At 39.9% G+C, this 55548-nt stretch carries 64 protein-coding genes and 1 pseudogene; 4 read left to right on the top strand and 61 right to left on the bottom strand.

Annotated elements, in window-relative coordinates; genetic code table 11:
• Positions 1-136: 136 nt before the first annotated feature.
• Positions 137-1084 carry an NAD(P)H-dependent flavin oxidoreductase gene (locus ACFVAD_RS22945; protein WP_386645869.1) on the bottom strand — a complete coding sequence of 316 codons (948 nt, stop codon included), beginning with the start codon at positions 1082-1084 and terminating at the stop codon, positions 137-139.
• Positions 1085-1243: 159 nt separating this feature from the next.
• Between ACFVAD_RS22945 and ACFVAD_RS22940 the strand changes: the two genes are divergently transcribed.
• Positions 1244-1762 carry a gamma carbonic anhydrase family protein gene (locus ACFVAD_RS22940; protein WP_386645866.1) on the top strand — a complete coding sequence of 173 codons (519 nt, stop codon included), beginning with the start codon at positions 1244-1246 and terminating at the stop codon, positions 1760-1762.
• A gap of 141 nt (positions 1763-1903) precedes the next feature.
• On the opposite strand, the gene ACFVAD_RS22935 is transcribed toward ACFVAD_RS22940, so the two are convergent.
• Together ACFVAD_RS22935 and ACFVAD_RS22930 are read right to left on the bottom strand one after the other, a co-directional pair.
• Entirely contained in the window at positions 1904-2881 is a 978-nt protein-coding gene (locus ACFVAD_RS22935) for a DUF4179 domain-containing protein (RefSeq protein ID WP_386645863.1), read from the bottom strand.
• A 3-nt stretch (positions 2882-2884) separates the two neighbouring features.
• Positions 2885-3421, bottom strand: a complete 537-nt coding sequence (locus tag ACFVAD_RS22930) for a sigma-70 family RNA polymerase sigma factor (protein ID WP_386645860.1) — start codon at positions 3419-3421, stop codon at positions 2885-2887.
• A gap of 181 nt (positions 3422-3602) precedes the next feature.
• Between ACFVAD_RS22930 and ACFVAD_RS22925 the strand changes: the two genes are divergently transcribed.
• The gene (locus ACFVAD_RS22925) at positions 3603-4031 is read left to right on the top strand and encodes a VOC family protein (RefSeq protein WP_386645857.1); all 429 of its coding nucleotides are present in this window, start codon (positions 3603-3605) and stop codon (positions 4029-4031) included.
• 390 nt (positions 4032-4421) lie between these two features.
• On the opposite strand, the gene ACFVAD_RS22920 is transcribed toward ACFVAD_RS22925, so the two are convergent.
• The 27 genes and pseudogenes from ACFVAD_RS22920 to lepB form a co-directional block, all read right to left on the bottom strand.
• Entirely contained in the window at positions 4422-4844 is a 423-nt protein-coding gene (locus ACFVAD_RS22920; RefSeq protein WP_386645855.1) for a GNAT family N-acetyltransferase, read from the bottom strand.
• A 4-nt stretch (positions 4845-4848) separates the two neighbouring features.
• On the bottom strand, positions 4849-5409 hold the full coding sequence (locus tag ACFVAD_RS22915; protein ID WP_386645852.1) for a GNAT family N-acetyltransferase: 561 nt from the start codon (positions 5407-5409) through the stop codon (positions 4849-4851).
• Complete coding sequence (locus ACFVAD_RS22910; RefSeq protein WP_386645849.1) at positions 5410-6144, bottom strand: alpha/beta fold hydrolase; 735 nt, start codon at positions 6142-6144, stop codon at positions 5410-5412.
• On the bottom strand, positions 6123-6809 hold the full coding sequence (locus ACFVAD_RS22905) for a hypothetical protein (RefSeq protein WP_386645846.1): 687 nt from the start codon (positions 6807-6809) through the stop codon (positions 6123-6125). Before ACFVAD_RS22905 ends, ACFVAD_RS22910 begins: the two co-directional genes overlap by 22 nt.
• Positions 6763-7629: a S8/S53 family peptidase gene (locus ACFVAD_RS22900; protein ID WP_386645844.1), complete on the bottom strand. Its 867-nt coding sequence runs from the start codon at positions 7627-7629 to the stop codon at positions 6763-6765. The genes ACFVAD_RS22905 and ACFVAD_RS22900 overlap by 47 nt, the downstream gene beginning before the upstream one ends.
• Before the next feature lie 281 nt (positions 7630-7910).
• Complete coding sequence (locus ACFVAD_RS22895; protein ID WP_386645841.1) at positions 7911-8282, bottom strand: hypothetical protein; 372 nt, start codon at positions 8280-8282, stop codon at positions 7911-7913.
• 132 nt (positions 8283-8414) lie between these two features.
• On the bottom strand, positions 8415-8879 hold the full coding sequence (locus ACFVAD_RS22890) for a helix-turn-helix transcriptional regulator (RefSeq protein WP_386645838.1): 465 nt from the start codon (positions 8877-8879) through the stop codon (positions 8415-8417).
• 164 nt (positions 8880-9043) lie between these two features.
• Positions 9044-9751 (bottom strand): DNA alkylation repair protein, encoded by a 708-nt coding sequence (locus ACFVAD_RS22885; RefSeq protein WP_386645835.1) that lies wholly within the window; start codon positions 9749-9751, stop codon positions 9044-9046.
• A gap of 112 nt (positions 9752-9863) precedes the next feature.
• A complete protein-coding gene (locus ACFVAD_RS22880; protein ID WP_386645832.1) occupies positions 9864-10274 on the bottom strand; it encodes a hypothetical protein in 411 nt (136 codons plus the stop codon).
• Positions 10275-10290: 16 nt separating this feature from the next.
• The gene (locus tag ACFVAD_RS22875; protein WP_386645829.1) at positions 10291-10827 is read right to left on the bottom strand and encodes a hypothetical protein; all 537 of its coding nucleotides are present in this window, start codon (positions 10825-10827) and stop codon (positions 10291-10293) included.
• Positions 10799-11179, bottom strand: a complete 381-nt coding sequence (locus ACFVAD_RS22870) for a nucleoside 2-deoxyribosyltransferase (RefSeq protein WP_386645827.1) — start codon at positions 11177-11179, stop codon at positions 10799-10801. Before ACFVAD_RS22870 ends, ACFVAD_RS22875 begins: the two co-directional genes overlap by 29 nt.
• A gap of 10 nt (positions 11180-11189) precedes the next feature.
• Positions 11190-11741 (bottom strand): AAA family ATPase, encoded by a 552-nt coding sequence (locus ACFVAD_RS22865; RefSeq protein WP_386645824.1) that lies wholly within the window; start codon positions 11739-11741, stop codon positions 11190-11192.
• A gap of 67 nt (positions 11742-11808) precedes the next feature.
• Positions 11809-12906, bottom strand: coding sequence for a hypothetical protein (locus ACFVAD_RS22860; protein ID WP_386645821.1), 1098 nt, complete (start codon positions 12904-12906; stop codon positions 11809-11811).
• A 56-nt stretch (positions 12907-12962) separates the two neighbouring features.
• Positions 12963-14114 carry a PstS family phosphate ABC transporter substrate-binding protein gene (locus tag ACFVAD_RS22855; RefSeq protein WP_386645818.1) on the bottom strand — a complete coding sequence of 384 codons (1152 nt, stop codon included), beginning with the start codon at positions 14112-14114 and terminating at the stop codon, positions 12963-12965.
• Between the two features lie 116 nt (positions 14115-14230).
• On the bottom strand, positions 14231-15487 hold the full coding sequence (locus ACFVAD_RS22850) for an ATP-binding protein (RefSeq protein WP_386645816.1): 1257 nt from the start codon (positions 15485-15487) through the stop codon (positions 14231-14233).
• Between the two features lie 198 nt (positions 15488-15685).
• Entirely contained in the window at positions 15686-16459 is a 774-nt protein-coding gene (locus ACFVAD_RS22845; protein ID WP_386645813.1) for a YibE/F family protein, read from the bottom strand.
• Positions 16456-17583, bottom strand: coding sequence for a YibE/F family protein (locus ACFVAD_RS22840; RefSeq protein WP_386645811.1), 1128 nt, complete (start codon positions 17581-17583; stop codon positions 16456-16458). Before ACFVAD_RS22840 ends, ACFVAD_RS22845 begins: the two co-directional genes overlap by 4 nt.
• Positions 17584-17823: 240 nt before the next feature.
• The gene (locus tag ACFVAD_RS22835; protein ID WP_386645808.1) at positions 17824-18636 is read right to left on the bottom strand and encodes a DUF817 domain-containing protein; all 813 of its coding nucleotides are present in this window, start codon (positions 18634-18636) and stop codon (positions 17824-17826) included.
• 243 nt (positions 18637-18879) lie between these two features.
• Positions 18880-19350 carry a FixH family protein gene (locus ACFVAD_RS22830; protein ID WP_386645805.1) on the bottom strand — a complete coding sequence of 157 codons (471 nt, stop codon included), beginning with the start codon at positions 19348-19350 and terminating at the stop codon, positions 18880-18882.
• 16 nt (positions 19351-19366) lie between these two features.
• Positions 19367-20745, bottom strand: a pseudogene (locus ACFVAD_RS22825) (PepSY-associated TM helix domain-containing protein).
• A gap of 73 nt (positions 20746-20818) precedes the next feature.
• Entirely contained in the window at positions 20819-22204 is a 1386-nt protein-coding gene (locus ACFVAD_RS22820) for a sensor histidine kinase (RefSeq protein ID WP_386645802.1), read from the bottom strand.
• Complete coding sequence (locus tag ACFVAD_RS22815; protein WP_386645799.1) at positions 22201-22884, bottom strand: response regulator transcription factor; 684 nt, start codon at positions 22882-22884, stop codon at positions 22201-22203. The genes ACFVAD_RS22820 and ACFVAD_RS22815 overlap by 4 nt, the downstream gene beginning before the upstream one ends.
• A complete protein-coding gene (locus ACFVAD_RS22810) occupies positions 22881-23858 on the bottom strand; it encodes a YncE family protein (RefSeq protein ID WP_386645796.1) in 978 nt (325 codons plus the stop codon). The genes ACFVAD_RS22815 and ACFVAD_RS22810 overlap by 4 nt, the downstream gene beginning before the upstream one ends.
• 223 nt (positions 23859-24081) lie before the next feature.
• Positions 24082-24546, bottom strand: coding sequence for an NUDIX hydrolase (locus tag ACFVAD_RS22805; RefSeq protein WP_386645793.1), 465 nt, complete (start codon positions 24544-24546; stop codon positions 24082-24084).
• Positions 24547-24549: 3 nt separating this feature from the next.
• Complete coding sequence (locus tag ACFVAD_RS22800; protein WP_386645791.1) at positions 24550-25221, bottom strand: Type 1 glutamine amidotransferase-like domain-containing protein; 672 nt, start codon at positions 25219-25221, stop codon at positions 24550-24552.
• 322 nt (positions 25222-25543) lie between these two features.
• Complete coding sequence (locus ACFVAD_RS22795; protein ID WP_386645788.1) at positions 25544-26005, bottom strand: DIP1984 family protein; 462 nt, start codon at positions 26003-26005, stop codon at positions 25544-25546.
• 564 nt (positions 26006-26569) lie between these two features.
• Positions 26570-27187 carry a signal peptidase I gene (gene lepB / locus ACFVAD_RS22790; protein WP_386645785.1) on the bottom strand — a complete coding sequence of 206 codons (618 nt, stop codon included), beginning with the start codon at positions 27185-27187 and terminating at the stop codon, positions 26570-26572.
• 208 nt (positions 27188-27395) lie between these two features.
• On the opposite strand from lepB, the gene ACFVAD_RS22785 reads away from it, so the two are divergent.
• Complete coding sequence (locus ACFVAD_RS22785) at positions 27396-28310, top strand: iron-hydroxamate ABC transporter substrate-binding protein (protein WP_386645782.1); 915 nt, start codon at positions 27396-27398, stop codon at positions 28308-28310.
• Positions 28311-28380: 70 nt separating this feature from the next.
• Here ACFVAD_RS22785 and ACFVAD_RS22780 read toward each other — a convergent pair whose 3' ends face one another.
• The 24 genes from ACFVAD_RS22780 to ACFVAD_RS22665 form a co-directional block, all read right to left on the bottom strand.
• The gene (locus ACFVAD_RS22780) at positions 28381-28815 is read right to left on the bottom strand and encodes a GNAT family N-acetyltransferase (RefSeq protein WP_386645878.1); all 435 of its coding nucleotides are present in this window, start codon (positions 28813-28815) and stop codon (positions 28381-28383) included.
• A 437-nt stretch (positions 28816-29252) separates the two neighbouring features.
• Positions 29253-29609 (bottom strand): nucleotidyltransferase family protein, encoded by a 357-nt coding sequence (locus ACFVAD_RS22775; protein ID WP_386645875.1) that lies wholly within the window; start codon positions 29607-29609, stop codon positions 29253-29255.
• 177 nt (positions 29610-29786) lie between these two features.
• Positions 29787-29933 (bottom strand): GNAT family N-acetyltransferase, encoded by a 147-nt coding sequence (locus ACFVAD_RS22770; protein ID WP_386645872.1) that lies wholly within the window; start codon positions 29931-29933, stop codon positions 29787-29789.
• Positions 29934-29948: 15 nt separating this feature from the next.
• Positions 29949-30554, bottom strand: coding sequence for a hypothetical protein (locus tag ACFVAD_RS22765; protein WP_386645779.1), 606 nt, complete (start codon positions 30552-30554; stop codon positions 29949-29951).
• A 20-nt stretch (positions 30555-30574) separates the two neighbouring features.
• Positions 30575-31141, bottom strand: coding sequence for a GNAT family N-acetyltransferase (locus tag ACFVAD_RS22760; RefSeq protein WP_386645776.1), 567 nt, complete (start codon positions 31139-31141; stop codon positions 30575-30577).
• 30 nt (positions 31142-31171) lie between these two features.
• Positions 31172-31609 (bottom strand): DUF4181 domain-containing protein, encoded by a 438-nt coding sequence (locus ACFVAD_RS22755; RefSeq protein WP_386645773.1) that lies wholly within the window; start codon positions 31607-31609, stop codon positions 31172-31174.
• 131 nt (positions 31610-31740) lie between these two features.
• Positions 31741-32211 (bottom strand): DMP19 family protein, encoded by a 471-nt coding sequence (locus tag ACFVAD_RS22750; RefSeq protein WP_386645770.1) that lies wholly within the window; start codon positions 32209-32211, stop codon positions 31741-31743.
• A 75-nt stretch (positions 32212-32286) separates the two neighbouring features.
• Positions 32287-32694: a hypothetical protein gene (locus tag ACFVAD_RS22745; protein ID WP_386645768.1), complete on the bottom strand. Its 408-nt coding sequence runs from the start codon at positions 32692-32694 to the stop codon at positions 32287-32289.
• A gap of 71 nt (positions 32695-32765) precedes the next feature.
• Positions 32766-33569 (bottom strand): aminoglycoside 6-adenylyltransferase, encoded by an 804-nt coding sequence (locus tag ACFVAD_RS22740; protein ID WP_386645765.1) that lies wholly within the window; start codon positions 33567-33569, stop codon positions 32766-32768.
• 111 nt (positions 33570-33680) lie between these two features.
• The gene (gene paaX / locus ACFVAD_RS22735; RefSeq protein WP_386645762.1) at positions 33681-34556 is read right to left on the bottom strand and encodes a phenylacetic acid degradation operon negative regulatory protein PaaX; all 876 of its coding nucleotides are present in this window, start codon (positions 34554-34556) and stop codon (positions 33681-33683) included.
• Positions 34557-34664: 108 nt separating this feature from the next.
• Positions 34665-35873 (bottom strand): 3-oxoadipyl-CoA thiolase, encoded by a 1209-nt coding sequence (pcaF, locus tag ACFVAD_RS22730; RefSeq protein WP_386645759.1) that lies wholly within the window; start codon positions 35871-35873, stop codon positions 34665-34667.
• A gap of 15 nt (positions 35874-35888) precedes the next feature.
• Positions 35889-36743 carry a 3-hydroxyacyl-CoA dehydrogenase gene (locus ACFVAD_RS22725; protein ID WP_386645756.1) on the bottom strand — a complete coding sequence of 285 codons (855 nt, stop codon included), beginning with the start codon at positions 36741-36743 and terminating at the stop codon, positions 35889-35891.
• Between the two features lie 77 nt (positions 36744-36820).
• Positions 36821-38338 carry an aldehyde dehydrogenase family protein gene (locus ACFVAD_RS22720; RefSeq protein ID WP_386645753.1) on the bottom strand — a complete coding sequence of 506 codons (1518 nt, stop codon included), beginning with the start codon at positions 38336-38338 and terminating at the stop codon, positions 36821-36823.
• Positions 38339-38363: 25 nt separating this feature from the next.
• The gene (locus ACFVAD_RS22715) at positions 38364-39137 is read right to left on the bottom strand and encodes an enoyl-CoA hydratase-related protein (RefSeq protein WP_386645750.1); all 774 of its coding nucleotides are present in this window, start codon (positions 39135-39137) and stop codon (positions 38364-38366) included.
• Positions 39138-39148: 11 nt separating this feature from the next.
• Positions 39149-39928 carry an enoyl-CoA hydratase/isomerase family protein gene (locus tag ACFVAD_RS22710; protein WP_386645747.1) on the bottom strand — a complete coding sequence of 260 codons (780 nt, stop codon included), beginning with the start codon at positions 39926-39928 and terminating at the stop codon, positions 39149-39151.
• A complete protein-coding gene (locus ACFVAD_RS22705) occupies positions 39921-40229 on the bottom strand; it encodes an EthD family reductase (protein ID WP_386645744.1) in 309 nt (102 codons plus the stop codon). The genes ACFVAD_RS22710 and ACFVAD_RS22705 overlap by 8 nt, the downstream gene beginning before the upstream one ends.
• Before the next feature lie 70 nt (positions 40230-40299).
• Positions 40300-40791 (bottom strand): 1,2-phenylacetyl-CoA epoxidase subunit PaaD, encoded by a 492-nt coding sequence (gene paaD, locus ACFVAD_RS22700; protein ID WP_386645740.1) that lies wholly within the window; start codon positions 40789-40791, stop codon positions 40300-40302.
• Between the two features lie 75 nt (positions 40792-40866).
• The gene (gene paaC / locus ACFVAD_RS22695; protein ID WP_386645737.1) at positions 40867-41691 is read right to left on the bottom strand and encodes a 1,2-phenylacetyl-CoA epoxidase subunit PaaC; all 825 of its coding nucleotides are present in this window, start codon (positions 41689-41691) and stop codon (positions 40867-40869) included.
• Positions 41688-42035, bottom strand: a complete 348-nt coding sequence (paaB, locus tag ACFVAD_RS22690) for a 1,2-phenylacetyl-CoA epoxidase subunit PaaB (protein WP_386645735.1) — start codon at positions 42033-42035, stop codon at positions 41688-41690. The genes paaC and paaB overlap by 4 nt, the downstream gene beginning before the upstream one ends.
• Before the next feature lie 15 nt (positions 42036-42050).
• Positions 42051-43019: a 1,2-phenylacetyl-CoA epoxidase subunit PaaA gene (gene paaA / locus ACFVAD_RS22685; RefSeq protein WP_386645732.1), complete on the bottom strand. Its 969-nt coding sequence runs from the start codon at positions 43017-43019 to the stop codon at positions 42051-42053.
• Between the two features lie 87 nt (positions 43020-43106).
• On the bottom strand, positions 43107-44426 hold the full coding sequence (locus tag ACFVAD_RS22680; RefSeq protein WP_386645729.1) for a phenylacetate--CoA ligase family protein: 1320 nt from the start codon (positions 44424-44426) through the stop codon (positions 43107-43109).
• 210 nt (positions 44427-44636) lie between these two features.
• Positions 44637-45302 carry a bacillithiol biosynthesis deacetylase BshB2 gene (bshB2, locus tag ACFVAD_RS22675; RefSeq protein ID WP_386645726.1) on the bottom strand — a complete coding sequence of 222 codons (666 nt, stop codon included), beginning with the start codon at positions 45300-45302 and terminating at the stop codon, positions 44637-44639.
• Between the two features lie 37 nt (positions 45303-45339).
• Positions 45340-45681: a YojF family protein gene (locus ACFVAD_RS22670; RefSeq protein ID WP_386645723.1), complete on the bottom strand. Its 342-nt coding sequence runs from the start codon at positions 45679-45681 to the stop codon at positions 45340-45342.
• Positions 45682-46414: 733 nt separating this feature from the next.
• Positions 46415-47017 (bottom strand): alpha/beta hydrolase, encoded by a 603-nt coding sequence (locus ACFVAD_RS22665; RefSeq protein WP_386645720.1) that lies wholly within the window; start codon positions 47015-47017, stop codon positions 46415-46417.
• A 151-nt stretch (positions 47018-47168) separates the two neighbouring features.
• Here ACFVAD_RS22665 and ACFVAD_RS22660 point away from each other — a divergent pair, with 151 nt between their 5' ends.
• Complete coding sequence (locus ACFVAD_RS22660) at positions 47169-47678, top strand: hypothetical protein (RefSeq protein ID WP_386645718.1); 510 nt, start codon at positions 47169-47171, stop codon at positions 47676-47678.
• Between the two features lie 178 nt (positions 47679-47856).
• On the opposite strand, the gene ACFVAD_RS22655 is transcribed toward ACFVAD_RS22660, so the two are convergent.
• The 7 genes from ACFVAD_RS22655 to ACFVAD_RS22625 form a co-directional block, all read right to left on the bottom strand.
• On the bottom strand, positions 47857-48891 hold the full coding sequence (locus tag ACFVAD_RS22655) for a Gfo/Idh/MocA family protein (protein WP_386645715.1): 1035 nt from the start codon (positions 48889-48891) through the stop codon (positions 47857-47859).
• A gap of 14 nt (positions 48892-48905) precedes the next feature.
• Complete coding sequence (locus ACFVAD_RS22650; RefSeq protein ID WP_386645713.1) at positions 48906-49883, bottom strand: ABC transporter permease; 978 nt, start codon at positions 49881-49883, stop codon at positions 48906-48908.
• Entirely contained in the window at positions 49876-51402 is a 1527-nt protein-coding gene (locus ACFVAD_RS22645) for a sugar ABC transporter ATP-binding protein (RefSeq protein ID WP_386645711.1), read from the bottom strand. The genes ACFVAD_RS22650 and ACFVAD_RS22645 overlap by 8 nt, the downstream gene beginning before the upstream one ends.
• 68 nt (positions 51403-51470) lie before the next feature.
• Positions 51471-52445, bottom strand: a complete 975-nt coding sequence (locus ACFVAD_RS22640; RefSeq protein WP_386645708.1) for a substrate-binding domain-containing protein — start codon at positions 52443-52445, stop codon at positions 51471-51473.
• A 122-nt stretch (positions 52446-52567) separates the two neighbouring features.
• Positions 52568-53557, bottom strand: a complete 990-nt coding sequence (locus ACFVAD_RS22635; protein WP_386645705.1) for a LacI family DNA-binding transcriptional regulator — start codon at positions 53555-53557, stop codon at positions 52568-52570.
• A gap of 535 nt (positions 53558-54092) precedes the next feature.
• Entirely contained in the window at positions 54093-54560 is a 468-nt protein-coding gene (locus ACFVAD_RS22630) for a GNAT family N-acetyltransferase (protein ID WP_386645702.1), read from the bottom strand.
• Between the two features lie 237 nt (positions 54561-54797).
• Positions 54798-55373, bottom strand: a complete 576-nt coding sequence (locus tag ACFVAD_RS22625) for a hypothetical protein (RefSeq protein WP_386645700.1) — start codon at positions 55371-55373, stop codon at positions 54798-54800.
• Positions 55374-55548: the final 175 nt, after the last annotated feature.

The raw sequence follows: 55548 nt of genomic DNA, 5'->3' as shown, positions 1-55548 counted from the left end.
TTTTTCTTTTTCATACTTTTCACCCTGAGAGTTATATAAGAACATTATAAGAACAGTTATCCACAATTTAAAGGGGTTTATAATTTCCTAAACAATAAAAAAGCCCTCCAGATAGCCGGAAGCCTTTCTTCAAAACTTATATTAGATTACTCGCACGCTTTAATTCTTCCTTTGCCTCCTTCATCATACAGGCGAATAGATCTTCAACACTAGGAATATCTGAAATAATGCTTGAAATCTGGCCGCCATTGATAAACCCTTTGGATAGTTCTCCATGAAGGGCCCCAAGCTTGTGATGCTCCTCTGTCGTCAAACCGTTGAAATCCTCTAGCGTTATTCCGATTGCCTCTTTTTCTAACAAGTAGTCCGAATAGGGAGTTTTCAATACCCTTCTTACCCTTCCCACAGAACGTCCTACAATGACTGTTCCCTGATCATCAGCGGCCAGGAGGGTATTCTTGTATTCCTCGTGGAATGGAGCTTCCTTTGTAGCAATCAGCCTCGTCCCCATTTGCACGCCTGACGCTCCGAGTGCAAGTGCAGCTGCAAGTCCTTTTCCGTCACCGATCCCTCCAGCAGCTGCAATTGGGACGGTGACCTTTGAAGCAATTTGGGGAATCAGGGTGAACGTGGTCGTTTCCAGATTCGAATTGATACCTGCCGCTTCATATCCCTCTGCTACAATAACATCCGCTCCTGCATTTTCAGCTTTTACCGCCTGCTTAGGAGAAGCCACTACACAAATGACCTTTACACCATGCTCCTTCAGTTTTGGAATAAACGGCGCTGGATTACCGGCAGAAAGTGAGACCGCCTGGACGCCATGCATGATGATCAACCTCAATATTTCTTTTGTATAGGGGGACACGGAAAGTGCAACATTGACCGCAAAAGGCTTGTTGGTAAGCTGCTTTGTTTGCAGGATTATCTTTTCCACTTCTTCCGGAATCATCGTTCCGGCACCGATTGTTCCCAGTCCTCCTGCATTCGAGACGGCCGCAGCAAGCGGGGCATTACTGATATTCCCCATTCCCCCTTGAATGATAGGTAGTTGTATATTCAATATGTCTATTAATTTATTCATCTATTCTTTCACCCCTCGTAAAAATAATGTTATACTAATTTTAATATTTAGACAATACGAAAAGTGGAGCCGGCTTGGTCAGGCCCGACTTAAGACCTCGAGGGCCTAGCCGGCGTAACTAGACAATACGAAAAGTGGACCGAAAGGGGTAAGATGCTTATGCTATATCGATATGGTGGGAAGGAACCAAATGTGGATTCATCTGTGTTTGTGGCACCGGGGGCACATATTATAGGGGATGTTACCATTGGCGAGGAGTCGACCGTATGGTTTAATGCGGTACTGCGTGGGGATGAAGGGCCAATCAGCATCGGAAAGAAATGCAGCATCCAAGATAACGTGACAGCTCATCTGTATGAAGGGTTCCCTCTTGTGATTGAGGATGAGGTAACAGTGGGACATAATGCGATCCTGCATGGTTGTACCGTGAAGAAAAGATGTATTATCGGGATGGGGGCTACCATCTTGGACGGCGCAGAAATTGGGGAAGAAAGCATCATAGGTGCGAACACTTTGATTCCTTCAGGAAAAAAGATTCCTCCCCGTTCCCTGGTTGTCGGATCTCCGGGCAAAGTTATTCGGGAAATCACGGACAAAGATGTGGAGCTTATTCAGCTATCGATTGATACATATGTGCTGAAAGGGAAAGAGTATATGTTGGAGCTGAGGGAGAAATAATCTTTATGACAGTTTAAAGCAAAAGACTCGTCAATTTGACGAGTCTTTTGTCTTTATCAAACATTATTCTTCGAACTTATTATTTTCATAGACCATCCGAATGAATGCTCACTTTACGAACAGACTTTTACTTGCAACGGTCTAATTGATAGATATTGGGTTGCTCAGGACATGATGATCAGAATCATGGGCTACCAGGTAATACTTCTTGTTCTCCAACGTCATTCCATTCATACGGATGGTGGATACATCACCTTGTTCATTAGAAGTGTAAGAACTCCCACCATACTCTTCATTGCCGTCCTCGGTTTGAATGGAAAAGTAAATATCCTCTGTTGTGCTCTTGGATAGATCATAATAAATCGTCGTGGAAATTGGTGTGGATACTACTCTTTCGATCTGGACAATTTCTCCATTATTTAATGTGACTTCCTTGTTCATAACAAATACTTTTTTCTGTTCGAGCAAATGTTTTTGGGAAACATTCACTTCATACGTCCAAGGCTGTTCTATTACGGTATCGAAGTCCCACTTATCATAACTGATCTCAATATTTAGTTCCTCTGTCTCGAGGGCTTGACTTAAATCGATGTCATTATATATCGTAAACATGCTATCATTCAATTCAATGGATTGTCCGCCAGTTGAAACCGCATAGTCTTGCCCATTGATTTTCACTGTCGGAAAAATATTTGTCTGATAGTCAAATTCGACATCCTCAGCCGGCTGGAAGATTGCACTGAAGAATATTTGCTGATCATCCATCATAATCTCATTCAGTGTCAATTTTCCTAGCTCGTTCTCTGATGTTTCTCCGATTGCTGTTTTATAGGAGGAAAAATCACTTGGCTGCAACTCATTTATATATTTTTCAATAGGTTCTGCAACAAAAGGCATGCTTGCAATGGTGCCGCGGTCCATTGTTATCGTTGTGGCACCAATCACACAAGCTGCCGCAACCGCTATCCCTGCCATTGCCCAGTTTTTCTTCCTTTGATTCGGACGGATTTTTCGATGGACATCCTTGATAATCCGCTTTCTTTCACTTTTGGAAAGAGGAACCTCTTCGATCTCACAAATATCCAGTTGCACATCATTCAACTCTTTATAGATGCTCATACCCTACACCTCACCCTTTAATAGAATGGTTCTCAATCTTTTTCTTCCTCGCGAAAGCTTGTTATGGACCCAAGATTCCTTAGTATTGAATTGATTTGCAATCTCTTTCGATGAAATACCTTCAACATAATAGCTTTTTAATACCGCCCTTTCGGTATCATTCAATTCCTTTAACAAGCCGCCTATATCAGGCACCGATTCCCTTATATCTTTCCGGCCCAACTTGTTTTCATCAAACTCGAAAGCTGCTCTATGCTTCCTTGCCTTTTCTGATTTTCTAACATAATCAATAGATCTATACTTTGCAATAGCAGCAATCCATTGCTTAAATTCATTTTTTTCCGGATTGAAAGATTCAATATGGTACCAGACTGCCACCAATACATCGGAGAAACATTCTTCGATATCCTGTTGATTGCCTGCCAGGTATTTCCGGACGATCGCATTCATCAATCCTCCATAGGTATCAACCAGGAACGTGATACTTTCTTCATTTTTAAGCTTTATTTGTTGTACAACATTTTCTTCTGTTACCCTCAAACTGTTCCCTCCCTTGCTCTCATTTCGGTACCTGCCTAGTAATACGTTCATAATCATGAAAACCTATCAATAATCATAAAAAATAATGGAGGAATAGATATTCCATATTAAATTGTCTATCATGTGGATTTTCGGATAAAATAGATTGGAACTTAAATAGTGAAGAGGAGTGAAAGAAAGAATGTCTGTAGATGTGTATCTAGTTTTCAATGGCAACTGCCGGGAAGCAGTCGAATTTTACGCAAAGGTTTTTAAAACAGAAGCACCTAGAATCATGACTTTTGGTGATTCCCCACCGAATCCGGATTATCCACTTCCAGAGGAAGCAAAAGAATTGGTGATGCACACACGTCTGAACATCGACGGAAGCAATCTTATGTTTTCTGATACATTCCCTGGTCAGCCATTTGTGGCGGGCAACAACATAACCCTTGCTTTAATCAGTAAAAATATGGATGATTTAAAATCCTGGTATGAACAATTAAAAGATGGTGGTACAGTTGGAATGGAACTGCAGGAAACCTTCTGGAGCAAGCTCTATGGGCAAGTAACTGATAAATTCGGAATCCACTGGCAGATTAACTACGACAATGGCGAAATGGCTATGTAACACATAATTCTGTTTTTTTAGTTATGTCGAAACCTGTCATATTATGCGGTTTGTGCATATTACTGGATTTTTTCACCGCAAATATGGATTTTTGTGCATATCATTTAGATTTTTCAGCAAAAGACAGGGATTTTTCATCACAAATCCTATTTTTTGTGCATATCTCATTTTCGGGCTTTAACTGAAAGCCCGATATACCGATTTTCCCCTTTAAACCGTATCATTTACTTAAAAAGCAAGCAGTTAGCCGGGCATTTCCCCTCTGCTTGCTCCTTTTGGATATAAAATATTACTTACTCCGTCATTTTGACCGATTTTTCTTCCACCACATGTTTCCCGCCAAAAAGACCGCTAAAATTATTGCAAGCTTGGCAGCCTATCAGCTTTTAATTATAATAACTTCCTCAAAAAATAATGCTCATGGTCCCTGCCAACCTGGTCGAGTATCCCATACACTTCATAGCCGTGCTTCTTGTAGAAGTCCAATGCCTGGAAGCTAAGCGTATCCACCTTAATGAAATCGCATTTATTTTCGACAGCAAGGCGCTCTGCTTCCAGCATTAGTTTCGATCCGTAGCCATCCTTGCGTAGGTCTTCATCTATCATCAGAATATGGATCTCGAGCCAATTCCAGCAGACCTCTCCCAATAGCCCTCCCCTGACGTTATCTTCTTCGTCCATCAGGTATAGGTTGATTTCCTGGTATCTTCCTCTTAAATCCTCCGGAAAATGCTGCAGGTTATATTCATACAGCATCTTGTTTACATGGCGTTTCTTCTTGTCGTCTGTTTCCTTCGTAATGTGCAAATTCATCTTGTTAATCCCCTTTTCTGATTTTCAGCCAGTTATCTCTGGTCAACACCATATTGATGGAGTCGATCCATTCTCCTTCAAATTCCAATTCCTGCTTGTCGACACTTTCAACGATAAAGCCAGCCTTTTCATATACCTTTTTCGCTCTCGGATTGAAGTCAAAAACACTGAGAGTCAGTTGATTCAGTTTCGTATTTTGGAAAAGATGATCCATGAAAAGTGCGGTAGCTTCCGTTCCGAAACCACGGTCTCGTCCCCTTGGTCCTATCAGTATCCGGAAGTTCATACTCTGCTTTTCTTCCTGATAAAGATTGGCCACTACCTCTCCTACCAGGACATTCAAACCCTGATCCACAATCGCAAGATCCAGGCGGTCCTCCTGCTCATTCCTTGTCTTGTACCATTTAATGACCGCATCCTCATCGTAATCATCGGTGCTTCCTGTCAGTTTGATAACCTCCGGATCTTTCAGACACTCCTCTATAAAAGGAAGGTCCTCATCCTGAAAAGGTCGCAGGATAACTTTCTCTCCCACGATATGTGGTTTACTGCTCAAATCTATCATCTATTTCACTCCCGATAAATTACCTGTCTTTATAAACTCCCGAAGCACTATACCCAATTCTTTCCGCTTTGTCTGCCAAATGTAATGCTCCGCCCCCACCAACTCTATGTATCTAGAATTTCTTATGAGATTTGCCACTTGTTCAATAGGCCAGGAAGGTCGAATATCATTCTCTGCAAAAATAAATATTGTTGGGAGATCGAGTTCTGCAATTTCCTTCAGGAGACTGGGCCTTTTAATGTATGCTCTCCAAGAGTCAATGAGGGAACGGTGGACAGTCTTACTGGCTTCATATTCAAAGTCAGGAAGCACCTCACCGATCTCGTCTTTGTTTCTCTTGTAGGCTTCCTTCCAATCTCTATCATTCTGAATTCCAGTCCCTGATATAGAAACAAAGCTTATTATAGATTCAGGATATTCAAGGGCGTAAGCGAGCCCCAAGTCTGCACCCCAGGAATGCCCGATGACCACCCATTTTTCAATCCCATACTCTAGGCGAATGGTCTCCAAGTCACGTAGCGCAACATCCAAATCGTATCCATTCCCATCAAAGGTAGATCGACCGCAGCCTCTTGGATCGAACATGATGACTTCTGAAAATCCGTCAATAAGCTCAGCTACCGGCTCCATGTAATTACAGCACCCCGGCCCTCCACTTATCAGGAGGACAGGAGTACCTTGGCCTCGTTTCTTTGTCCAAAGTTTTGCATTCCTTATTTCCATGTATCTTTCCATTGAATTCCACCTCTTTGTTTCTCCTTATACCAGTCCCACACTGAATTTGTTGTCAGCGTAATAAATTCTGGATCAGGATCTGGATGATACGGAATTTCCGGGGCATCACTATAATTCATCCCAAGATAAATTTTTACACATAGGGTAATTTCTAGGTCTTGTTCATTCAGCAGGACCATCCATTGGTCCAATTCACCAGAGGGAGCGTTCATGAGCAACTGATAAAGCCAGGCAATTCTTTCACCATCTTCTCTCTGGCTCGTACGAAAATAATCCCAGTACTTCTTTCTTTCTAACTCATTCATAGGCGCTTTGAGGCCATAGGAAATTACTGTTTTTCTAACAACCGGGGATTCATCATTAAGTTGCTGCCATAATTCTTCTCTTGTAATTTCTTTCTCTTCAATTAATTCGGTCAGTGTCCTAGCCCGCATGACGACAGCCACAGACTCCTTTTCCGGTGCAATAGAATAAGGGTCTTGTCCCCTTAAGTCTATCCCCATTTTTTCAACTGCTTTGGAGACATTTATCTTCAGTGCAGGTATCACTTCATTCAGCAGTAGATCCCCATTTTGAACTAGCATTCTCTTTAAATATTGAGCTTCCAACTCAGGATACTTAAGCAAGCAGATGTGCACATACCCCTGTGACCAGAGCAGCTGCACCGCACGAGCCTCCAAAAAAGGAAAAGACTCGATGGGAGGATTTCACTTCACAATATGGAACCGGCAAATAGCTGAAAGGAGCTAAAACATCAGGGCGGACATTGCCATCTCCATTCATTCCCCATGGCACAGCAGGATGTCGCCTATGTAATTGGGGATTCGAAGAACCACAGTCATCATAGCCTCCTACCACCAGGAAGTCAGCGGGATGGAGATTGTTATGCGCTAGGGTATTCCCGTTAGCAGCGACAATCAGGATGCCTGCTTGAAGCGCTGGTTCCATCGCTTGTACTAAGGGATCTTCGGCTGTTAGCTTCATCGCTCCCATTTCTCTTGTATTTGGAACCATTAGATTCAGGAGGATTTGGACATTCCATTCCTCCTGCCTTTCCAGTATCCATGTTAATCCTTCCTCTATCTTCTTCGGCTCATATTCCGATAACATGATAAATGTTGCTGCAGGGACTAAGCCTACATGGGGATGGCCATTCTTTTCAATTGGCAAATGTGATAGGAGCTGCAAGGTCATCATTCCATGCTCCACCGTTCCATTCATCGGTTGCGGCTCCCCGGAAGCAACATCCTGGCAGGATACATTCCCATCCTCTGCGACCTTGACCTTCTTTAACCGCCCTTCTAAATGCTGAACAAGATTATGGGGGATGATATCATCGAGAATGATAATTCCGATCCCTTTGCCTGAATCCATCACATCAGGCGCTTCAGACAAGCCAAGTCTCTTCCAGGTCGGTTCCACACGACGCTCCATATCCTTTAGCCATACTTCTACTTTGGACTGAATATCTGTTGACTTCTCCATAATCATCTCCTTCTTTCTCAATCAAAGAAAAAATGCACTCCCCCTACTTGAAGAAATGCACCAAATATTAATCAATGAAGAACTGTAATTATATTTGTATGTAGGGTGATTGTGAAAAATCCACCCCTGTGCCAACTGTTTGTGCGGAATGCCTTCCGTTTACAAATAGTAGTACCTTTTATAACTTCTTCTTTTAATCGGAAATTCCTTTTTTATTTTGAAAATCCAAGTATTTATTCAGATGAATACCATTCATTCAGACAAGTCTTCCCCCGACTGCTTTAGTTTTTATTTTTCTTTATATCAGGAGGCGCATCTTCAAGATGATGATACAATTCATCAGGGTTACTTCCTGAAAGTCTGCTTTGTGACATTACCCCGTCCTCATAATGATAGTAATAGATAGCGGACGGTTCATCCTCATATACAACTTTAATGGCCCATGGATGATAGGAAAAGAGTACGCTCATTATGCTATACTCCACTTCAACACTTTTAATCTCGTTTTGTTTATACCCCCTATCTTCCTTCAAGTAAGAAAGTGTTGCTTCATGTCTTGTCTTCTCACCAGAAAGTAAGTACAAGTAAAAGGATCCCATAGGTACAGTTACCATGGAAAGTGTGATACAGACAGCTAATACTTTTCTATTCATGCTACACTCCTATCAGTTAGAGTTTTTTGAAGTCAATTCTATTGAAGATCAAGCCTTTCAGATAAGTAGCAGGCTACCAAAAAAACAGGGCATAGAACGACTATTAGGAGGACAATATTTATTTCCATCAGTCTAGTCTCCTTTCTTGTCTTTGGATAATTCGTTTATTTTCTGTAATGCATCTTCCCCATTAAATGAGCTATACCAGCGAAAATCAAGATCATCCAGAATTCGATAATGCTGACTGATCACATTTTGCTGAAGGCGGAATTTCCCCATTACTTTGACTCCTTTCCACCACACCTTACCTCCCATTGTTTTATCTTTTGGACTATCTATCTTTTCATGCGCAAGGGTTTCAATGACTTCCAACGGATCGGCTCCAAGAACAGAGGTAAGGATCTCACTTTCTCTAAACAGTGCACTGGCTGCTACCGTCACCGTCCAGCTTGCGGGATTTCTGCCTTTTTCGATCTGCACCAACGTTTTCTTGGAAACACCAAGAATTTCTGCCATTTTATCTTGTGTGTAGTCATATTCAATGCGAATCAATTTTAGTTTATTAGAAATTAAGTTAATGACATCTGTCTGGTTCATTATTTATTCTATAGCTCCTTTTTATCATATATGTGTAATTTTACACTTTTTAGACCTGAATTACAATAATATTCAGAAAAAATAGACGGAAGTATCTTTCTTTTATATAAACTCCAACAAAAAAGGAGCGTCAATCCTTTATGGATTAACTGCCCCATCGTACTTTAACATCTTACATATTTGCGTTTGAAACCAAGCTTTCCTCTATCCATTTCTTTTTGGATACTCTCATAGGCATTAAGGAAACTGCTTTTTTTCTTGTCCCGTTTAACTTCTACTACACCTACTGCATTTGCAGTTTCAATTGCCTTTTCATTAAGGGGCTTATAAGAAATCCCCACTGTATAAAGAAAATTATTCATGGCGGATTTCGTTCGTTCCGGTGAATCGTGTATTGTATTCTTCACCATATCAAGCATAACGGAAATCTTGCTTTCGGAAAATTCATTGTCTTTCCGATTCCCTAAAAGCCAACAATAGCAGCTCCACCCCGCTGACATTCTTAGCTCTTCACCGCTTGTTATCCATTTGTCAGCAACTTCTTGAGCAATATCCGATTCTGCTAAAGTAACCGCCACCACATAATCGGAAAGCATATAGAAGTACGCTCCATCCATCCAACGATCATAATCCGACTCAGTTATGGGCTTGGGATCTGCGATAATGCCTGCAAAATACATGGCATCATAGTTACCTGTGGCATAGAGCCCTTCAGCTAAATCTTGATTGATTTTTATTTTCTTTGCGATAGGTTTCATAGCTCCTGTAGCCACACCAAAAAGCGGTTCTTTCGCACCATTGGATATGTACATTTTTTTAGAACGTTCCTTGCCGAGGCCTTCAAGCTCCTTCATGACTGTTTCGAAATCCATAGCTTAGCACTTCCTTTCTTACTATTCACTCTCATTTCATTATAACAAACTAACATATCGCCACTCATAAGAGTCACCTCAAATTAATGCCATGATTATATTTTGTGTACTTTTATCGTTGTTCCTCCCATAGGCCCCAGTATAAATGCTTAATATCATTTAAAGTCCTTACTTCTTTTTTTAACCACTCCATATTACCGGCAAATTTCTCCGAGCATTCAAATTCAATCCTTGCAGCTTGGCGCCGTTGAACACATCTGACATGTCCGATAAATTTCCTTTCCCCTTTAGGCTTTTCCACGCATGTGCCAACGTACGGCAACAGTTCATAGTGATACTCCTTTTCGAGGCTGTCTAAATAATTCCTAGATACAATTTCTTTGATTCCCTTAGCAGTGAATTCGTCCAATCCCCAACGTATAATAGCAATACCATCAGATAGTATTATCTCCAACTTCATAAAATGACCATTTGAATCGTATGATACTTTTATTATTCTGAGATTCTTATGATTGAAATACATATTGAACCTCCAATATCTATCTACTATTTACAGGCAATTGCAGGATTTTCTTTGATCCCTCTTTTACAATCAATGTCCCATCCAGCATTTCTGCCATATTGATTTTATCCATTTTATTTAATATTTCCCTGTCTAATCCAAGAACGAGTATAAATTCTCCCTCACTATCACTCTCCAAGTACGCAGGACCTTGAATACCATTATTCGGATTGCGATCAAAGATATCTTTTCCAAGCAACTTTTCTAAATCCTCATTTGGTTTAAACTCCAACTGGATCATTTTGCTGTTACTTCCAATATGGCTGCCGTTATTAAGTATTAAAAATGTGTACTCCAAATAGTACTCTGGAATAACGGGCTCTTCACCTTCAGGAGTATCGGAATTTATCATCTGTGGGGTATCAGTAACTATTGCGTGTGAACTAATCAGTTCCAATTGATAGTCTTGATTTGAACAACCGATAATTATTAGAAATAAAATAATAATAAATACTACTTTATGAATAGAAATTCCCCCCATCAAGTCATAACTCCAGAAACTCCACCAACTCATCCAGTGTCCCTATAAACTTCTCAACCTCAGGCAGATGATAGAAGGTGCTCGTAGTCGAAAAATTGTAGATTGACTGATCAGGAGAGTAGAGAATGATTTTTTTGTTGAGACCAAGAGCAATCCCCAGTTCAATGTGGCTCCCTTTACCCCCTGGCAGTATTACGACTACAAGATCGGCTTCTGCGACTGCGTCCTTTTCCAGCTGTCCGATTTGTTTCAGGTCTTCCAGTGTTGACGCTCTTACGTTTTGTGTCCAATCGTATGTATGGATATTGCCCAATCTTTTTAATTTTCCGCTTATGTAGCGGACTTGATCTATATTTTTGAAGCTTGATGCAACATAAAACTTCATGATAGCCTCCCTAGATACTTTGCGAAATTTCTACAATCGTTTGAATAACATTCTTCACTTCTTCACTGTCCCTGATCACGAAGAAATGCTCTGACTCTCCTTCTGTCGGATCTGGCACAAACTCAGTCTCCTGACGTCGCAGAACTTCTTCAAAGGTGGATGCGCTTCTGAAAATATTGGTATTCCGCTCAGTATGCGACACTCGCGCCCGGAGGACATGATCAGGGATATCGAAATGGACGAGAATGCGCACGAACTCTACTGAAGGGAATAGCTCATTCAGAAGATATTCTCTTCCTTTTTTATACCGGTTGGAATTACAGATGATCAAGTGGGAATCCGTCTGCTCTTTTGCATAGTCGACAATCAGCCGAGAGATGGCGTGTTTGAGCGTATTCGGTCCTTGTTTTGGCTGCAGGTTCCTGTAATAGGTGTTGATAAATACTGCGTGGTTATCCTGATCCATTACAATAGAGTTGTTCAGCTCTTTTTCTAGCAGTCTGGCAAAAGTAGATTTACCACTGTGCGTTTTTCCTACGGTAAGAATCATTAGCCGTTTCATAAGGCTGCCTCCTTTGTTACATAAAATTAACTGAGTAAGACATTACCCAATCATCAAATGCAAAACTTCATCCAGTCGGCAAATGCTTGAACACTGATAAAAATTCTGCATCCTCCCGGACATCACTAAACTCAGGCTGCTCCAAAAACATATGTATATACCTTGATCGCAGTCCACCATTACCGGTTATTTTATTCTCGGCCATTCTAAGGTGGTGTAATGTTTCTTCTCTGTCTTTAAGCTCAGCCCAAATACATATGGCATAGAAGAAATGAGTGACTCCGGTTCCTTGATACTCAATGGCTTTTTCGAAAAGCTTTATTGCTTGCTCGTATCTCTTTTCCCACATTAAACATGTGGCTATGTCATGTGCCATATCACAGACTTCATCAATATTATCACTGAGCCCCTTTTCGTTTTGATCAAATTTAATTTCGATCTTCAAAACTACTTTGTTGACTAATTCCTCATATTTATCCATTTCCTTTTTTCCTACATATGTTTCCAACATGTATGTAACATAACGGATATAGAACTTGTCATAATCCGACCACATTTCGTCCTCATGCAGGATATCATGATACTTCTGGATTTCCTTAAGTGCCTGTTCATAATCTTTGCGTTCATATGCACACAGTCCTGCGGCAGTTTCAACAAGTAGAATCCTCGAATGGCGATTGGTTTCTGAAGGAGTGATCCTTGTCAATATGTCTTGATAAATGGAAAACCATTCTTCTGATTTACCTTCGTGAAACCATCCTACGGCCTGTGTACTGTCATACATCACTTTAATCCAATATTCAGGGCCGAGATTTTCTCTTGACCATTCTAAAAATTCACGCTGCTCTTCTATCATATCTTCATAATTCTTTAAAAGAGCCAAGTTGTCCACCATCTCCCATTTAGCCCAGAAGCAATCAGTTAGAGATTCAAGACTTCCATTTTCCAAATATTTTCTCATCAGTTCTACTCTCAACTGTAATCCCCTGTCACCTAAGTATCCATAAATCTCATGTCCCAATCGAACACTGTCAATTGAATAACTTGAATCGACTATTTCCTCCTGAACGAACTCAAAGGCCTTTAACAACAGGTCTTCATTATCTTTAGTTGGATTTTCCCGGTTAAATTTCTTATATTCTTCCAAATAATCAATCGCTTTCATAAATTGGATCTCCTTTTAAATAGACTACTCATTAAGCCAGAAAATCTGACACATATTTACTTGTAATAAGGCACATATCCTGACTTTTCCACTAAGGTCTGTCCTTCTTCTGACTTCATCCATTCCAAAAATGGTACGAGATTTGGATTCGTTGTTGTCGAAAGGTGTACAGCATAAAATGGACTCACAAAAGGATAGGTATCTTGTTGGATGGATGTTATAGAAGGAGACACTCCATTGATCGCTAGATGTTTAATCTTGTTATTTTGCACCATAGATTCCGAGAAGAAGCGAAAGGAGAAACCGATTGCGTTTTTCCTATTTTCATAGTCCAAGGTTTCTTCGATGATGCCTCCCATTCCCGTTACATGTTGATCTTTGGGTGCTTCCATTAATCGTTTGGTTCCCATCACTTTCATAAGCATTTGTTGACTTCCGCTGTCTTCCGGTCGTTGAAATGCCAATATGGGCTCATCTTTCCCGCCAAGTTCTTTCCAATTTGTAATTTCCCCTGCATATATTTTTTGAACTTGCTCTAATGTTATATCACTTACTGGATTATCCTTATGTACAAAAAAAACGAATGATTCTTTTCCTATTGGAGTTAACACCAACTGAACATCTTTAGATTTTGCAAGGTCTTGAATTGTACCCGGTGGCTCTGGTGCAAAGATAATGTCACTTTCTTCTTTCAATAGATTCGCCCAAGCTCCGGAAGTTTGTGTTGATTGCACCTCACTATTTGCTGAGTCATAAGATCCTTTTGGATAAACGGCTTGTGCAAATGCAGAAAATACCGGATACAATGCAGTCGATCCGTCAAGCTTCAGTAAAGGTTCCTCCATCTTCAATGAAGCAGATTTATTCAATTTTGCTACCAAAGAATCCTTTACAAATGGTTCATAATCTGAGAGGTCTACATCTTGTGTACTCATAACTTGCAAGGATCTAAGATGCCACCCCTTCACATTCTCATAGGCAACAAATAAAATAAAACAACTGAATAAACCGATAAAGCTATACCTTACAGCTTTTTTTGAAAACTGTTCCCATACCAGCAGGTTCGCAAATATCAATAGCATGAGGACAAATGCGGCTACCACTAAACTATATTGCTCTTTTTCCGTTGACAACAATGTCATAACCGTAGCATAAAAACCTACAAATAAAATAATTACCGATATTATAAAAGACCCAATAACCCTCATGGACTTCCCCCTCTGTCTCTCTTTACCAATTATTTCAAATGATTATTCTGAATACAATATTTATTTTCAAAAAAAAAGGACCATCTTTAAGACATCTTAAGTCTTCGAGACAACCCTCATTTCTGGGAAATTTGCGGTAACAGGATAATAAACTCTGTACCCATCCCTTTTTCACTGTTCACAATTATTTTACCTTTGAAAGACCGGATTATTTGAAAGCTTACCATCATACCCAATCCTGTTCCCTTTTCCTTCAAGGAATAGAACGGAGATCCAAGCCTATCTAACTGTTTTTTTGTCATACCGATTCCTTGGTCTTTAATGGTGATTTTTATGGTATCATTACCCGTTGAAGAACAGGTAACCCAAACAGTTCCACCTTCTGGCATAGACTCTACCGCATTTTTCATTATATTAATCAAGGATTGGTTCAGTTTTTGAGGATTCGCATCTATCCAGCAGTTATCCTCTATATTCGTTTTGATTTCAACTTGATGGCTTATGCTATAGCCTTGTATGATATTAATGACTCGCTCCAACTGGTATCCTGCGTTTACTTTTATATTGTTATTTATGGCGGGTTTTCCCAACATAAGGAATTCGTCGATTATCTCATTTGCACGATCTAACTCTTCAATGGATATTTTTATATAATCCTTCTTACTTTTAGACAGCTCTGGATCGTTCAGAAGCTGCAGAAATCCGCGAGTAACCTGCATCGGATTTCTGATTTCATGAGCGAAAACACTAGACAACTCACTGACTACACGCAATTTTTCCGAATTCAGCAGCTCTGAACGCAGCTGATGGATCTCCCTGATTGTTTCCATTAACATTGTGAAGATCCATGTAACTGCCACTACAAAGAAAAGATGAATAATCTGCACTTTCACGTCATCTATTGAAAAGCCATTTAGAATACCAGATGAAGTAAGGCCAATCAGACAGTAGTAAAAGGCTAGCCCCACCGCAATTTTAACTCTATTATCTTTATTCGAATTTGCAAATGATTTTTGATAGAACAAAATGACAGGCAGTGACAATAATAAGACTAGAACAGTAGTGTAAAATCCAATGCTGATGCCAGAATAAAGGCGATATAGGATAACCAGGACAGAAAGAAAGACTCCTGGACGAAATCCGAGGTATAAGGTTGCAAATAAAAGCGGAATAAATCTTAAATCCAAACGGGCATCCTGACCGAAAGTTAGTGGAAATGACATGCATAATAGGATGGATATCCCCCATAAAAAGGTCATTAGAACGTTTTTGTTTTGATCACCCTTAACCTTCTCCGTAATAAATGTGAAATAAATAAATATAGGGATTACCATAAGCGTCAATTGCAGCAAGAAATCTTTTATTATACTCATCTTCGTACCTTTCTCATTTTTTATTCCATTTCATAGCTGTTTGGTTAGGACAGAATAAAAATTTGTAATTCTTCCACAATTATACTTTATAGGTATCAAAATTTGTCGACTTTTTTCTTGAATTTCACAAAAAAGAGCTCACCTATTTTTCAGATAAACTCCTTTCTGTAGCATTTATATTTTCATTCGCTATCCAAATTAAATAGACTCGTTCTTCCCTCTTGTTCTAACTAAAAAATACGCTGTGATCCACGAAGTAATCGGTATAATCAGGGCAATACCGATTCCGGCACAGAGTATGGTGATGATTTCCACACTAAATACTTTGGAATTTACGATTTCTCCGACTGAATATGATAATTCCTTTAACCATAAAAATAAAGCGATATAGCCACCAAAGAAGGCGAAGAATAGTGTATTCGTATTGGTGCCCAAGATGTCCCTGCCGATACTTAACCCAGAGTTGAATAAAGCTTTTCGGCTTATGGTTGGATTATGAAAAAATATTTCACGCATGGGAGAGGCAACGGCTATGGCTACATCCGTGATTGCTCCAATCGTGCTCATAATAATCATGGATGCTCCGATTTTCACAAAATCCACACCAAGATACATGGAGAACATGCTGATTTCCTCAATTTCTTCTTTACCAAATCCCTGGATCATGGATTTATCTGCCACTATGACGATAAATAATAGTAAAATAACAATCGTGATAATCGTCGACAGGAAAGCTGCTTTCGTTTTAAGGTTCACTTCATTAATGAAAAACAACGTAATACAACTAATCACTGCAGAGGCAATCAGAGTTAATATGATCGGATCTGCATTGGGATCTGTCATAAATAGTATAGTAAAAAAGAGAACACCAAAATTTAGTATTAAAGCGATAAAAGACCGTGCTCCTTTTCTTCCACCAACGAGTACCATTAATAGGAATAAAATAGCTGCCAGTACGAGTAATACATTCATAATCGTGCCCTCTTTCGATTAACGAAAAAAATAGATATGTATAGTCCTATCGGTATCGTTAGTACGATGCCGATTCCGCCGGCCAAGGCACGGGCCATTTCCAATGAAAGGTTGATAGAAAGTGTTATTCCAAAGGGAAAATCATTCATAAGATACAAAATAAGCATTGGAATAGACCCACTTATATAGGCAAAAAACAAAATATTTGTCATCGTCCCCATAATATCTTTCCCTATTTCCATGCCTGAAGCTTGAAGTGCTTTTACTGATATGTCGCGCTTTTCTTCATACAATCCAAAGATGGAAGAGGACATGGTAATGGCTACATCCATAACAGCTCCCAATGATCCTATCAATAATCCCGCCATAAACACCATCTGAGGAGGACTGGTCAGAAATTGCATTTCTTCATATCGAAGCCCTTTTTCCTTTGTCAACCACATTACCAGAAATGTAATCAAGAGCGAAAAAAAAGTTCCCAGTAACGTAGAAACAATCGCTGCAAATGTCTTTTCATTAAAACCGTTCACCAGTAATAAGGATATTACCGTAAACAATATGACACTTATCCCACATATAAATAACAAACTTACATTTGACGAATGCATAAAAATGTCCAATACAACTGATATCAATATTGCATTCACCGCTAAACTGACGATGGAAAAAAAGCCTTGCCTCTTTCCAACGATAAGTAAAACAAAGACAAAAATCCATGCCACAATCAAAACGTGGGTATCTCTTTTGACTCCTGCGATGGTTCCAGTTAATTGTGAACTTTTTGCTTTGTTTGCATCTATGGAAACAAACAGTTCATTTCCTACATGGTTTTCCTGGTCATAAGCCCCGGATAAAGAATACTTATTTGTTAAGTGGATGATTTCCCCTTTATGATCACCGTTTTTCACTTTAGCAATTATCCCCTGTGTTGTTAGAAGATCCTTATTATTAAAGGAATCAACCACTTCTTCTTTATCTTTCAGACTTGTTTCAATTACTTCTACTATCGGGTCGTCATAAAATGAATGATTGTGGTTAACAAATATAACCGAAGATATAAAACAAACCCCTAAAAAGGCATACAAGAAAATATGATTGCTCACCACTTTTTTGAATTTATTCACTTTTAATATAGTTCCTTCCACTCTTTAGTTATCAACAGTCGAGTTCCATTTCTCACTAAATACTATCTACATATTTTGCATTTTGAATACTCCTATTAATATATCAACATTTCTTCCCTATTGAAACTTTAAGGGTGAGTCAATCTTCACTGAAGAAATGCAAAAATAAAAAAGCAGTGGAGTTCATGATTGAAATCGCACTGCTTTTTACATGAAACGTTTTGTAACATTGATCATCATCTATTCCACCGGAAGTTTTCTCTTTACCTGCTTTAAAGTAGCAACTATCAGAAAACTAACAATCACTAACAAGAGCCAAGAACTTACCTTTCCTAGATGAACGAGACTCCATGCTTCGGTTTGGTTTGGATATTCCCATGCCCCGAAGAAAGTTGCAATATTTTCCGCGATCCAGATGAAAAATCCGATAAGAACAAATGAAAGTGCGATTGGCATACGATATCGAGTCCCACTTATCTCGTAGATGACCCATGATTTCCAAAAGACGATGATAACAAGTGCGGAAAGCCACCAACGAATGTCCACCCAAAAATGATGGAAGAAAAAATTCAAATATATCGCAGCAGCAAGAGGAACAACCGCAATAAACGGTGGCCACTTCACCAGGTCGACATTAAGCCTTCTCCACGCCTGGCAAAGATAACTCGCTACACTTGCATACATGAATCCGCTATACAAAGGCACACCGTATATTTTGGAATATCCTTCATCAGGATAGGACCAGGAACCCATATGTACCTTGAAAAGCTCAAGCGCAAGACCGATAAGGTGAAACAAGGTGATAACCTTCAGTTCATCCCGTGTTTCAAGTCCGGATCGGACCATCCACCACTGCATCAATAGGCAGATGATGAGCAGCCAGTCATAGCGAGGCAGCAGGGGCAGCGGAATGATTTGTGTAATAGCCAAAGAGGCAAAAATAACAACAGGAAACAAACAGGATAGTGCCTGTTCCCAACCGAAGCGGACGAGCTGTGTTATTCCTCTTAAGAACCATTGTTTTTCCTTTTTCAAAACAATCTGATGATCCATTTTTCATCCCACCCTCTCTGAGATTCCTATATTGTTCTTCTATAAGTCTTTACTTAAGGTCAATTACATAATAATACATTATTTATTGATTAACAATAAATAATTATTGATTTTTGCAAATAACATGTTATTTATCAACAAAAAGGCATTCCTCATAAAATAGGAATGCTTTTTTTTACATACAGACTTTTTTATCTGTAAGTAACGTAATCAATTATTATTTGTCCCGCAACCAAGAATCAATTAGTGATGGTGGCCACTGCCTTCGTGATCACTTTCCTCCTCGACGCTCTCTACACTTCCAAGAATTTCGTCTATTTCCTCCTGGGTGAAGTCACCTACAACCAATTGCTTGGTGGGCATCACATGCATGTCACGTGCCGTTACATGGGATTGAATCCGATAGATTCCCTTTTTTTCAAAAGAATGCTTCACTACGTATACCCCATCACCATTATGTTCTGCATCTATGAGATCACTGTTTTCTTTTCCTTGCTCCACATTCCAGATCTCGATCTGCACTTCCTTGGCATCCTCCACATTTTCGTCCCCCTGTGTAACATGGGTTCGAATGACGATTTCCTCCTCTATTTGTACGTCAGCAGGAAGTTCAGTTTCCACCTTTACCACTTTAAGAGTAGTTTTCTCTTCAGGTGCACTCGTACAACCGACCAATAAAAGAATCGGAATCAATACTGCTCCTAATTTTTTCATCTTTCTCACGCCTTTCTTATCCTAACCATGCTTTCAATCTTTTTATTTTGGTAAACACCAATTTATCCAAGAGGAGAACCGCAATAATGGATATCCCCACAAGCGGCATGACAAGTCCCAGTAGTAGCATGATAATGGTAACCGTTCTTTTAATTTTGATGTCCACATGTTTGCCTGGTGCACCACTTCCATTTACCGGCTTCCTTTTTCTCCACATGATAAGGGAACTGATCATCATCCCGATTAAGCCGATGCAAAGAATCAAACCAAGCAGTTGATTTGCCAACCCGAATAATTTTCCTTCATGAAGTGCAATACCTAGCGTGATCGCTTTTCCCATCAGCCCATAGTCCTCATATCGTACATCCGTCAATACCGCCCCACTATATTGGTCAACATGCAGAGTCGCATTATTAAATGGCTTGGTGTGGGAGGTGGAAATGGTGAATACGCCTTTTTCTCCCTGAGGCATGGAAATGTTATACGGCTTTTGCACTTCCCTATCTACTGCAATTGCCGAAACTTCATTTAAAGTCAAGGGAACATACTGATTACTGGCGGAAGCTGGTACCGGAATATTTTCCGCAGCCCATGGCACTTCCTCTGCTACCTCCTTTGTTACAGTCACCGATTCAGGCTTTTTACCAAAACTGAATGAAAATGCCGGATATCCTGTATTGGTAGACGTTGCCACTCTGTTGATCTGTTCTCCCATTACGCCGGACCATGGCAGGCCTGTCAGAATCAAAACCAAGAGTCCAAGAGATAGCCAGAATGCCGGGACTGCATGCATGTCCCGCCAGAAAACTCTTCCCTTGCTTCTTAATCTCGGGAGAACCGTCCCCCAGATGGAGGCACGGTTCCTTGGCCACCATATATATAAACCTGTGAGCAGCAGGATGAGGGCCTGCATGCAGCCAGCTCCACCAACCGATTGGCAATCGTCCCTCCTATCAGAAGCTCACTATGCAATTTCACAAAAATGGTCATCAGTTCTTCCTCAACCTGCATCTCTCCAAGGACCTTCCCTGTATATGGGTCTACAAAGACACTAATGGGCTCTCCATCTTGCATGGTTGAAAACTTCGTGCTTCTATTTTCCTCATCAAAGATGGACACTCTGGTTACAGCTAAGTTTGGAAATTCTTCACTTACCTTTTCCAGCTCTGCATTGACAGAAAGGCTTGTTTCCTTTGTCTCTTCCACAAAATAAAGATCCTTATATAAATAAGATTCTATTTGCGGCTTGAATAGATAGACCCCGCCGCTGAATGCCAAGATTATTAAAAAAGGAGCAAAAATGATGCCAGCATAGAAATGCCATCTCCATATGGTTTGGTAGATGCATGTCCTAGTCTGATTTTTGCCCTTTTGATGATTTGTTTTGTCTTCCATAAGCATACTCCTCCAACGGTTTTCTCTGTATGCTTATAGTTTGATTGTTAATTGTGAAGAAAGAATGAAGGATTTAAAAGATGAACAAAGGAATTTTCACCTTGACCACTGTCCCTTTTCCGAGCTGTGAATCAAGGATAATTTCCCCATTATGCTTGTGTACAATCTTTTGGACGATAGAAAGCCCGAGGCCTGTACCGCCACTTTTTCTTGTCCGGGCTTTTTCGACGCGGTAAAATCTTTCGAAGATATACGGCAAATCCTCTTTTGGGATGCCGATTCCTTCATCCTCTATTATCAAAACTCCTGAAGTATTTTCCTGGAGGACAGAAATTTTTATTTTTCCTTTTACAGGCGTATACTTTATGGCATTACTTAAGAGGTTATCTACCACTTGATCCAACCGCCCATAATCACCATTCACTATGACCTCTTCATCAAGATTGAACTCTGTTACGAGAATTTTTTCGTTCAGCTTCCACTCAAAACGGTTCCACACATCTTTCACTAGTTCGGAAAATATGATTGGCTCCTTGCTAATCAGATACGAATCTCCCTCAAGCTGGGCAAGATCCAACAGATCATGTACAAGCTGATTCATCCTGTCGGTTTCCTTTCGGGTAATTTCGACGTACTTTTCCAGTGTAATGATTCCTTCCCCCAGCGCCTCACCATACCCTTTCAGATAGCTGATCGGGGTTCTCAATTCATGAGATACATTCCCTAAGAATTCACGTCTGTTCCTGTCCACCTCTTCCAGATTGGATGACATCACATTAATAGATTTGCCAAGGCTTGCAATTTCATCCTCCCCACTAATGGCTATCCGGATGGAAAAATCCCCTTGGGCAATTTCTTTTGCAATTCTCTCCATCTGCTTGATTGGCTGCACGATTCTATTCGTCATTTTTCTTCCAATTAGAATTAAGAGCACAATGATCAGTAACATCCCGAAAAGAAGAAAGTTCCTAATTGGATGAAAGGCATCAGTGATTGCTGTTAGTGGCATGTACAGAAAGATGACGGCGTCCAATCCATCAGAAACTCTCAACGGAATGACGACTGCCCGTATCTCCTGATCCAATCCTGTATGATATTTCGTAAAAATCAGAGTTTCCCCTTTTAATAATTTCTGTCTTTCCGAAAAGGAAATAAGGTTCTCTTCTGCAAAAGAATCGAATGGCGCTCCACTGGCAAGCTGCATCGGGTCATTCGAAAAGATAATCGATGTTTCCGAGCTTTGTTCAATCCATTCCAAACGCTCCGAAAAAACATCCTGCGGGCTTTCATAATAGACCTCTTCCAGAAGACGGCCTTGATTTATAAGTGTATCGGTTTGTTTCTCGATATATAAGGTCTGATAGAGATAATTGGATACCACCACTACGAGCAGAATGGTCAGGACGGAAACAGAAATGATGGTCAACCAGATCCTATTGCGGATGGATAGCGGATTCATGCTTCATTCCTCTCAAATTTATAGCCGATACCCCATACTGTTTTGATATGGTCCCCTGCCTCCTTCAATTTGAACCTCAAGGTTTTCACATGTGTATCCACGGTTCGATAAGAGCCCTTTTCCGTATCCAATCCCCAAATCACATCATGGAGCTGTTCTCTGGAAAATACCTGTCCCTCATGCTCCATTAAAAATAGTAATAAATCATATTCCCTTCTAGCGAGGTTTACTCTTTCCCCGCTAACCTCCACTTGCCTTGCACTTTTTTGGACAGTGATGCCTGAATGGGAAAGCACATCAAAGAATGCTTGCTTGGTACGACGCAGCAAAGCTTCGACCCTGGCAAGAAGTTCTTTTGGGCTGAATGGCTTCATGACATAATCATCCGCTCCAAGTTTCAGACCCCTGACCTTGTCCCATTCTTCGCTTTTGGCGGTCAGCATCAGGATGGGAATCATATATTTCTCACGGATTTTTTTACAAGTTGTAAACCCGTCCATTTCAGGCATCATGACATCAAGAATAATCAAATCCACTTCATTCATATAAAGTGTATCGAGTGCTTCATCTCCATTCTCTGCATAGAGAACGTGATAAAACTCTTTACTCAGGTACATCCCAAGTAGTTCCCTCATTTCCGCTTCATCATCCACTACCAATACCCGTAAGGCGTTGTTCATTCCTCATCGCCTCCTTTGAATAGTAGAAAGGGACCATTAGAAATTTTATACCTGTTCATAATATTTACCTTATCCTGATTAACCATTAGTAGTTCGTCGCCATCCAGGCACGATATATACAGGCTTTGTTTGTCCGCAATCATATAGCTTGGATTGTCACAGACTTCTATTTTCTCTTCCACTTTATAGGTCTCCGCATTAATTTTTGTCAAGCTGTGATCCCCGTGACTAAGAACAAATAATGGAGAATCCGGAGAGTTTTGCAGGATATGAATAGGCATCAGTCCCGTATTCACAGACTTCATTTCCTTTCCTGTTTCCGGGTCATAGGCAAATACCTTTCCATTCATTTCTCCTGCTCCACCATGACCGCCTGTCCAAATGTAGGTGCCATCAAAGTGTAAGCCCTCAGGTCTTGCATTCACTGAAAAGGAACCCGTTACCTCATATGTGGCTGTATCCAAAACATACACTTCACCACTTCCTGAAGTAAGCACATATAACCTGTCACCATCCAGGAACATTTTAGAAGGGTATTCCCCAACCTCTATTTCCTTTACCGCCTTCTTCTCTTCCATATCTATCACACTAATCCTGTTCGACTTTCCATTTGCAGCATAAATTAGTCTGTTTTCCAGGTCATAAACCAACTCGATGACCCCTTGCTCAATGTCCACAAACGGCGTGATTTTACCATCTTTTATATTTATTTCAAACAGTTGCTCCTCTTCTTTAACAGACGCCAATAAATATCCAGGTTCTATTTCCACAATCGAAGAAAACCTGAAAGGCAAATTTGTTTTCTTCTGACTTCCATTCGTAATGTCCAAGGCGGTAATTGCATTCTCTTTTAAGTGAGTCACATAAATAGTTGACTCCGGGCTATCTATTTCAGGCAATTCGATATCAAACCTGGAGCATCCTGCCACTAACGCAACCAGCATAATCCCTACTAGTAAAAAAACATTTTTCATACTGTCACACTCCCAACCAGCATACTACCCATTATTTTACTCTAAAATTGTGAAAAATGTGTGAGGGAACAGAAAAGGTGATTCCTTTGAGTAGAATCACCTTTTTGGGAAATTATTAGTATCATATCTTATAACTCTAATTTGGAGGATAAAGAAAGTTAAGAGGATGTGATAAATTTATCAATTCATAAATATATACTATTTATTAGAGTTCATTATTTGATTATGTAGCTCCTTTAGTTGTCATTTTTTTCAGATAAGGTTCGATATAATTGCGGTTTGCCCTATTTAATCCCTCAGGCAAATCATTAATATTAAAATACTGCATATTCTTAGACTCCGTATAATCAATTTGAAGACTACCTTTAGCGCCAAATGTTAAATAGACGGCCGTTATGGAATACAACTCATCTCCGTTTGATAATTTTAAATAATACTCAGGTCCAGAACAAACAGTCAGCAGCTCCAATTCTCCAACTATGAGACCTGTTTCTTCTTCCACTTCTCTCCTTGCTGTATCTTCCAGGCTTTCACCTACCTCCATTAAACCACCGGGCAATGCCCAGCTTCCGTCTCTCCTTTGCTGCAATAGCAATTGATTATATTCATTTACAATTATTACGACTGAACCAGGTAGTAATAACGGCCTTTGCCCCACCAATTCTCTTAAATCCATCACGTAACTCATTTCCTATTCCTCCGTATTATTCTGAAATTTTTCGCGGTCATTAATCACGACAATGTCACCTATCAATTGGACAGTGCCATCCTCATGGACAATAAGCCCATCTCCGTCATTTCCAGCATAAACAGTTGTTCCAGCAGTTTTAGAGTATGAAAGAACTTCTCGCTTAAATTCGTCATTCCAGCGATTGTAGTGAGGTAAAAACTCAAAATCCACAAAGTTCAATGTATCCATTTCATCTTCAATAGAATCACCTATAAACAGTTGAAACAAATTCGCAGACTTTCCTAATTGTACAGCTCCTCCGCTCACACCAACAATGATTCCACCTTTGTCAAAGTAATTTCGTAAAACCTTATCCATCTTGCGTTTTTTAATTGCCTCTCTAAAATCAATTGGGTTTCCTGCCGAAAGATGAAGGATGTCACAACTGAGCAATTCTTTAATCTTCAATGGATCGAATTCACTGTAAAGGTCAAAAAACATAAAGTGCTGGATTCCGTACTCAAGATAATATTGTACCTTTGTATGGAAATACTTTTTTTCCTTGTCTTCCGTAGATGGTATGTAGCCTATCTTTATATTTTTTGGCTCCATACCAGCAAAAAGTAACTCATCCATTCTTACATTCCCTGGAGACTCCTTTACTTGGTCACTATAAAAGAACAGCTTCCCCATGTGATCACCTCTTTGCTAATCCATATTATATATATCCGACTTACATCTAGAAATAAATAACAAAAGGCATCAATCCTTCTGGATCAACGCCTCAGCTAACAAGACAGAACTTAACTTTCCCCTATCCACCCTCACGAAACGAAAATCAATACCTGGAAGTAAGTTGTTTGAATACATTGTAATTCTGTAACATTACTGGGGTTTAAGTTGTAAAATGAGGCCTCGAACCTCAAGGGTTACCCCGTAACCCCTACCATTGATGCAACTTTTACCTGCTGCAAGGTTTGGTATTCGCCTTTTCGTGTTCGCTACCAGCTTGCTTTTACTTTTCTATTAAATCAGTTTTCCAATTGAGCTCCTGTATCTTTACATCAAGCAGCCTGTACTTTTGTGATAATTCATCAACATGCTTTTGTGTATCCTTTACTTGGATGATTGTCACATACTTAATCTCAGACCTTGAATACCGGTCATGGCGCTCGGTCGCCTGCTCTATCAGCTCGCTGTAAATCTTCCTTTCCTGGCCAATTATGTCCCTCGTTGTCAATGCGTCAGATAAAGAATGTGACTGATCTATCTTGGTATGTAGATTGGTTCTATTTATATCTTGAATCAGCTTCTCCAACTTTACCAGGAGTTCCGTCAATTCCTCCACTAACATTTTTGGCTCCTCATTAGGTAGGTCGCCTTCCTGGACCCTTACATTTTGGATCAGACGATGCTTCAACTGCTCCACTCTTTTCTGGTAATCTGAACGCAATATTAGTGCCTCTGCTAATTTCATGGAAATCCCTCCTTTGTACCTCACCTAATCTATTTTCCGTAATACCTTACGCATAATTCTTCTATTTTACTTCAACATAACTTCAATAAAATGGGTAGTAATTCCTTCTTAAATAGCACCAGAATTGTAAAAAATTGTTGCTTAATCGAATTTCACGAATGATACTAAATCCCCTTTATCACATGAAGAAAATTCATTCCTTTCACAGAAAGCTCTTACATCCGCTAAATCATTGGTCAAAAGGACTTTTTGTCTGTCATCTGAATACTTTGATAGAAGCATTGAAAGAAGTTGAGATCCGACTCCACTGTTACAGTACGCTTTCATCACTAAAATTTTTCCGTCCCCAACCGCTCGGATCAGCCCTATCAAACTACCATTATCCCAAGCTGTAATTACTTTAAGAGAGCATAGTATTGCTTCCATCATCCTAAGTATCAATCGTGTAGGAGGTCCAATTTGCATCATCATACAAGGATTTTACTTCCTGAATTTCCAGGTATGCAGACTTTTTAAATTCGATTGTCATACTTACGCCACTTTCTATTTCGCTTTTTTAAAAATCTATTTGTATCCTAAAACTTTTCCTGTCATATTTTCTTTCGGTAAAATGCCCATAATGCCAGTCCTGAACCAATCATCACCGATTACATATACATGTCCCTTTGGAACCATAATCTCTTCTTCATTTATACTTTCGAGGAATTCTATTTGGTTTTTTACATTCTGTTCGATATATGGTTCCTCAAAGTCACCTTGTTTCAACTTGTTTTTCAACTCATTTAGGTCCATTCCTAACCGGTGTCCACGTCCATAGAAGGAATCGAGTCGTTTTCCGTTTATATAAATTTGCGCGTTGGAAATTTTGACTTTTTCCCCTTCCAAGGCAATGATTCGGGTAAAACCTTCATCTTTCTTATAAGAAACGATATCCCCTCTTTTTATTTGATTTTCTTCATAGTACCTATTCTCCACCACTATCTCCTTGTCAAAAAAGTCATGGTTTCCCCGGTCCATTTCATCGTTCTTAGCATAGATAATTCTCATATCTGAAGTGATGTTTGAAACCTGTTCCATTTCCAGTCCTGTCTGTTGGTCAGTAATCACATCCGTAGTTTGTTCTGAACATCCAGTTAATAAGATCAATATGGCTAAGACGGGAACTATGAATCGTATAATCAAATAAATCGCCTCCTTGGAATTATTTTACTACATAACAGGATAAATTTTACAGGTATTTATTACAATTTTCTGAACTTAAAAAATGTCCAATAGTTCATGGGAAAATAATGAAAAGATTCCATTGACAATGATTCTCATTAAGATTAATATTCTTATAGATAAGATTGAAAATGATTATCATTATTACTTATAAAAGGGGAGAATTTCTTTGAAAAAGCTATACATACCGTTCCTGCTATTATTTGTATTTGTTCTTAGTGCGTGTGGGAATAACGAGGCAGCAGACGCCAATCAAACGACTGAATCGGAAAAGGAAACCATTACATATCAATCGGAAACTGGCCCTGTGGAGGTTCCGAAAGATCCGAAAAGAATCATCGCCCTTTCCAACGGCCCAAATGTCCTCGCATTAGGCGGCAATGTGGTGGGAATTGATGAGTGGACGAATATGAACCCTCTATTTGAAGAGAAACTGGAGGGCGTGGAAGTCGTTTCGGATGAAAATCTGGAAAAGATTATCGAGCTCGAACCGGATCTGATCATTGTAGGATCCTGGATGAAAAATATTGATAAGTTAGGCGATATCGCACCAACTGTTGTTTATACATGGGGCAAATTGGATTACTTGACCCAGCAGGTGGAGATTGGAAAACTATTGAACAAGGAAAAAGAAGCAAAAGACTGGGTAGATGATTTCACTGTACGAGCAAAAGCATCTGGCGAAGAAATTCGTGCAAAAATTGGCGAAGACGCAACCGTATCTGTGATTGAAAATGGCAATAAAGAGTTTTATGTTTTTGGAAACAATTATGCACGCGGGTCAGAAATAATCTATCAGGCAATGGAACTGAAAATGCCAGAGAAAGTAGAGGAAATGGCACTTGAATCCGGGATCTACACCTTCTCTGCCGAAGTCCTTCCTGAATTTGCCGGTGACTATATCGTCCTAAGTAAAAACCCGGATAGCGATAGCTCCTTCTTGGATACCGATACGTGGAAGAATATACCTGCAGTAAAAAATGGCCAAGTTATCGAAATTAATAGCAAAGCATCCACTTACAGTGATCCGATCACTCTCGAGTACCTCTTAGAAATATTCGAAGAGTCGTTTCTTAAGAATTAGATAAAAAAATGGGACCTCTTAAATTTAAGAAGGTCCCTTTCAAATTTCGGTTTTTGACATTGATTCATAGTTATTCAGCCATCCATGCATATAGAATATCCGGCAAATTTTCTTCATTTTCATGTCCTCTCCCTACAATTTCAAAGCCATTCCTCTCGTAAAATTGTTGTGCTTTCCTATTTATTTCAAATGTAAATAATGTTAAACTTCCCGCAGATTGTTCTTTAGCTTTTTCAAGTAATCTTTTCCCAATTCCTAAACCTTGATAAGCGATATGAATATATAACTGGCTAACATGTGAGTCATTATAGGCAATTATCCCAGCCACTTTTTCGTCCACTAACGCTATATCAATGTTAAATTCTTTAGGTAAGATATGATTTAAAAAGTAAATATGACTCTCAAAACTATGAGGCTCTTCCACACCAATGGCCTTGTACTTACTATCTCGCCACATCTTTACTGTTTCTTCTGCATATTTAGGGGCAAAAGAAATGATAGACATTTTATCTTGGTTCAACTGACTGTCACCTTTCGTCTTCCTAAGTCTTTATAATACAATATGTAGTCTTTTGGACACACCCACTCCCATTTGTTACGAAAGAATATGTGCTTCATGTACAAAATTCTCACAAGCCCATTTACCTTCCCTCTTAAAGGAATCTATTACGTTTGTTCGGTCCGACGGCGGTTGATCTATCCACTCCAGCAAAGTACTAATAATAAGTTTTTTATCAGGGAAATGGTGGAGGAATATTTCTGCTTGCTCGTCAAGCCGTGTCGACCAAATCTGAGAACGCGCCATTACCATTGAATAGTATGTTCGAATCAGTTTCCTAGAGAAGCCTTGCGCAATTGTTTCAAACTCGACCACAGAAGAATTTGCTAACCGATTTATTGTCCGATTAAGAACTTCACAAATATCACCATTGAAGCTTATAGCTATTTCCGGTATAAGTTTATATGGACCGAATCGCCTACGCAAATCTTCGCCGTGCACACAAACACAGAGTTCTTTTCGTAGTAATTAGCCGGATCGAGTGCATAGTCGTAATAAGCGACAGCAATTCCTACTTCACGAAACATGGAGCGATATCTTTGAGACAATTCACTAGCAAGGTTCTTTAATTCAGAAGATTGATCGTGATTCAGATTACTATCAAACAATGCGAGAAGGTCCAAATCTGATTTGCCTGGCAAAGCATCACCTCTCGCTACACTACCGTACACATAAACACTGTGTAATTTTCGTGGAAACAACTTCTGAAGTCTCTCGATTGACTCATTTATACACTGCATATAATCATGTTTGATTTTGTCTAAACTAACGTCACTTATAATAAATCCGTTATCGTCAAGACCAGAACCTTCTCGTAGACTTTTCAATCCAATATCCCCCACCTCAAAAGTTGCATCTAATGATTTCACAAAAAACGGGCTTACCATACAATGATAAGCCCCCTTCATGTGAATGTTTTACTTAATTAATTCCCACTTAATAAATCCCTGATCTATGCCGGTTCTTGTCATCCCCAATTTTTCCAGTACTCGAATGGATGGGATGTTATCTTCCTGACACTCTGCTACAACCTTATTAACTTTGTTAGAAGCTTGGCTGAAAATGTGAATTATCAGGCATCAATTGATAAATTCAGTTTTTAATAAATATACAACGTCACATTCTTCTAGCTCGTTCATATGAGCTTCAACATCTTTGTAGAAATCCTTGGTAAGTGAAGTCATATCTCCTGTACTTGAATAACAAATACTAGCCAATACAACCTCTCCATTTACTTCTGTTATTTCATCGGGAAAGCTGCTCCATGTACTTGACATCTTTTCCAACTTATCTGAATCTGTATCAAAATTGCTTAACGAACTAAAAGTGTCATTACTGCTTATTCCAATATTAAAAGTATGATGCTTTTGACTTTCCTCTTTTTTGGAGGTAGTAAAAATAATGTAGCCTGTTTTTTCTACCATCGAGGTTAAATCACTTATTTTATCTTCTACCAGTTCGCCAAATTCATATTTTTCAATCCATACTCTTACTTCTTTTTTTTCATTTTCAATATTGAAATCGAATACAAAGGATTTATCTGAGGTAGTCGAGAGTATTGCGTTCTCTTTCTCTGATAGTTTCTCCACAGAAACGGTGTTGGATTTTGATACAGCTTCGTTACTACATGCACATAGAGTAAGTACCAGCATAGCTATTGAGATTAGTTGAATAAAACTCTTCATAATTTTCCCCTTATCATCTATTATGTATTTTTGAGATAATTCTCTTGCAATATCCCATAAACCGCACAATCCTTATATTGATTCTTAGAGTTTCGGATCATGTGGCGGATTACTCCCTCCTGTACCATGCCAACCTTATTCATTACCCTCCCAGAAGCTGGATTGTCCGTATTATGTGCAGCAGAAATCTTATGTATGTTCATATGCCTGAACCCAAATTCCACAACAGCTCCCAAAGCTTCTGTCGCATATCCCCGATTCCACCAATTGTAACCAAGCGAATAACTGACTTCACAGTTTCCCGTAGTATCATCAAAATCATACAAATCCATTTCTCCAATCAGCTCACCACTGGATTTGAGTTCAACCGCCCAGTAACAAAAATCCTTATTGTTATATCCTTTAACAATTTTCTCCACCCTCTCAGATGTTTCAGAGACGGTTCTATGTGCTGCATTGACTCGATTGTCACTCACCCGTTCGTCCGAAAGCCAATGGTCGAAAACACTTTGCGTATCGCTAAGTTCCATCTTTCGAAGAATCAATCGATGAGTTTCAATAACTGGTGTCCCGGTAAAGTTAATCATTTTGCCGCTCCTTTGCCATTCTTACCTGTCTTAACCTTTTATCATTCCGAAGAAATCAGTAGCAAACATGATTAGCATGAAAGTAATAATAAAGAGTAATTGAAAAATCGTGAATAGATAAGCATTTTTATTTTTGGCGTATTTCCACTCTATAATAGCTGTAGCTATTTCAGTTATGATGATAAAGAGAAGCAGTAAAAAATATGTTTCCAAAAACCAATAACCTTTGGAGAAGTCCTTTAGTACATTTGTGAAATATCCAATAAGCATACAAACAACAATGGTTATTCTGATGGCCCAATCAATTTTTTTATGTTTTTCATTGATATGGTTGTATGAAAAGAATTTTTTCTTCTCCACTTTCAGAAACTTTCTTATCATTGATTTATATAAATACACCACGACTCCGAATATGGATAACACCAATAACAGTTTCAGCCAAAAAAACGGTTCTATTCCGTAGTACATATGCACTCCCCACTCCTTCCAACTTCATCCAATATATGTACGAAAGTGGAACCTTATGGGTTTCGAATTAATTATCATTTAAACAACTAATTTAGACCAAAATAGCTCACGTTAGTTAAAAGAAGTGTTAATTAATCATCTACTACTTCAATCAAATCGGTATGAATTTTAACAAAATAGGCTTCTAAATCTTTCTCTAACTTTCCATTAAGATTGTAGTATTCATCATTCGCTTTTCCAATGACATGGTAAAACTCATCTTCTTCAATCTTGGCATTTTCTAGATCCAGATATAATCTCCACATTTTGTGCCCATATTTCTTCTCAATAATTGCATAGTCATATGCCCCAATCTTTTCAAGGATACCTATTAGCTCATTCAAATAACTATCAATCCCAACCTCTTCTATATACCATTGAAACCAATTTAATAAGCTTTCGTGACCTCCACTTTCCAACTCGGAATAGTAATGATAGACAATATATGCCTCATTATAATTTTTTTCTTCATTTGATTGTTCATACTCACTAAGCACACCAATAACTGCGTTCCATATATCGTTATTATCCAATAAATCTTTTCTTTTCACTTTAGCTTTCATAGAGACCTCCTACATTTCATAATCAACATTCCTGGCTTATTCCCCAATTAAAGGGGTACAATCCTTAAAAAATAATCACTCTTCATATTCCTCTATTTTTTCATCTAGAAATTTTTCAATATCACTTAAAACCCCATCATATTCATAAATAATAAACATGTCTTCAGCTATATATAAATTATGAGCAGTCATATCAAACATTTCTGTTTTCTTTATAAAATTATCTCTTGCGAGTTGGGCCAAAGCATTGCTCGGATACTTATAGATATGTAAGAAGTCATCACTTGTAATTTGCAGATGGTGGGGGCGTTTTCCTAATATTCTGGTGTCAAAGGTTGAATTTTCATTTATAGATACTTCTTTAAATTCAATGTTCTCTTCGGCTAGAAAATCTTTAAACCTATCGATATTTCCTTTAGAAAAGTAGAGAGTTACGAATAATATACTGAAGATTATAAGGAGGATAGGGATAAACTTCTTCATTTGTATCCCCTTTCGCTAAACTTTATTTCAGCTAGCACAAGTGTTAATTTCGTTTTGTATTTAGTTTAATATTACTTTGTAGCGAATTGATTGGAAAAAGGATATAGCGCCAAAATTCGCCTTAATTCGTGATCAATCGTTTGAATCTCACTTTGCCCCACCGTTTCTGTAAACAGTTCTTTCAAAATTATGGCTGCCGCCTCCAACTTTTCAACGGTAATTTGATCTGGATAGGTGGAGAGATATGTTTGGATGAAAGAAGGGTTTAGCGTTTCATATGCCTTGAACTGGTGAAGTTTTTTATTTTCGTTACTTGCCTGGATTTGCAGGGTGTAGTCCCTCATTGTCTCAAGCATCTTTAGTGCATAGATCAGGTTATTCCGGTGAAGCTCTTTGTACAATTTCATTGCGCAGTAGAAGAATTCAAATACCACGTCATCTTGGACGGCATATTTAAATAATTTATGATTAAAGCGTTCATTTTCCAATTTCATCTTCTCGGATACTAAACCGGTTTTATCAAAGACAACCTTCCACAACGGTGATTTCACACTTAGCAGTTCTGTCGGAACAATGGACACATTGAATTCCAGGGAGTTTCCCATGAAAACGATGATAAGAAATATATTTTCTCTGAGTTGCTTTTCTTTTATGTAGAGCGGGTTAAAATTACGGAAGGTCCGATATACGAGATTTTTTGTTTCTTCTACATCCTCTACTCTTGCAGTACACACCATCAAATCGATATCTGAATGCATATCCTTATACCCGATCACACCTGAGCCCAACTGAATGATACCTTCTATCAAGCTAGCAGACTGCAATTTCTCTATTGTGCTAGTAAAATAAGTGTCCCTATCCTCTGAACTGTACATGATCCACCTCTTATGCGTTATCAATAACCTTATTTTACCACATCCGTGTTGTCAGAATAAACAAAAAAAGGAAGCGGCCATCCAGCCTACTCCCTCTCACATGTAATCAAATCATTCTATTATATAAGGATGATCCAATACATCGTATTTTTTATCTTTAAAGCTCAATTCGTTACCGGCTTCAAATACCCCTTCAAAAAAACGAGAAGCCGGTTCTGCAAGCTCCTTATAGTATTCACTGAAGAGTGCAGCTGCATGGCTTCCGAGCCACATGTCAGGAAGCAGTTCCTCGGGCAGACCTGGGTCTACGAACAGGAATTTTCGATATTCATGCACAAGCTTGGTACGTTCCACAAAGCATTCTGCATCGGACATCTGTCCTTTTAGAATCTTGTTTTTATCAATAATGTACTTTTGGCTGTATTCCTGGATAAATTCCTGGTATTTTCCATTGATCTCATGAAGATCCCAGCTTTTAGTGACCAATCGGCTATCTTCATGCAGCCCTTTGTACTCGGATACGAAGAAGTCCACATATTCCTCTATTTCGTATTTTTGTATAAGGTCCTGAACGGACTTTTCCAAAGCATTCGGTGAAATCCAGCAGCTGTTGGAAAGGGTGCCAAAGCCGCTCCAAACGAGTTCTTTTCGAAGCTCATCCCTAACACTGCGGATTTCTTCGGGGATGGTATACATGAGAATACGCCATTTCCCGTCCCAGCTTTCTGACTTCAATTTGAAGATACGCTTAGCTGCCTCTTCAATCCTTTTGACGCCACGCTCCGTTAAGTAGTAATAGCTTTTATTCCCTTTTTTCTCCGCCTGCACCCATCCCTGCTTGTTCATTCTTGAAATGGCTGCACGTACGGCCTGATCGTTATGGCCGAATTCCTTCAGTAGCCGGATCAGGCTTCCGATCCAGATTTTGTTTCCATAATGCCTGATATAGTCTCCGTATAACGTGAAAATCATCGATCTTGTGTTCATCCAGCATCCTCTTTCTTGTGAAAAAAATCTAGTAATCGTATTACAATAGTTTCATTTTATCAAAGTAACGCGTCATAGGAAATACGAAAAATCATAGAGAAGCATGCTCTATGATTTTTCAAAACGTTCTACTATTGTTGCGATTCCCTGTCCGACACCGACACACATAGTGGCGAGGCCATATCTGACTCCCCTTTTATTCATTTCATGGACTAGTGTGGTAAGGATTCTTGCGCCGCTTGCACCGAGAGGATGACCGAAAGCTATCGCCCCACCGTTCACGTTCACTATTTGCTCGTCCAACTCCAGCTGACGGATGCATTCCAGAGATTGGGAAGCGAAAGCTTCATTCAATTCAACCAGATCAAGATCATCTATTGTGAGTCCGGCACGCTGCAACGCTTTTCTTGTCGCATGGATCGGACCGATTCCCATGATGGAAGGTGAAAGACCTGCGACTGCTGATGTTACATACCTGGCAAGTGGTGTTAGATTTAATTCCGCAGCTTTCTCAGCACTCATTAATAAAAGAGCGGAAGCACCATCGTTTACACCGGAAGCATTACCGGCTGTAACTGTGCCATTATCAAAAAGAGGACGAAGCTTCCCAAGTTTCTCCAAACTGGTTTCCGGGCGTGGATGTTCATCTGTATCAACGATTGTTTCATTACCTTTTCTGTCTATAATCTTTACAGGTACCAACTCTTGAGCAAAACGGCTGGATTTCATGGCCCTGTTGGCTTTTTGCTGGCTTTCATAGGCATATCTGTCCTGATCCTCGCGGGAGATTCCGAACTCCACCGCAACATTTTCCGCTGTTTGTGGCATGGAATCCACCCCGTACATCTTTTCCATGCTTTTGTTGATAAAGCGCCAGCCTATTGTGGTATCAAGCAGTTCCATATTTCCACGTGGAAAATCAGAATCCGGTTTTTTCATGACAAATGGAGCTCTTGTCATGCTCTCTGTGCCACCTGCGATATAGATTTCCCCTTCACCAGCCATAATCGCTCTTGCAGCATAGTTGACTGCGTCAAGGCCTGACCCGCAAAGACGGTTGATGGTGGTACCTGCCACCTCAACCGGCAATCCTGCCAATAAAGCGGACATTCTTGCTACATTTCGGTTGTCCTCTCCTGCCTGATTTGCATTACCGAATACTACCTCTTCAATCTGTTTGGCAGGAACCTCGGGATTTCTGTCCATCAGGGCTTTGATGACAATCGCGCCGAGGTCATCAGGGCGAACAGATTTTAACGCTCCTTTATATCTGCCAATCGGGGTCCGGCATGCATCCACAATTACTACTTCTTTCATACTGTCACCTTCCTTCTAGTCGTTTTTCTGATAGTCATAGACGCCTTTTCCGCTTTTTCTTCCAAGACGGCCGGCCTTTACGTACTTTTCCAGGAGAGGTGCCGGCCTGTATTTTTCCCCAAGTTTTTCGTGAAGGTATTTCAGATTATTTAATCGGGTATCCAAGCCCACAAGATCGCCAAGTTCAAAAGGTCCCATCGGATAATTCAAGCCCAATTTGATTGCTTTGTCGATTTCCTCTGGAGTTCCGACTCCCTCTTGCAACATGTAAAATGCCTCATTTCCCACCAACGCGCTGATTCTGCTTGTGACAAAACCGGGAAATTCGTTGACAACAACGGTTTCCTTACCCATTTTTTCTGCAACTGACCGGATAGCCGCAGCAGTTTCATCGCTAGTTTCCAGCCCTCGGACAATTTCCACTAGCTTCATTTTATGTACTGGGTTAAAAAAGTGCATCGCAATCACTTTTTCCGGTCGTTTCGTGAAGCTACCGATCTCGGTCGGACTCATGGTGGATGTATTGGATGCAAACAGACAGTGGGACGGTGCGTGCTGATCGATACGTTCAAATACAGATCTTTTGATATCGATATTTTCTGGAACTGCCTCAATAATCAGATCCGCTTCTTTCACTACATCCTCAAGGTGAACCGAATAGGTCAGCCTTTCATTAATGGAGTCGGCATCCGTCTCGGACATCTTGCCTCGTTCCACTCCCTTATCGGTGATCTGCTGAATTTCTTTCTTCGCTCCGATTAATTGCTCCTCTTTTACATCAACCAGCGTGGTGGAAAAACCTCCAAGCGCGCTTGAATAGGCAATTCCTCTACCCATCACTCCAGAACCGATAACAATTACTCTTTCCATAGAAGCTGCCTCCCCTTTCTAACGTGTCACTTTAAAAAAGCAAAGGGTACACGCCCCTTTGCTTCCATTTTTTATTCTTACACTCCAAACGGATTCAGAGGACGGTTCCCGAAGTAGGAGATGATACTCTTTGTTTCTGTATACAGGTCCAAGGTTTCAATGCATAGCTCGCGCCCGAAACCGGATTGCTTGTAACCGCCGAATGGTGTTCCCGGAAAAGCGGAGAACGGGCAGTTTACCATGACGATTCCTGCCTGGATCTGCTTGGATACCCTTGTTGCACGTCCATAATCCTTTGTCCAGATGGCAGATCCAAGTCCATATTCGCTGTCATTCGCTAGCTTGATTGCTTCTTTTTCATCACTGAATGGCATTACTACCACAACTGGGCCAAAGATTTCTTCTTTGACAACCTTCATGTCATGATTGACACCCGTAATGATGGTAGGTTCATACCAAAAACCATTTTCAAAGCCTTCCACTTTGGCCACTTTCCCACCAAGAACGATATTAGCCCCTTCTTCTTTCGCTGACTGGACATAGCCGTCAATGACATCAAGCTGGCCTTTGTTGATGACAGCCCCAATATGTGTTTCTTTGGCAAATGGATCGCCAAGTGTAAGCTTTTTAGCTTTTTCCACGAACTTCTCCATGAACACATCATAGATATCCTCATGTACATACAGGCGGGAACGGGCTTCACAAGATTGACCTGTGTTGTAGAAAATGCCGAATAGGGATCCATCCACTGCCGCATCGATGTCTGCATCTTCAAATACGAGATTCGGAGATTTACCGCCAAGCTCCAATGTAACGCGCTTCAGGGTTTTAGACGCCTTTTCCATAATATCCTTACCGATTGGCGTGGAGCCTGTGAATGCCACTTTATCCACCAACGGGTGCTCAACCAGATAGTTTCCTACTTCCGATCCTGCACCAGGGATGACGTTGACAACACCCTCCGGTACTCCTGCTTCGATACAGATTTCACCAAGTACGATTGCTGTAAGAGGCGTCAGTGTGGCAGGCTTGACCACTACAGAACAACCAACTGCAATGGCAGGAGCTACCTTCCATGCAGCCATCATTAGTGGATAGTTCCATGGGATGATTTGCGCACAAACTCCAACCGGTTCTTTTTCGGTAATGTTCTGGAATTGACCTGGAACATTGTTGACAGCCCCTCTATGACCGACAATCGCCCCTGCGTAGAATTCGAAATCCTCGATAGCCTGCATCACTTGACCTTGCGCAGCAGAAAGGGATTTCCCTGTATCCAGAATCTCCAATTCCACCAACTCGTTAAAACGGGAGCGCATGATTGAAGCAATCTTATTCAACGTTCTTGCACGCTTGTTTAACGGGAAGAGCTTCCATTTCCCTTTGTCGAATGCGTTTCTGGCAGCTTCCACCGCTTTCTCGGCATCCTCCTTGGAAGCTTTGGCGATTGTGGCAATCGCTTCACCAGTTGCAGGATTATAGGTTGTAAAAGTTTCTCCTGTGGAGCTATCCACTCTTTGACCACCGATAATCAATTGATACGCTTCACGCTTCATATCCAGTTGTTCCAGCTTTGCATCTTTTACAGTTGACATATTTGCTCATCCCCTTAATTATCTATTAGTTTCCTTTGAATACAGGCTTTCGTTTTTCCACAAAAGATATAACGCCTTCCTTATGATCGTCAGTCAGGCCGGCTATTCTTTGTCCGAATGCCTCATGCTCCAGGTACTCATCAAAATTCATCGTCCAGCTTGCCTGAAGGGAACGTTTTATCAAGCCAATCGCCTGGGTGGGCATGCAGGACAGACGCTCGGCAAATGCCTTCACTTCTTCCTCCCAGTTTTCCTGCTGGATGACTCTGGTTGCAAGACCCAGCTCTTTTGCATCCACTGCCCGTATCTTCTCCCCTAAAACAGCGAGCTCCAGTGCTTTGGCATTCCCGATAAGTTTAGGAAGGAAATAGAGATTACCTGAGTCAGGAATCAAACCGACATGTATAAAAGCCTGGACAAAACTTGCCTTGTCGGATAGCAATCGGAAATCACAAGCCAACGCCAGGCTGAATCCAGCACCAGCTGCCACTCCGTTTACGGCTGCGATGACCGGTTTTTCACAACGTGCAAGCTCCCTCATCATCGGACCATACCTCGTACGAAGCACCTCACCGTGATCCATATTTTCATCTACTTCTGCCAGATCCTGACCTGAGGAGAATGCTCTTCCTTCCCCCGTAATAACAATCGTACGGACTGCAGTATCTGAATTGGACTGCTTAATTGCCTTCTGGATCTCCCTGTTCATCTGTTCTGTAAACGCATTCAATTTATCGGGTCGGTTCAGCCTGATCCAGGCTACCTGGTTTTCAATCGTGTATGTGATGGTCTCAAACATGTCTGGTCCCCTCATTCTCCCTCAAAGTTTGGCCTTCTCTTTTCCTGAAAAGCGCGCATCCCCTCTTTTTGATCCTTGGATGCGAATAGCAGATAAAAATTCTTCCGTTCAAATTGCATTCCTTCATAAACGGAATAGTCCACCGCTTTTAACACGGACTCCTTGATCAAGCGCAGGGAAAGTGGAGCCTGCTTTGCAATTTTATTGGCAAATTTCAAGGTTTCCTCCTGTAGCAGCTCTTTTGCAATGACCCGGTTGATGACCCCGTAGTGTAATGCTTCTTTCGCGCTCATTCTGTCACCTGTTAATAGCCATTCCATCGCCTTTGATTTTCCCATCAATTTCGTCAGCCTTTGCGTACCGCCAGCACCAGGCATCACACCGAGACTAATCTCCGGAAAGCCGAATTCTGCATCATGTGCGGCAAACAGAATATCACAGCAAAGTGCCAATTCAAACCCTCCGCCAAGGGCAAAACCTTGGACGGCCCCGATGATCGGTTTTTTCACCCATGCCAGACGGTCCCACTCAGTGAACTGGTTTAACAGCTCGAGTTCGATGGCACCCGCTTCTGCCATTTCGTCAATGTCAGCCCCTGCAGCAAATGCCCTTCCATTGCCCCAAAGCACAATAACTTTTATTTCATTACTACGATCAAACTCTTCGATAACGGATACGATTTCCGATACCATTGGTCGATTGATTGCATTCAGTACTTTCGGACGATTTAACGCGACGATTCCAATCGAACCCTGAACCGAGACATCAATAAATCTGAATTCGTTATTCATTCACTTCTTCACCGATCATCAGGGTAACCAGATCACCAGCAAATTTCATTAAATCCTTCCCGGATGCTTTCGCCTCATCCGTTCTCATTGCCTGCTTCAATGCATCATGGCTATCGTAATACATTTCACACATTAAATAGTATTTGCCTTCGCCACCCATTGGACTCCCTACCACTTTCGTCACTTCCATTTTGCGAAGTCCAGGAATCTTCTGTGTGATAGGACCGTGTGTTTCAAAATAATGGTGATCGAATGCCTCTTTGTTTTCAGGGTGCTTGTAAAGCGCGATTAGTTTTACCATTTTATTTCTCTCCTTTTTATATGTAGTAAGCTTAAAAGAGTTTTCTCCAGTAAGCTTCTTTCACCAGCTTTTACATCATCGTAGAAATGGGTTTCATTGCTTCGAACGGGTTTTTGCAGCCTTTGCAATATAGGATGCTTCTGCAGGCAGTTGGACCAAAAATATTATCGATGGTCGTATAGGTGGAGTCGCAGTAAGGACAATCCACATGCCATTCTCCGTTCTTATCCAATTCCGGCGGAGGAGCAATGCCGAATTCCTTTAATTTCTCCCGGCCTATACTTGAGATACGGTCGGAAGTCCAAGGCGGCTCATAGATGAAAACTACTTCCACTTGTTCAAAAAGTGCTAGATTACTTATCTCTTTTTCTATGTTTTTCCTGATAATATCCAACGCGGGGCAGCCCATGAAAGTGGGCAGCATGTTGATCTTTACATTTCCCTCATCCAGGATGATATCCTCTACCATCCCCAATTCGACCACACTGACTGAATCAATCTCAGGGTCTTTCACTGACTGGAGTTGTTCCCATACTCTTTCAAGCTTTATGTTGTTTGTCATATGCGACTCATTCCTTTTATTGGAGTAAAAGGGCTCCCTCAATATTGTATGTGCATCTTCACTTCTCATGACCTTTTACCAGACTGCCGCTGGATTACTGTTATACACTTCACCTAATGTAAGAATGGCTTCCTCCAGGTCCTTCGTATGCTCTCCCTTTCGACCATCCCCATTTTTCATGCCCAGCTTGTTTTCGAGAGGAGGAAAATCTACCTTTTCAAAAACATCTGTCATGGTCTGGATGAAGCGCTGTCGCAGGACCGCTTCCCCTTCCAGAAGGCCATATTTAGTAATCTGAGGGGCATCCGGTCCCAACGTCAGTACCCCTTCAAAATCGGCAAGAACTTTATCCACCGCCGCCTTCATTCTTGATTTTGCATCCCCATTTGCCTGACAGAGCTGAATAAACCAGGTTCTCCAGTGAAGCAGATGATAGAAAAGCTCCATGTTGACCTTGATGGCAACATGCTTCAAAGGTTCATAGGTGGAGTTTTTCAGTGATTCCATCTTCAGTTTTTTCGCTTGAGTGTAGAAATAGTGTCTGACAACAGCAAAAGCCCAGTCATATTTCGGTTCCTTCAAATAGTTCCCAGGTCCGTTCACCAATTCCAGAACAACGGCATTGACGCGGTCTTTCGCATTGCGGGCATGTGCCAAGGCATCCATGTCCCCTTCACCCAGATCCTCAAGTAATTGATAGAACATGGCCGCATGCCCCATCGTATCCTGATTAATGGATGAGAACGCGACATCCTCTTCAATATGCGGAGCAAGGCCGAGCCATTCAGAACCTCGGTAGGCGATGATAAAATCATCATCGGCTAGCTGATACAACAGCTGTGTCAAAGCCTTATGGTACGCTTTATCCTTTTTCGCTTCCTCTACTGATGCGATATTCATTGTTTCAGCTTCCCTCCCCAGGACATGATCTCTTTTTCATCCAGCATTTCCTGTTCATAATGGCGCCATTTCTTTTTCAGATAGCCGTACCCTTTTGTATTCCGGTAATCTTTGTTGTCGATCCTTTGCAAGGTCTCCCGCTCTTCCTGTGTCATCTTTCTCATTGCCGACCTTTTCACCACCCAGATATCCACCACCGGTTCGCGCCGCATGAAATTTTCCTGTGCCATGACAAGCGCCAGCTCCGCGTTTGGTGCAAGAAGGCTGAATTGGTACTGCATAGGGGAAGTGTGCGTCCTCTTTGAAAACACTTCAAATTCCTGATAAAATCCTTTGCTGCTCAATACTGTTCCTCCTTCCTAGCCTGCATTGGTCTCGGAGCTCAGCGCTTCACGGACCCATGCATTGTTTTCATGAGAAATGATTCGAAGCCGCAGCCGATCCTTGGATTTAGGTCCGTTATTTTTGATGATTTCCTTAAACTTACTCCAATCTGGCTGCTGATAGATCCACTTTTGCTCTTCTTCACTGTAATGCATCGTCTTATCCGGGATTGTCAGCCCAAGGGATAACACCCTAGGTATATATTTAGTGAAAAAATCCTGACGCAGTTCTTCATTACTCTTTGTCCGGATTTTGTATTTCATTGTAATATCCTGTTTTGATGTTCCTGTGGTGGAGGCGTCAGCAGGGCCAAAGAACATAAGGAGTGCATCCCACCATCGGTTAACAGAGTCTTGGATCATTGCCCGCTGTTCATCCGTTCCTTCCGCAAGAGCCATGATGATCGCTTCACCGTGCTGTGCATGGAACACTTCCTCCGCACAGATTCGCTTTAATGCCCTGGCATATGGCCCATAGGAAGCATCCAGCATATTAGTCTGAGAGATGATCGCTGCTCCGTCAACCAGCCATCCGATCAGTCCTGCATCTCCCCATGTAGGTGCCTCCATATGGAAGACATTATGAAACTTCAAATCTCCCGAAAATAGATCCTGCATAATTTCCTCACGTGTTTTTCCGTAAGGCTCCATGAGATCCTCAGCCACTCTCAGCAGAAGCTGGCCATGCCCCATCTCATCCTGTACCTTCGCCATGATGCCCAGCTTCCTTTTCAGGGTAGGCGCTTTCGGGACCCACTCCTTTTCTGGAAGCGCTCCCATTATTTCGCTGATTGCATGCATGCTGATAAGTTTAATCAAGGTTTTCCGGTATTCTTCCGGCATCCAGTCGTCTGCCTCTATCTTTTCACCAGCTTCGATCCGGTTCATGAAGTGCTGGTGCTTTTCTTCTTCTGTTAAGCGGTCAAACGAAAGTGAATTGGTCATTATCGCCGCCTCCTTTTTCTATAACGTTTATTTAACGAAATTATAATATAATGTTATACATTTATCAACTCTGAAAGTTCTGAATTTTTATTTCACTGCTATTCTATTATCTATTAATCTTACAGCCTTCCCCTCAGACCTAGGGATAGTGCCCGGTGCCACCACAGCGGCCCGTACTGAAATATAGCAGCCGGTTTTCAGAACATGCTCGATTTTCCGGGAAAGAGAATTGAAATTTTCCCTATTTTTGTAATCATCAAGTAAGGTAAAAATCGCTTGTTTGATTTCCACCCTTACTTCCAGGCAGTCGAGATTATTTTCTTTTGAGAGTAAAAGCTGATAATGTGGTGACAATTCCGGAATGCTTAATAGGTGATGCTCGATTTCAGAAGGAAAGACATTGACACCGCGGATAATCAGCATGTCATCCACCCTTCCCTTTACTCGCGACATCTTGATGGTTGTCCTTCCACAGAAACACTGCTCTTTTTTAATCGAAGCAATATCCCCTGTGCGATAACGGATGATAGGCAAAGCTTCTTTCGTCAGGCTTGTAAAAACAAGCTCTCCCTCTTCACCCTCCGGAAGCACCTGAAGTGTCACTGGGTCAATGATTTCCGTATAGAAATGATCTTCGGCAATATGAAGTCCCTCCTGCGCCTCGTGGCACTCCATCGCCACACCCGGTCCGATCACTTCGCTGAGACCATAGATGTCACAGGCTTTTATGTTCCATTTATTTTCGAGGGTGATCCTCATTTCCTCTGACCAGGGTTCTGCGCCGAAAATCCCGTATCTTAGGGAGGTCTCTGCAGGATTTTTTCCTATCTGCTCCATTTTTTCAGCAACAGCAAGGAGGTAGGACGGAGTACCACATATGACAGAAGGCTTGAAATCCTCGATCAACTGGATTTGCCTTTGGGTATTGCCACCGGAAACCGGAACCGTCATCATGCCAATACGTTCACTGCCATAGTGAAGACCTAGTCCTCCTGTAAAAAGTCCATATCCATATGCGTTATGGAGAAGCTCGCCTGTTTCCCCGCCTCCAATCGATATGCTCCTTGCTACAATGTCACTCCACATATCGATATCCTTTTGAGTGTAAGCAACTACGGTAGGCTTGCCGCTCGTGCCTGACGAGGCGTGAAGCCTGACAATTTCATTTCTGGGAACTGCAAAAAGTCCGAATGGATAGTGGTCTCTGAGATCTTTCTTTGTAGTGAATGGAAGATGTTGAATGTCATGGAGAGTGGTAATCTTGTCAGGCGTTAACATCATTTGATCAAATTTCTTTTGATAAAAAGGGACATTTCTGTATGCGTGGTTCAGGGTTTTCTTTAATCGTTCTAGCTGCAGCTCAGCCATGGTTCTTCTATCAGCCTTTTCTATATCATGGAGAATCATCGTATCACCCGCCTTGTTATTCTAGCGAAAATTAATATAACGAAATAATACCGTTATAAAACTTTCTGTAATATATTATGTTCAACATAAAAATAACGTTCAACAATTCAAATGTCAATATACTTTCAGAATATTTGATGGATTTGGTTTCCAAACAAAAAAGCCGCTGAGGCTCATTATGTGCCCAGCAGCTTTTAATCATCTCATATTCTATGCTTCATACGTCCAAAAGGTTTCACGATACAGCCAATCCTCAATCTCAGGAGAATTTTCCTTCAGCTGCTTTTCCATAAGCTCCACCCATCCGCTTGTTTGGGACTTGTGCGCTTTAATGGCCTTCAGCTTGTCTTCTGCAACATCCCTTATATCAATCGTGATATCAGGCGGTCCGATCAGATCCACGCTGTTTTTCAGAATTGCTTTTCCATAGATGACTGGCCGTTCTTCTTTCGGCAAGCGTGATACGGCAAGTGCAGCCGCATTGCTCATCGCATCATGATCTGGATGAACCCCATGCTTTGGATAAAAGGTTAAAAGCAAGGACGGCTTTACTTCCTCCAAAACCTTCCCGATGATGTCCGCCAAATAGTTTTCATCTTCAAATTCCAACGTTTTATCATGTAAACCAAGCATTCTGAGATCCTGGATGCCCATTACCTTACATGCATCCACAAGCTCTTTTTTTCTGACTTCCGGCAGCGTTTCCCGGTTCGCGAATAACGGATTGCCGAGATTTCTCCCCATTTGTCCGAGTGTGCCGCATAGGTAGGTAACAGGAACACCACTTTGAGTGAATTGCTTTATTGTACCCGATGAACTGAATGCCTCATCGTCCGGGTGTGGAAATACGACAAGTACGTGTTTTTCTGCCTGCATATTGAATCTCTCCTTTTTCACGAGAGGTATGTTCCTTTTAGAAAGGCTCTCTGCTTAACTGAAGCGCCACTGCCAATTTGCCTTCAGGATTCAATCCGGCTAACAGTAGGCGATTTTTATCATCTATTTCATAATGGGTCACACCTTCCGCGTACACCCAACCATGCTCTAACTTCAATCCCACTCTGTATGGGTTTATTCCGATTATTTTTCCCCGTTCAAACTTCAATTGGACATTCCTGATAAATGCACCAACAGGCAACCCTGTATTGTGATGGCCTGCATAGGCACCATTCGTCGTCTCCAGATGCAGGTACACATCTGCATTTGCCAGCTTATCTAATTCGGTTTGGACAAGGGTCTGATCTATAAGCTTCATAGTATCCTCCAACATCTTTTTCTTCCTGAAAGTTTATTCCTATATACAGTGTATAATAAGACAACGCAAATTGCTAAATTGTTTGCTTCTAAATGATAAATAAGGCTGGGATGTTTGTTTTGGACAACTGAACTAAATTCAACTCTTTAACACCGCTGTTGATTTCCGCACTAGGCGCAGCGACCCAAGGGGCGGTGCTGGAGCCTCCTCGGGCTTCGCCCTGTGGGGTCTCCAGCCTTCCGCTACCTCCCGCAGGAGTCTTCGCCTATTGCTCCAATCAACAGCTAGATAGCTTAATAAATAATACTCGGCATTAACACTGTTGTAAAATATAGCAATCTATATGAATAGAGTATAGAGTACCACAGCAAATAGATACTCAGGGAGACATAAATTTTATACTTTCTCCATTACTACGTTCTAATTTGACTTATACCAGGGGAAAATTGCTAACACTCCGCCTTCTTTTCATAAGTAGTTAAGTCAGAAATGGAGTTACGCCCGTTATTCCGGATTATTCGCCCGAATTTGAGATTTTGCGCCCGGAAAATTTATTTTTCGCCCGATTTGAGGACGTTTTCGCCCGATTCTACCTATCTTCCGCCCGAACTCCAAAATTCGACAAAATTAGCACCCCTCACTCTTTCCCACGTTCTCTGGATCCACTCGCTTGCTGGTACACACTTCATCTGCAAAAAAAGAATGACCGTTAAAAGTCATTCCCTCTTTTTGCTTAGTTTAGTTTGTCATACCATTTCTTTGAAGCTGACACTTCGGAATGGGTAAGCTGGTGGCCTTGATGTTCCCAGTGGACTTCGACGTGTGCGTATGCCTTTGTCAGGAGGGATGATAATTCCTCGGTTTCCGATGCGGGGCAGATTGGATCATTTTTTCCTGCACCGATGAACACAGGGACCGAACGAAGGTCAGGTAAAGCCACTCCTCTTCTAGGTACCATCGGGTGGTAAAGAATCGCGCCTTTTAGACTATCCTTATAATGAAAAAGAAGACTTCCCGCAATATTCGCTCCGTTGGAATAGCCGACCGCTATCACTTGCTGGCGGTCGAATCCGTATTTTTCTGCTGCATCATCCAGGAACTGATGAAGCTCTTTTGTTCGAAAGATAAGGTCCTCTTCATCAAACACCCCTTCCGCTAAACGTTTGAAAAAACGGGGCATTCCATTTTCGGAGACATTTCCCCTTACACTTAGAACAGAAGCATCTGGGTCTATCATATCTGCTATAGGTAATAGATCGTTCTCTGTTCCACCTGTGCCGTGCAAAAGAAGCAATACCCTGTCAGAGCCCTTCTTGAAAATATGCTTTAAAGTCATGAGCCGTCCCCTCCTTTTCACTAGACTATTATATATCTTGAATTCGAGATAATATTATTATATTGAATTTAATATCATACGTCAAGGAATCCACATTATTAACCTCAGCCTCACTTTAAGAATAAAATGTATAAAAAACAAAGGAGCTATCATGATGTTTCCATGGAGCAAAATGTTTCCTTTTCCAAAAGATTATATGAAGGAAGATATATTCAAGCAGTCAGATGTGGAGAAAATGATGAAAAAAGCCATGGGGGGCAAATTACCTCCTAACCCTGGAAGTTTGTTGCATTCTAATGATTTTTTTGCGCAATCTTTTGATCTTTTAAATCGAGTCCAGGAGAAAAAGAAGCAGAAGAAAAAACCAATCTTTCAATCGGATGTCTTTGAAACCCATGAAGAAGTTATCGTTCGGTTTCCACTATCTTCCGAAGAAAAGCTGAGGGAACTTGTTATCTTTCATGATGCTTCCACATGCTTTTTGGAAAATCTCCCGACCAAAGGAAGTAAGCAGGAAATAAAGTTCCCATGTTTGGTGAAGTCATCCGGTTCTACCGCCAAATACCAAAACGGCATTTTGGAAATAAGAATACCAAAAGAAACAATCAATTCCAAGACAAAGATCCCGATTGAAATCATTAAGCCTTCAAAAAAGAAATAGAGATGCTGCTGTAGCTTTGATATAAAGTTTGCTCAAAAAACTCGCAAACTAGTGTGTTGAGTAGCACTTATACATTCATTCAATTTGTGATAGGGTTCACCGTTACTTATCAAAATGAGGTTTAAAATAAAAAAAGAGAATCTCTCCTTCTTAGATTTTTTTTAAGGAGAGACTCTATTTAAATAGTAACAACACTATTTGTTTCTGCTGCATCTATAATCCCTAAAATGACTTTTAGAGAAGATAGTGCATCATCCCCTGTTACAAGTGGGGAATGATCAAGACGTACACATTCAATAAAGGCATCGATTACACCACTGTTCGTCTGATTATTATTAGTTTGAATACTTTCAAGTTGGTAATGTACTTTGACACCATCTTTTGTTATCACTTCTAATTGGTATTGATCTCTATGATAGATTTTCAAAATACCTTTTTCACAATAGAAAATTGTACTATTGTCTTCTTCTCCGTAATAGGTCCAAGAAAATGAAGCTGTACCTAATCGTCCTTTTTTCGTTTTTAAACTACATACGATGTTATCGCATACTTCAATAGGTTCGCCATTTTCATTAATTTTGTCGAGCGCTCCTTGAAATGCACTAACCTGCTCGATTTCGTCATCTAATAAGTATTGTAATAAATCAACTTTATGGATCCCCAAATCTCCAGCAACACCAAGACCTGAGCGTTCCTTTTTAAAGAACCACGTTGAGTTTGATTTATTGGCACCCCATTGCTCAGGTCCAGAGTGTCCAAACGTCGTTTTAAAAGTAAGTACTTTTCCAAGTTCTTTATTCTGAATGATTTCTTTGGCTTTTTGATGGGCACGAGTAAACCGTTGATTATGATCTACCATTAATTTTTTCCCTGATTGCTTTTGGGCATCGACTATTTCTTTCGCATGTTCAATCGTTAGGGAAATAGGCTTTTCGCATAAAACATGTTTTCCACTTAGTAATGCTTTTGTAGAAAATATATGATGATACTCATTAGATGAGCAATCACTGATTACTTGTATTGCAGGATCTGCTAGTAACTCCTCAACGGTTTGAGCTACACTACCATCAAACATGTTCGCTATTTCTGTTGCACGTTCTGGATTCCTGTCGTAAAAAACAATTTCATCCACATATTGATTGGCTTTATATTCTGGTGCATGGCGTAATTTAGTGATTGAGCCACATCCAATGATTCCTACTTTTATACCCAAAGGATTTCCTCCTCCTACTCTCTCTTTTGAAATACTACTGCAATGATGATAATTAATCCCTTAACAAATCCTTGGAGGTGTGGAGAAACATTCATTAAGTTCATCATGTTATTTAGAATTCCTAAGATTAGTACACCAAAAAATGTACCAATAATCTTACCGCGACCACCTGTCATTCTAGTACCACCAATGATAACCGCAGCAATCGCATCTAATTCATATTGAATACCTGAACTAGATGAAGAAATAGAGTTCAATCGAGATGTTTCAATGATAGCTGCTACACTCACTAGTAATCCGGCCAAGCTATAAACACCAATTTTCACTCGGTCCACACGAATGGCAGAAAGTAGAGCAGCTTTTTCATTACTACCTAAGGCATATACATAACGTCCAAACCTAGTCTTATGCATTAAAATATAAACAAGTGCTGTCATAACAAAGAATATAATAACTGGAAAATCAAAAATCCATAAATCACTATTAGCAATCGCTGTGAATCCAGATACCTCTCCTGAGATACTTCCACCTTCTGCAATATATAGGGCAATGGAACGCGCCGATGCCATCATCCCTAAAGTAGCAATAAATGAAGCGATTCTTCCTTTCGCAACCATTAATCCATTTAAAAATCCTGCGAAAGAACCAACTATTAATGCAGTTAATATCGCAACCAAAATGCTACCTGTTGCGTTCAAGGCTAAAACTGTAACGACACCGACAAATGCGAGCACAGATCCAACGGAAAGGTCGATACCACCTGAAAGCATTACAACGGTCATACCTAAAGCTACAATCCCAATAATAGAAACCTGCATTAATATATTGAGCTGGTTATTAATTTCTAGAAATCTAGGATTCATAAATGATGCTGCAATAAAAATAATTAAAAAGGCAATAATAACGCTATACTCTGACCATAGCCAAGAGAGACGATTTTTTGCAGTTGAAGTTTGCGGATTTTGTTCTTTAATTACATTGATATTAGCCAATTTTTTCGGCCTCCCTTTTTGAGCCAGTTGCATAACTCATAATTTCATCTTCAGACACTTCTTCCCCCTTAAAGCGGGCTGTAATTTCTCCTTGGTACATCACATAGATATGATGACAAACCTTAAGTACTTCTGGTGCCTCCGAGGATAATATAATAACGGCTTTTCCTTGTTCGGCTAACTTCACAATTTGATGATAAATCTCTTGCTTCGCTCCAACATCAATTCCTTGCGTTGGATTATCAAAAATAATAATATCGGTATCTACCTCAAGCCATTTAGCAATAATGACTTTCTGTTGATTTCCACCGCTTAATTTGTCTATGGTAATAAGTGGATTGTGTACTTTAATATTCAGCTTTTCCTTATAATATTGGAATTTTTCCTTTTCCAATTTTTCTTGGATTAAACCAGTTTTTTCAAAATGTCCTATAGATGATAAACTCATATTATGAATCACGCTTAAATCTTTAATAATGGCATTTTCTTTTCGATCCTTCGGAACAAGTCCTAATCCTGCTTCTAACGCTTTTCGTGGATGATCTATTTTTAACAGCCGGTTATTAATTTTAATCTCACCAGTGTATTTTTTCCGATAACCAAATAAGCTTTCAAAAAGCTCTGATCTGCCATCACCTGCTAAGCCAGTAAAGCCTAATATTTCACCTTTTCTGAGCGTGAAGGTAATGTTTTTAAACAATCCTTGACTTGATAAGTTATTTACTTCTAATACTTCTGGTCCGAAAGAATGTTTCTGGACTATTCGATCTTGAGAAATAGATTTACCAACCATTAGCTTAGTAATCGTATTTAAATCTTCATTTTCAATACTTCCAGTCCCAACGAGTTCCCCATCACGCAACACCGTATAACGGTCGCAAATTTCCTTGATTTCCTTTAACTTATGAGAGATATAAATAAAGGACACGCCTGATTTCTTTAAGTTCTTCATTAATTCAAATAATCGTTTTACTTCATGTTCAGCTAACGATGTAGTAGGTTCATCCATAATGATCAGTTTAGATTTATGTAGTAACGCCTTTGAAATTTCAATTAATTGCTTGTATGAGGTTTCTAGATTTCTGACATATTCCTTCGGATTGATATCCACGCCAAGCTTCGCTAATATTTCATTAGTTTGTTGGCACATCTCTTCTACTTTTAAGAATCCAAATTTATTTCTTAGTTCTGAACCTAAAAACAAATTTTCATAGACTCTTAGATCAGAAACTACATTAAGTTCTTGATGGATAAAGCTGATTCCCTGCTCCTGTGATACTCTTGGATTAGTCATTTTGACTTCCATACCATTAATGTGAATGGAGCCATGATCAGGTTGATGAACGCCACCTAAAATGTTCATCAATGTAGATTTTCCGGCTCCATTTTCACCTAACAGAGCATGAATCTCTCCCTGTGAGACATTTAGATTAACTTTTTTTAATACAGGTACTCCGTTAAAAGATTTTTCCATATTGTTCATTGTCATAAAAGGACTTATAGTCATGGCGTTAATCATCCCTCCTTTATAGGAAAAGAGGAAATACAATAAATGTTAACTCAACTATTGTATCTCCTATAAATTATTTAGAATTTTGATTCTGGATCATAGAACTCTTCGACATTATCTTTTGTAACTTGAGTAGCTTCTTTTACTATCATTGATTCTGATGGTTCATTTCCTTTTGCAATATCTGCTGCAATTTGAACTGCATCTGCAACCATGGTTGGAGAGTATAAGAATGTTGCAGAAACTAAGCCGTCTGCTTTAATGTCTTCAAATACTGCCTTTCCGCCACCAGCACCAGTTACGAATTGAATATCTTTACGGCCCGCTTCTTTAATAGCTTGTAGTACACCTAGAGCCATTCCATCATCCTGTGTGAACACAGCGTCGATTTCAGGATGTGCTTGTAAAATATTTTGCATAACTTCTAATGATTTTTCAGTTGAGAAATCCCCACTTTGTGAAGCGATGATTTCAATGTCTGAACTTTCCATTGCTTCTTTAAAGCCTGCCCCACGTTGTTCGGTAACGGAACTTGGTGGTCCAGTGATTTCAACCACTTTACCTTTTCCATTTAACTTTTCCACGAAGTATTTACCAGCATTTACACCGATACCCTCGTTGTCACCTTTTACAACTACAGTAGCTGCATCGTTTTCAAGCTCACGGTCCACGATGACCAAAGGAATACCTGCATCTTTAATTTTTTGCCCTACAGGAGATAGTGCTGCAGACTCAATTGGAAGCATAACTATTACATCAACACCTTGAGCAATTAAATCATCGACGTCGTTCGCTTGCTTGTTTGGATCAGCAGCATTTGTCATGACATATTCAATACCATCACTCTCTTTAAGTTCCTTTGCTTGCTTTTCCGCACTATCAATTAAAGCTCCCATCCAGCCGTGTGTTGCAGCTGGTAGAGAAATACCAATTTTTAGCGTATCATCGTCTTTTCCACCATCGGAACTTCCCGCATCGCTGTTACATGCCACTAAACTGAACATTGTTACTAAAGATAAAAATAAAACAAGAAATTTCTTCAAAACATTCACCCCTTTGTTTTTTTAAAGCTCTCCCTATATGTATAATGTAATCGATTACATTCACATCTAAGGTCAGCGCTCTACTATTAATTATTAATCTCTTTAATAGCAGAGCGCTGATCTTAGATGTATTATCCTGATGTAGATTCACGTATTACTAATTCATGATCTAATATAATACTTTCAACGTCTTCCCCTTTAATCTTCTCGATTAACATTTTCGCTGCAACGGTTCCCATTTTAAGCATAGGTTGGGCAATGGTGGTGAGAGTAGGATTTGTCATATTTGAAAAATCAATTTTATCAAAACCTACTACCGCTAAATCATTGGGTACATGCAATCCAGAAGCATTTATTTCTTTGAGAGCTCCGATAGCTAAAAGATCAGATACAGCAAAAACCGCAGTCGGTCGGTCTTGTAAACTCAATATCTTTTTCATTGCTTGCTGGCCATTCTCAAATCCTAAATGCTGGGTATGAATGATATATTGATTATTTATAGTGATTCCATTCTCTTCTAAAGCTCTTTTGTAACCCATTTTTCGTTGTCGCGCATATAAATATTTTTCATCGGAATTCATAAGGGCTATTTTTTTGTGACCGATTTGAATCAGATGCTTAACTGCTCTGTAAGATGCTTCCTCGTTATCAATTGTTACATAAGGAATCCCGCTATCTTCTTCATACTCACTACATTGAATAATTGCATATTTTACTGCAAGCTTTTTCAGTGTTTCTACATTAACAGCAGGATCCATCGAAATAATTCCATCTGCCATCTTTTTTCTAACTAAATCGAAGTAAATATTCTCCTTCTTAGGGTTAGAATCGGTTTCACACAAGAGAATATTATAATTTTGACTAATCGCAAACGTTTCAATCCCTTTAATAATTTCTAAATAAAACGGATTCGAAATAGTTGGGATTAAAATCAAAAGAAGCCGACTTTCAGAATTCCTTAGATTTCTCCCTAACATACTAGGTTCATAATTTAATTTTTCAATAGTATCTTCGACTTTCATTCTCGTTTTTGAAGATACAGAATTTTGTCCGTTTAGAACTCTCGATACAGTTGCAACAGAAACTCCCGCTTGTTTAGCAACCTGTTGGATGTTTGTCATTTTTCTTTCCTACTTTCTATGATTCCATTTCACATTTCTTAATGAAATCGTTTACATTTTTATAGTAATATGTTCCAATTATTCTGTCAATAAAAATGTTATTATATATCTTAATATTATGTAACGGATTACATTTTTTAATATTCTGATAATAAAGTATAAGAGTATGCTTCAAATTTAAATTGATTGCATATTAAAAGCTCTTACTAGTTTACGCCTATATCTTTATCGTTCTTAACATTACATTAAAACTTAACTCTAATGTTGAAATAGCCATGGATGTAATTTTCCCATCTATTCCCTCCCAATAAATATACATTTTGAAGATTTGACGGATTATTTCCTGTCAGGTTTCATTTTTCTCTTTATCAAGATTGATGGTACCCTGGATGTTCAATTAAAACTCTTGCTAATTGTAGAAGGCAATAACTTGTGATCAATTAGCTGATCCTCAGTTATTGCTCCCGATTGTGGAAGATTGACAAATGCGAAAGAGCTGCAGAATGGCTTTTTGGTTATTTTACTAAAGCAACTATTAGCTCAATAGCTTTTTTAGATCTATCCTTGTGTATGTTTTATCAATGGTAGTTCCATCTGGATTGTAGAAAATAGCAGTCTTTAAATACTGTTCCGACATTGCATTGTAACCATGTTTTGAAATTAACTTAATCATCTTAGGGTTCTCAATAGGATCAACGCTAACAAATATTTCAGAAAACCCCAAATCTCGTGAAATGTTTTCCCTGAATCTTATTAAAGCTGAGCCAAGGCCATCCCCCCGATAGTTTACATCTACATAAAGATCGCTTAACTTTGGGGTTAAACTACCTTTTAATTTTAGAACGCCAAAACCTAATATAATTCTATTTTGTTCTGCAATCACTAGATATGCTTCTTGCTTTTTATACTGTTCTAAATAGCCTGTAAATAAGTCCTGATTATTCCTAATATTACAAAGTCCATCTAAGTCGCTTTCATTAGCCAATCTTATATTAAATTTCATTTGGTATACCTACCTTCAAAACTACTGTCATAGTCATTTCATTCGTACTTTGACTAACCAGTATGTTATCAGTACTGGCTTCATTCCTCTTCCGCTGATCCTCGCTCCAGGATTGCCCCTTTAGCAGCTCGATTTCATGATAAAATAAAAAAGACTTTTATTATGATCTTCCGTTATCGCTCCAGATTGTTGAAGACATTCATTTAATATTTTATTAAAGAAAAGCTCCTAAGTAGATTAAGATTTATCTTTAATAGGTGTTTTTAGATTAGCTTTGCATGATTTAATTATTTTCTCAACTTTGTTCTTGAATTCATCATCCCCATGTTTTGGTAAGAAGAATGAAACTTCTCTGAGATACTTAGTCTTATAGTAAAAAAGATAATAATTTTTAGTGGAGTATATTGTAGGTTTTCCTCTTAAGTCCAAGTTACTATGTCTTAATAAGAACTTACATGAAGATGAATTGAACTCAGCGTAAATATTTAAAATATCTTTTTTTCTATATGCTTTGTATAGCTTCCCTCCAAGTATTCTTACACAAATGTATTTCCACATGTAATGGAATGTTAATAAGAGTATTGCTATTGTGATGAAAGTGAATAACATATCTACATTATTTGCTGCTATTAATTTTTCATGATTATTGTATATCATTGAATTATCATATCTAGCTTTAACATGATACCAAACTTGCATAAGAGATAGTAATAACATTACTAACCAGTAAATAAATTTATAATATGTCGAATATCTAATCATCTCTCGGCAAGCTTCAGGGGTAACATGAACTTGGACTTCAATATTTCCCATTAAGACACTCCAATAATTGTTTTTTTATGTTCATACCTTCGAGACTCCCTTAAGTATTAAAATAACTAAATCTAAAGTTACTCATACAGATAGGTAAAAGTTTGAAGTTATCTCCCCTTTTTCCCCCTGTTCACACCGCACGTGAAACTTTCATTTCATACGGCGTTCCAACTAA

The organism is Sutcliffiella sp. NPDC057660 (genome assembly GCF_042800035.1).
In the GTDB taxonomy this organism is placed as follows: Bacteria; Bacillota; Bacilli; order Bacillales; family Bacillaceae_I; genus Sutcliffiella_A.
The sequence above is the reverse complement of the archived record's forward strand: the minus strand, read 5'-3'. Positions and strand labels throughout refer to the sequence as shown.

Bases quoted from the DNA above. Each gene is read 5' to 3' on its own strand.
- ACFVAD_RS22945 (WP_386645869.1), bottom strand. From the start codon at position 1,084: ATGAATAAATTAATAGACATATTGAATATACAACTACCTATCATTCAA.
- ACFVAD_RS22940 (WP_386645866.1), top strand. From the start codon at position 1,244: ATGCTATATCGATATGGTGGGAAGGAACCAAATGTGGATTCATCTGTG.
- ACFVAD_RS22935 (WP_386645863.1), bottom strand. From the start codon at position 2,881: ATGAGCATCTATAAAGAGTTGAATGATGTGCAACTGGATATTTGTGAG.
- ACFVAD_RS22925 (WP_386645857.1), top strand. From the start codon at position 3,603: ATGTCTGTAGATGTGTATCTAGTTTTCAATGGCAACTGCCGGGAAGCA.
- ACFVAD_RS22920 (WP_386645855.1), bottom strand. From the start codon at position 4,844: ATGAATTTGCACATTACGAAGGAAACAGACGACAAGAAGAAACGCCAT.
- ACFVAD_RS22915 (WP_386645852.1), bottom strand. From the start codon at position 5,409: ATGATAGATTTGAGCAGTAAACCACATATCGTGGGAGAGAAAGTTATC.
- ACFVAD_RS22910 (WP_386645849.1), bottom strand. From the start codon at position 6,144: ATGGAAAGATACATGGAAATAAGGAATGCAAAACTTTGGACAAAGAAA.
- ACFVAD_RS22900 (WP_386645844.1), bottom strand. From the start codon at position 7,629: ATGGAGAAGTCAACAGATATTCAGTCCAAAGTAGAAGTATGGCTAAAG.
- ACFVAD_RS22895 (WP_386645841.1), bottom strand. From the start codon at position 8,282: ATGAATAGAAAAGTATTAGCTGTCTGTATCACACTTTCCATGGTAACT.
- ACFVAD_RS22890 (WP_386645838.1), bottom strand. From the start codon at position 8,879: ATGAACCAGACAGATGTCATTAACTTAATTTCTAATAAACTAAAATTG.
- ACFVAD_RS22885 (WP_386645835.1), bottom strand. From the start codon at position 9,751: ATGGATTTCGAAACAGTCATGAAGGAGCTTGAAGGCCTCGGCAAGGAA.
- ACFVAD_RS22880 (WP_386645832.1), bottom strand. From the start codon at position 10,274: ATGTATTTCAATCATAAGAATCTCAGAATAATAAAAGTATCATACGAT.
- ACFVAD_RS22875 (WP_386645829.1), bottom strand. From the start codon at position 10,827: ATGAGTTGGTGGAGTTTCTGGAGTTATGACTTGATGGGGGGAATTTCT.
- ACFVAD_RS22870 (WP_386645827.1), bottom strand. From the start codon at position 11,179: ATGAAGTTTTATGTTGCATCAAGCTTCAAAAATATAGATCAAGTCCGC.
- ACFVAD_RS22865 (WP_386645824.1), bottom strand. From the start codon at position 11,741: ATGAAACGGCTAATGATTCTTACCGTAGGAAAAACGCACAGTGGTAAA.
- ACFVAD_RS22860 (WP_386645821.1), bottom strand. From the start codon at position 12,906: ATGAAAGCGATTGATTATTTGGAAGAATATAAGAAATTTAACCGGGAA.
- ACFVAD_RS22855 (WP_386645818.1), bottom strand. From the start codon at position 14,114: ATGAGGGTTATTGGGTCTTTTATAATATCGGTAATTATTTTATTTGTA.
- ACFVAD_RS22850 (WP_386645816.1), bottom strand. From the start codon at position 15,487: ATGAGTATAATAAAAGATTTCTTGCTGCAATTGACGCTTATGGTAATC.
- ACFVAD_RS22845 (WP_386645813.1), bottom strand. From the start codon at position 16,459: ATGAATGTATTACTCGTACTGGCAGCTATTTTATTCCTATTAATGGTA.
- ACFVAD_RS22835 (WP_386645808.1), bottom strand. From the start codon at position 18,636: ATGGATCATCAGATTGTTTTGAAAAAGGAAAAACAATGGTTCTTAAGA.
- ACFVAD_RS22830 (WP_386645805.1), bottom strand. From the start codon at position 19,350: ATGAAAAAATTAGGAGCAGTATTGATTCCGATTCTTTTATTGGTCGGT.
- ACFVAD_RS22820 (WP_386645802.1), bottom strand. From the start codon at position 22,204: ATGAATCCGCTATCCATCCGCAATAGGATCTGGTTGACCATCATTTCT.
- ACFVAD_RS22815 (WP_386645799.1), bottom strand. From the start codon at position 22,884: ATGAACAACGCCTTACGGGTATTGGTAGTGGATGATGAAGCGGAAATG.
- ACFVAD_RS22810 (WP_386645796.1), bottom strand. From the start codon at position 23,858: ATGAAAAATGTTTTTTTACTAGTAGGGATTATGCTGGTTGCGTTAGTG.
- ACFVAD_RS22805 (WP_386645793.1), bottom strand. From the start codon at position 24,546: ATGAGTTACGTGATGGATTTAAGAGAATTGGTGGGGCAAAGGCCGTTA.
- ACFVAD_RS22800 (WP_386645791.1), bottom strand. From the start codon at position 25,221: ATGGGGAAGCTGTTCTTTTATAGTGACCAAGTAAAGGAGTCTCCAGGG.
- ACFVAD_RS22795 (WP_386645788.1), bottom strand. From the start codon at position 26,005: ATGAAATTAGCAGAGGCACTAATATTGCGTTCAGATTACCAGAAAAGA.
- ACFVAD_RS22780 (WP_386645878.1), bottom strand. From the start codon at position 28,815: ATGTCTATCATTTCTTTTGCCCCTAAATATGCAGAAGAAACAGTAAAG.
- ACFVAD_RS22775 (WP_386645875.1), bottom strand. From the start codon at position 29,609: ATGCAGTGTATAAATGAGTCAATCGAGAGACTTCAGAAGTTGTTTCCA.
- ACFVAD_RS22765 (WP_386645779.1), bottom strand. From the start codon at position 30,554: ATGAAGAGTTTTATTCAACTAATCTCAATAGCTATGCTGGTACTTACT.
- ACFVAD_RS22760 (WP_386645776.1), bottom strand. From the start codon at position 31,141: ATGATTAACTTTACCGGGACACCAGTTATTGAAACTCATCGATTGATT.
- ACFVAD_RS22755 (WP_386645773.1), bottom strand. From the start codon at position 31,609: ATGTACTACGGAATAGAACCGTTTTTTTGGCTGAAACTGTTATTGGTG.
- ACFVAD_RS22750 (WP_386645770.1), bottom strand. From the start codon at position 32,211: ATGAAAGCTAAAGTGAAAAGAAAAGATTTATTGGATAATAACGATATA.
- ACFVAD_RS22745 (WP_386645768.1), bottom strand. From the start codon at position 32,694: ATGAAGAAGTTTATCCCTATCCTCCTTATAATCTTCAGTATATTATTC.
- ACFVAD_RS22740 (WP_386645765.1), bottom strand. From the start codon at position 33,569: ATGTACAGTTCAGAGGATAGGGACACTTATTTTACTAGCACAATAGAG.
- paaX (WP_386645762.1), bottom strand. From the start codon at position 34,556: ATGAACACAAGATCGATGATTTTCACGTTATACGGAGACTATATCAGG.
- pcaF (WP_386645759.1), bottom strand. From the start codon at position 35,873: ATGAAAGAAGTAGTAATTGTGGATGCATGCCGGACCCCGATTGGCAGA.
- ACFVAD_RS22725 (WP_386645756.1), bottom strand. From the start codon at position 36,743: ATGGAAAGAGTAATTGTTATCGGTTCTGGAGTGATGGGTAGAGGAATT.
- ACFVAD_RS22720 (WP_386645753.1), bottom strand. From the start codon at position 38,338: ATGTCAACTGTAAAAGATGCAAAGCTGGAACAACTGGATATGAAGCGT.
- ACFVAD_RS22715 (WP_386645750.1), bottom strand. From the start codon at position 39,137: ATGTTTGAGACCATCACATACACGATTGAAAACCAGGTAGCCTGGATC.
- ACFVAD_RS22710 (WP_386645747.1), bottom strand. From the start codon at position 39,928: ATGAATAACGAATTCAGATTTATTGATGTCTCGGTTCAGGGTTCGATT.
- ACFVAD_RS22705 (WP_386645744.1), bottom strand. From the start codon at position 40,229: ATGGTAAAACTAATCGCGCTTTACAAGCACCCTGAAAACAAAGAGGCA.
- paaD (WP_386645740.1), bottom strand. From the start codon at position 40,791: ATGACAAACAACATAAAGCTTGAAAGAGTATGGGAACAACTCCAGTCA.
- paaC (WP_386645737.1), bottom strand. From the start codon at position 41,691: ATGAATATCGCATCAGTAGAGGAAGCGAAAAAGGATAAAGCGTACCAT.
- paaA (WP_386645732.1), bottom strand. From the start codon at position 43,019: ATGACCAATTCACTTTCGTTTGACCGCTTAACAGAAGAAGAAAAGCAC.
- ACFVAD_RS22680 (WP_386645729.1), bottom strand. From the start codon at position 44,426: ATGATTCTCCATGATATAGAAAAGGCTGATAGAAGAACCATGGCTGAG.
- bshB2 (WP_386645726.1), bottom strand. From the start codon at position 45,302: ATGCAGGCAGAAAAACACGTACTTGTCGTATTTCCACACCCGGACGAT.
- ACFVAD_RS22670 (WP_386645723.1), bottom strand. From the start codon at position 45,681: ATGAAGCTTATAGATCAGACCCTTGTCCAAACCGAATTAGATAAGCTG.
- ACFVAD_RS22665 (WP_386645720.1), bottom strand. From the start codon at position 47,017: ATGACTTTAAAGCATATTTTCAAGAAGGGCTCTGACAGGGTATTGCTT.
- ACFVAD_RS22660 (WP_386645718.1), top strand. From the start codon at position 47,169: ATGATGTTTCCATGGAGCAAAATGTTTCCTTTTCCAAAAGATTATATG.
- ACFVAD_RS22645 (WP_386645711.1), bottom strand. From the start codon at position 51,402: ATGATTAACGCCATGACTATAAGTCCTTTTATGACAATGAACAATATG.
- ACFVAD_RS22635 (WP_386645705.1), bottom strand. From the start codon at position 53,557: ATGACAAACATCCAACAGGTTGCTAAACAAGCGGGAGTTTCTGTTGCA.
- ACFVAD_RS22630 (WP_386645702.1), bottom strand. From the start codon at position 54,560: ATGAAATTTAATATAAGATTGGCTAATGAAAGCGACTTAGATGGACTT.
- ACFVAD_RS22625 (WP_386645700.1), bottom strand. From the start codon at position 55,373: ATGGGAAATATTGAAGTCCAAGTTCATGTTACCCCTGAAGCTTGCCGA.